Source organism: Flavobacterium helocola (genome assembly GCF_038289885.1).
Classification (GTDB): Bacteria; Bacteroidota; Bacteroidia; order Flavobacteriales; family Flavobacteriaceae; genus Flavobacterium; species Flavobacterium cheniae.
In genome coordinates this window covers 115,344-173,014 of sequence record NZ_JBBYHT010000004.1, presented here as the reverse complement: position 1 = coordinate 173,014, position 57,671 = coordinate 115,344, and the positions used below count along the sequence as shown (strand labels likewise).

The following is a 57,671-nucleotide window of genomic DNA, read 5'->3' as shown; positions in this document are numbered from 1 at the left end:
TCAAGGAATTTCATTCGGTAGCGATTCTAACCATTGTCCCGAAAAAGAAAAAATAAGCAAAGAGATTATTAAAACAAATAGCGCAATAATTAAAACAAAATTTAAAGATCCAAAAAACAGTTTTCGAGATGCTGATTACGAATATCACTTTATTAAAATCGAAAACAATTGGTTTTTAGAAGAAGTGTATCTTGTTGATGAAGATGGAAAATATGAGGGACTCTAAGATTACTCAGAATTAATTAAAACAAAAAAGCCTTGCAATTGCAAGGCTTTTTGTGATCGCGCCAGGATTCGAACCTGGGACCTACTCATTAGAAGTGAGTTGCTCTATCCAGCTGAGCTACGCAACCTATTTTATTATCGTCGGGGTGGCAGGATTCGAACCTGCGGCCTCCTGCTCCCAAAGCAGGCGCGATAACCGGGCTACGCTACACCCCGCAAAAACAAATAAAAGCGGAGAGACAGGGATTCGAACCCAGGCGACGGTTACCCGTCGACAGATTAGCAATCTGCTCCATTACCACTCTGGCACCTCTCCTATTTTGTTGTAAGAACTTATCTTTTTTGCGGTTGCAAATGTATATTTTCATTCTTAATTATACAACATTTTAGGGAGTTTTTTTCAATAAATTTTTCTTATTCCTAAAAAAACGCTTACAATCAATACAATAGCTTTTTAATAAAAATGAAATCAAATTAGTAATATCAAAATAAAATTCGATTTCAACATAGAATATCAATAAAAACCTTGCCTCAATTCGAATAAAAATAGTAATTTCGCAATTCAAATAAAAAACCTTTCTATCATGACTAAAAGAGTAGTTATCGTTTCTGCCGTAAGAACTCCAATTGGAAGTTTCATGGGAGCTTTATCTAGTGTACCTGCTACAAAATTAGGTGCTGCTGCCATCAAAGGCGCTTTAAATAAAATCAATTTAGACCCTAAATTAGTTGACGAAGTATTAATGGGTAATGTAGTTCAAGCTGGAAACGGCCAAGCTCCTGCAAGACAAGCCGCTTTATATGCTGGTTTATCTGAAAGTGTAGCTTGTACTACTGTAAATAAAGTTTGTGCTAGTGGTATGAAAGCCGTTATGCAAGGTGCTCAAGCTATCATGGCTGGAGATGCTGAAATCGTAGTAGCGGGTGGTATGGAAAACATGAGCTTGATTCCACATTACGTTCACTTAAGAAACGGTGTAAAATTTGGACCAACTTCTTTAGTTGACGGAATGCAGAAAGACGGTTTAACTGACGCATACGATAACAATGCTATGGGCGTTTGTGCTGACTTATGTGCGACAGAATACAACATTACAAGAGAAGCGCAAGATAACTTCGCAATTCAATCATATGAGCGTTCTGCGGCTGCTTGGGAAGCTGGTAAGTTTGACGCAGAAATTGTTCCGGTAGAAGTACCTCAAAGAAGAGGTGACGCTATCGTAGTTTCTAAAGACGAAGAATACACTAATGTTAAATTAGATAAAATTCCTTCATTAGCTGCAGTTTTCACAAAAGAAGGAACTGTTACAGCGGCTAATGCTTCTACTATTAATGACGGAGCTGCGGCTTTAGTTTTAATGAGTGAAGAAAAAGCACAATCATTAGGATTAACTCCTTTAGCTTACATTAAATCATACGCTGATGCGGCTCAAGAACCAAAATGGTTTACAACTGCGCCTGCAAAAGCATTACCAAAAGCATTAGACAAAGCAGGAATTTCAATTTCTGATGTTGATTTCTTTGAATTTAACGAAGCTTTCTCTGTAGTTGGATTAGCTAATGCACAAATCTTAGGATTAGACAATGATAAAATTAATGTAAACGGTGGTGCGGTTTCTTTAGGTCACCCTCTAGGATGTTCTGGAGCTAGAATTATCGTTACTTTAATCAGTGTTTTAAACCAAAACAATGCAAAAATTGGTGCGGCTGCTATCTGTAATGGTGGTGGTGGTGCTTCGGCAATTGTTATTGAAAGAGCATAATTTATAACTTTATTAATGGTGAATTTTGAATTTTAGTTACATTTGTAATTAAATTCTTAATTCATCATTTCTTATTTAGACCAACATGTTTGGAATTTGTAATTTAGCCATAGTTCCCGTAAGAGCGGAAGCCAGCGACCGAAGCGAACAAGTTTCGCAATTGCTCTTTGGCGAACACTTTAAAATTATTGAAATGACTGCCAAATGGGTGCAGATAGAATTGGCATTTGATAATTACATTGGTTGGATTGACGCCAAACAATATCAACCTATAACCGAAGAGCATTATACTGTTTTAAATAATACTCCTATCGTTCTTAATTCTGATTTAGTTGAATATATAACTACTCCAAACAATCAATTAACTTCGATTACATTAGGTGCTTCGTTATCTTTTTTAGATAATGAAGAAATAAACACTAGCAAATATAGTTTTGAAGGAATAAAAGTTTGCGGTCAAAAACCAAAATCAGATTTAGTTAAAACCGCTTTCATGTATTTGAATGCCCCTTATTTATGGGGAGGAAAAACTCCTTTTGGAATTGATTGTTCCGGTTTTACTCAAATGGTTTATAAATTAAATGGGTATTCTCTTTTAAGAGATGCTTCGCAACAAGCCACTCAAGGAGAAGCTTTAAGTTTTATTGAGGAAAGTGAACCAGGTGATTTGGCATTTTTTGATAACGAAGAAGGCAATATCATTCACGTAGGAATTATGATGGAAAACAACTACATCATTCACGCCTCTGGAAAAGTACGAATTGACCGTTTAGACCATTTAGGAATTTATAATGCAGAGGTCAATAGACACACACACAAACTGAGAGTTATTAAAAAAATAATATAAAAAAATCCCGATTTTCATCGGGATTTTTTGTTTTAGTTGATAGCTTTTGCTTTTTCAGGTTGACCTAATATTTCATAGGTTATCTTTAAAACATTTTTAGTATTTTCATCTGATGGTTTTACTTGATATGCTTTCTCAAAAAATGGTAACGCTTTTGTGAAAATCTCTTTTCTTTTAGCAACCAATTCATCATATTTCTTTTTGTTATCAATCACTTTATTAATTTCTTCAACCGTTTTCATATCATCTTTAATTAATTCATAACCTTGATTAAAATACAAATTAAATTCGGTTAATAATAAATCTTGATCATTAGGAAGTAATTTTCTTGCTTCTGAAACATACATTTCTAATTTTTTCTTATCACCTTCATTTTGAGCAATTAAAATAGATAAAGTTCTTAAAACATCTCCTTTACTTTTATTAACTTTCTCATCTCTTGGTTTTTCGAAAATACCTTTTGAAATATAATTAGTTCTCAAATCTTTAGACTCTTTTGAACTACCAAAATTTTGTTCTATTCCGTTAGCTTTGTTAACAGCAAAATACGACACGCCGTTATTGAAATAATCACTATTATAATACTCTTCATATAACTTTTCTGCTAGTTTATAATCTTGAGCATTTACGGCTAATTGAGCGGCATTTTGAAGAGAACTTCCTTCTTCTTTAGGATCAAAAGTATACAAAGAATAAAATAATACTGAAGCTTCCTTAAATTTAGATGTATTATTAAGATTCATCGCAATAACTGACAATCCTTTTTTGAAATCACCTTTCTCTTGAATTAATTCATCTGTGTAGATTTTTTTTCCAGATTTTTTTTCAAACTCTAAAGTTTCATTAATAACTTCTCCATACTCTTTAATAAACTCAGGCTTATATAAGCTCATTTGATCTTGCATAGTTGCTTTTGCGCCTTTTGAAGCCAAAACTAGTGTTGGATACATTGTTTTGTAAAATTTCGCATACACTTTATCAGATTCTTCAGTAGCTAAAGTATGCAATGCATCACTTGCTGTTTTGTATTCCTGCAAATCTTTTTCAGAAATAGTTTCTTTAGCATAAATTTTCTTTAATGTTTTTAACTCATCTTTTTGAGCAAATGTGGCAACTGACAATAAAAGTGTTGCACTTAATAGTAATTTTTTCATTGTTTTAAAATCTGGGTTAAACAAAAGCCCAAAATAAATTTGGGCCTAATCTTATTTATTATTGTATTTCTTCTTCTGACGAATCAATATCTGTGCCAGTTTCAGCATCTGAAATTTCTTCATTTTCATCTAAAGCAATTTCTTCATCTTCACGAAGTACTTTTGTTACTGCAGCAATCGAGTCGCTTCCTTTGATATTAATTAGCTTAACACCTTGTGTGGCTCTACCCATTACTCGTAAATCAGAAACCATCATTCTAATCGTCAATCCTGATTTGTTGATAATCATTAAATCATCGTCGTCTGTTACATTGTTGATTGCAATTAAAGCACCTGTTTTTTCAGTGATGTTTAATGTTTTTACACCTTTTCCTCCACGATTTGTAATACGGTAAACGTCTACTCCGTCTTCTTCAACTAATTTGGTACGTTTTCCGTAACCATTTTCCGTAACTACTAAAATTTGAGTTTCGTTTACATCTTCTTTGTTAACCGTAACAATTCCAATTACTTCATCATTTTCGTCAGCTAATGTAATTCCTCTAACTCCAGATGCAGTTCTACCCATTGGACGAGTTTTCTCTTCTTCAAAACGAACTATTTTACCTGATTTTCCTGCAATTAAAACTTGACTAGAACCATTAGTTAATTTTGCTCCTAATAATTCATCACCATCTTTAATTGTAATAGCAGCAACACCATTTACACGAGGTTTTGAGTATTTTTCTAAAGATGTTTTCTTAACCTGACCTTGTTTAGTCACCATAATTAAATTGTGGCTCTTGATATAATCTTGATCTTTTAAATCTTGTGTGCAAATGAATGCTTTTACTTTATCATCACTTTCGATATTGATTAAGTTTTGAATAGCACGACCTTTACTTGCCTTTGTTCCTTCTGGAATTTCGTAAACACGCATCCAGTAACATTTACCTTTTTGCGTGAAATACATTAAATATTGGTGATTTGTTGCTACAAATAAATGCTCTAAGAAATCTTGATCTCTAGTTCCAGCTGATTTTTGTCCAACTCCTCCTCTATTTTGTGTTTTGTATTCTGATAATGAAGTACGTTTGATATAACCCGCATGAGAAATCGTAATTACAACACTTTCATCAGCAATTAAATCTTCGATACTAACATCTCCACCAGAATATTCGATTTGCGAACGACGCTCATCTCCATATTTATCTCTGATTTCTGCTAATTCGTCTTTAATTACTTGCATTCTCATTTCTTTGCTTGCCAATAATTCTTTTAAATACGTAATCAATTTCATGATTTCTTCGTATTCAGCACGTAATTTATCTTGCTCAAGACCAGTTAATTGTCTCAAACGCATTTCTACGATTGCACGTGCTTGAATTTCTGATAATTTGAAACGTTCAATTAATTTCGTTCTAGCTTCGTCACCATCTTTAGAAGCTCTAATAATTTTGATTACTTCGTCTATATTATCAGAAGCAATGATTAAACCTTCTAAGATATGAGCTCTTTCTTCAGCTTTTCTTAAATCATATTGTGCTCTACGAACTACAACATCATGACGGTGTTCTACGAAATGGTAAATCAAATCTTTAAGATTCAACATTTGCGGACGCCCTTTTACCAATGCAATGTTATTTACACTGAACGAAGCTTGCAATTGCGTATATTTATAAAGTGTATTTAAAACTACGTTTGGAACCGCATCACGTTTTAATTCATACACCACACGCATACCATTTCTATCCGATTCATCACGAATATTCGATATGCCTTCAATTTTCTTATCATTAACTAAATCGGCAGTATGTTTAATCATATTTGCCTTATTCACTTGATAAGGAATTTCAGTTACAATGATCGCTTCTTTTCCATTTACTTCTTCAAAACCAACCTTAGCACGCATTACAATACGACCTCTACCAGTTTTGAATGCTTCTCTTACTCCTTCGTAACCATAAATAATTCCTCCAGTAGGGAAATCAGGAGCTTTGATATGATTTATTAACTCATCAATTTCAATATCGTTATTATCGATATAAGCCAAAATACCATCAACAACTTCAGTTAAGTTGTGAGGTGCCATATTTGTAGCCATACCTACCGCAATACCCGAAGCTCCGTTTACTAACAAAGTTGGTATTTTAGTTGGCATAACCGTTGGCTCTTGTAAAGTATCGTCAAAGTTTAATTGAAAATCAACTGTTTCTTTATCGATATCTGCCAACATTTCTTCCGAAATCTTTTTCATTCTGGCTTCCGTGTAACGCATTGCTGCTGGACTATCTCCATCGACAGAACCAAAGTTACCTTGACCGTCAACCAATAAATAACGCATACTCCATTCCTGAGCCATACGTACCATAGCATCGTAAACTGAGGAATCTCCATGTGGGTGATACTTTCCTAAAACCTCTCCGACAATTCTCGCCGATTTTTTGTGGGCAGATCTTGAGTTAACTCCCAAATCATACATTCCATAAAGTACTCTTCGGTGAACAGGCTTTAAACCATCTCTAACATCAGGAAGTGCTCTTGACACAATAACAGACATCGAATAATCGATGTAAGCTGATTTCATTTCTTCCTCTATGTTAATAGGAATTAACTTTTCTCCTTCTGACATAAGTATTTACATTAAAATTATATATTAGTACTAAAACGTGCCAATATACGGCTTTTTGAACTTTTAACACAAATTTTAAAACACTTATTTCGACTATTTATTAACAATTTTGTTTACAAATTGCTTATAAATCCTATCCCACTTTCTTTCATTTTTCAAATATTTTTTGTCATTTAGCCTATCTGTACTTTTTATAAGGTATGATTTTTGTATTTCCTTATAGAATTTTGTACATTTACTTATATTACTAATGCTATGGACGATAATTTTTCACCACGAGTTAAAGACGTAATTACCTACAGTAAAGAAGAAGCTTTACGATTAGGTCACGACTTTATTGGTACCGAACACTTAATGCTAGGAATACTTCGAGATGGCAATGGAAAAGCAATTAATATCTTGAATAATTTAGCTGTGGACTTATCTCACTTACGAAAAAAAGTAGAGATACTTAGCCCTGCGAATCCTAATGGTATTCAAAATATTGAAAAGAAGAATTTGCACCTTACGCGTCAAGCAGAGCGTGCTTTGAAGACTACTTTTCTAGAAGCGAAACTTTTTAACAACTCTGAAATAAGTACCGCTCACCTATTGCTATGCATTTTACGCAATGAAAACGACCCAACTACTAAATTGATGGGCAAATTAAAAATCGATTACGAAACCGTTAAAGAACAGTATACAGCCATGATGACAAACGAAGACGATTATTTAGAAAACTTGCCAAAAGCGGAGTCGTTCAATGACGATTCAGGACAAGATGACAGTTTAAAAGAAAGCTCATTTAACAATCCTCCATCAGGTGGAAAAACCAATAAAAAATCAAAAACTCCAGTTTTAGACAACTTCGGGCGTGACTTAACCGAAATGGCAGAAGAAGGAAAACTAGACCCAGTTGTGGGACGTGAGAAAGAAATCGAACGTGTTTCTCAAATTTTAAGCCGTAGAAAGAAAAACAACCCGCTTTTAATTGGGGAACCTGGAGTTGGAAAATCGGCTATTGCTGAAGGTTTAGCTTTGCGAATTATTAAGAAAAAAGTATCTCGTAATTTATTCAACAAACGTGTAGTTACACTTGATTTAGCAAGTTTAGTGGCTGGTACAAAATATCGCGGACAATTCGAAGAAAGAATGAAAGCGGTAATGAATGAATTAGAAAAAAATGACGATATTATTTTATTCATAGATGAGATTCACACCATTGTAGGTGCTGGAGGCGCAACAGGCTCACTTGATGCATCAAACATGTTTAAACCAGCTTTGGCACGTGGAGAAATTCAATGTGTAGGTGCAACAACCCTAGATGAGTATCGTCAATACATTGAGAAAGATGGTGCATTAGAAAGACGTTTTCAAAAAGTAATTGTAGAACCAACATCTGTTGAAGAAACAATTACCATTTTAAATAACATCAAACCAAAATACGAAGACCACCATAATGTAATTTACACACCTGAAGCAATTGAAGCATGTGTTAAATTGACAAATCGTTACATGACTGATCGTTTTCTTCCAGACAAAGCTATTGATGCTTTAGATGAAGCTGGTTCTCGTGTTCATATTATAAATATTGACGTTCCAAAACAAATTTTGGAATTAGAACGTCAGTTAGAAGAAGTGCGCGAACTGAAAAACACAGTCGTTAAAAAACAAAAATATGAAGAAGCAGCTAAACTTCGTGATGATGAAAAACGCATCGAAAAAGATTTAGCTATTGCGCAAGAACAATGGGAAGAAGATTCTAAAAACAATAAAGTTACTGTTACCGAAGATAATGTTGCTGATGTAGTTTCTATGATGACAGGAATTCCAGTAAATCGTATAGCACAAACTGAAAGTAATAAATTAGCTCACTTACCTGAACTTATTAGAGGTAAGGTAATTGGTCAAGACGAAGCAGTATTGAAAATTGCAAAATCTATCCAAAGAAATCGCGCTGGTTTAAAAGATCCGAACAAGCCGATTGGTTCGTTTATTTTCTTAGGTCAAACTGGTGTTGGAAAAACACAATTGGCTAAAGTTATTGCAAAAGAATTATTTGATTCTGAAGATGCTTTGGTTCGTATTGACATGAGTGAATATATGGAAAAATTTGCTATTTCTCGTTTAGTTGGAGCGCCTCCAGGATACGTTGGATACGAAGAAGGTGGACAATTAACTGAAAAAGTAAGAAGAAAACCTTATTGCGTGGTACTTTTAGATGAGATTGAAAAAGCACATCCAGATGTTTTCAATATGATGCTTCAAGTATTAGATGACGGACATTTAACAGATAGTTTAGGTCGTAAAATCGATTTTAGAAATACGATTATTATCATGACTTCTAACGTTGGTGCTCGTCAATTAAAAGACTTTGGAACCGGAGTTGGATTTGGAACTGCATCAAAAACTGCACAAACTGAAGAACATTCAAAAGGAATTATCGAAAACGCTTTGAAAAAAGCTTTTGCTCCTGAGTTTTTAAACAGAATTGATGATGTAATTGTATTCAATGCTCTAGAAAAAGAAGATATTGATAAAATTATTGATATCGAAATGGACAAATTATACGACCGCGTTAAAGATTTAGGTTACACTTTAAAACTTTCTGAAGCAGCCAAAGATTACATTGCTGAAAAAGGTTTTGATAAGCAATTTGGAGCGCGTCCGTTAAAAAGAGCCATTCAAAAATATGTTGAAGATGCTCTAGCTGAAGAGATTATTACTCAAAAAATCCATGAAGGCGATCAAATTTTCATGGACTTAGATGAAACGGCTCAAGAACTCAAAATAGAAATTAAGAAATTAGAAGAACCAAGCTCATAGCTTGGTTTTTTTATTTTGTGCAATTTTAAAATTATATTAAAAAAAATACTACATTAGATTCTTAATTTATTCGTTTAAAAATGTTAGACAAAGTTATTGTAGGTAGCGAAGAATGGTGTTCCTTCCCTACTTTAGGAATCCCAACAATTAAAGCACGTGTTGACTCAGGAGCAAAAACTTCTGCTCTTCATGCTATCAATATTGTTACGTTTGAAAAAGACAGTGAAAGTTGGGTTAAATTTGACGTAAATCCTATTCAAAATAATGCTAAAGCAGTAATTCATTGCGAAGCACCATTGGTAGATAAGAGAGTTGTTAAAAGTTCGAGTGGCTTTAGAGAACAACGCTATGTAATCAAAACCAAACTTGAGATTGGTGGAAAAACTTGGGAAATCGAGGTTACACTTACCAACCGTGATTCAATGGGTTTCCGAATGTTATTAGGTCGTGAAGCGATGTCGGGACGTGTTTTGGTAGACCCAGAGCAACGTTATTTATTGGGACAACCTACAACTGAAAAATTAAAAGAATACTACTACGCTTCTAATGAATCCAAAAAAGGTTTAAAAATTGGTTTATTAGCAAGCAATCCAGAATTATATAGCAACAAACGAATTTTAGAAGCAGGCGAATTAAGAGGTCATGAAATGCATTTCTTAAATTTGAAATACTGCTACATGAAATTAGACGCAACAAAACCTGAAATTCATTATCGTGGAGGAAAAGTTCTAAACGATTTTGATGCAGTAATTCCGAGAATTCGTCCTAGCATGACGTATTATGGTTGTGCTTTAACGCGTCAATTTGAAGCTTTAAAAGTATTTGCTTTAAATAACGCTTCTGCTATTACACAATCAAGAGACAAACTATTTTCATTACAATTATTGTTAAATAACGGAGTTGATATTCCAACTACTGGATTTGCCAATTCACCTTTAGATACAGACGATTTGATTAAAATGGTTGGTGGCTCGCCTTTAATTGTAAAATTACTAGAAGGAACACAAGGAAAAGGTGTTGTTTTGGCAGAAACTAAAAAAGCAGCCGAATCAGTTATTAATGCTTTCAAAAGTTTAAATGCCAATATTTTAGTTCAAGAATTCATTAAAGAAGCGAATGGTAAAGACTTGAGACTCTTTGTTGTAGATGGAAAAGTTGTTGCTGCTATGCAACGAGAAGCTGCTCCTGGAGAATTCAGAGCTAACATTCATATGGGTGGAACTGCTTCTGTGGTAAAAATTACTGCTGATGAAAAGAAAATTGCCATTAAAGCAGCAAAAGCAATGAATTTAAAAGTGGCTGGAGTTGATATTATTCGTTCTTCAAAAGGACCTTTATTGTTAGAAGTAAATTCATCTCCAGGTTTAGAAGGTATTGAAGGTGCTACGCAAAAAGATATTGCTGGAGAAATGATTAAAGCAATTGAGAAAAATTTTAAGTGGAAATAATTCAGTGTTCAGTGTTCAAAATTAGATAGATTATGAAAAAGCAATATACAGTTCCGTTGGTTTTGTTCCTTTTAGGGATGGCGATTACAATAATTGGCGCTTTATTCAAAATTATGCATTGGCCTGGAGCTAACTTTATGTTAACCATTGGAATGATTACTGAAGCTATTGCTTTAATTACATTAATTGTAGTTTTACTTAAAAATACGAAATGAGTATAGTTTCTAAAATATTAATTTTAGTTATAGCACTACTCCATTTGTATTTTTTATGGCTAGAAATGTTTGCTTGGACAACGAGCGCCAAAAAAGTATTCCGAACTATTCCAGAAGATTTATTCGAAAAAACAAAAGTTTTAGCAGCCAATCAAGGCTTGTATAACGGATTTTTATCTGCAGGTTTACTTTGGTCTTTGGCTATTTCCGATGAAATTTGGAGTAGAAATATAGCTATCTTCTTCCTTTGTTGTGTTACTGTTGCTGGAATTTTCGGAGCTTATTCTGCATCAAAAAAAATATTTTATGTGCAAGCACTTCCTGCAATTATAACTATTATTACAATTCTATTTTTATAAAAAAAGCTCAAGATTTTCTTGAGCTTTTTACTTTTATAATATTTTGAATTAATCTTCCATCTCTATTTGAAAACTATTCAAAAAAGCTACGGATTTTTCAATATCGTAATGTAAAATTCTGTCTTCTGACACAAACGAAACTTCCTCTCTATATGATTTTACAAAACTTTCAATAAACTCACTTGATTGTAATGGTCTTCTGAATTCTAAAGCTTGAGAACCATTTAATAATTCAATTCCTAAAATGCGCTCCACGTTTTCAACAATACGTAATGTTTTAGTTGCAGCGTTTGCTCCCATGCTCACGTGATCTTCTTGTCCGTTTGACGAAACAATACTATCAATACTTGCTGGTGTTGCTAATTGTTTGTTTTGACTAGCAATACTTGCCGCTGTATATTGTGGAATCATGAAACCTGAATTCAATCCTGGATCGTTTACTAAAAACGCTGGTAAACCTCTTAATCCAGAAATTAATTGATAGGTTCTTCTTTCTGAAATACTTCCTAATTCTGACAACGCTATTCCTAAGAAATCTAATGCTAAAGCTAATGGTTGTCCGTGGAAATTTCCTCCAGAAATAATCAAATCTTCTCCAACGAAAATATTTGGATTATCGGTAACCGAGTTGATTTCAGTACGGAATACTTTCTTCACATAATCAATTGTATCTTTCGAAGCTCCGTGTACTTGAGGAATACAACGGAATGAATATGGGTCTTGCACATGCACTTTTGGTTGCGCAATGATTTCACTATCTTCTAACAAATCGCGCATTCTTTCAGCGGTTTGTACTTGACCTTTGTGAGGACGAACTAAGTGAATCAAATCTGTAAATGGTTCGATTCTTCCATCAAACCCTTCTAAAGAAACTGCACTGATTACATCTGCTAAATACGAAATTTTCTCTGCTTTAATCAAGCAATAAACACCGTAAGCACTCATGAATTGCGTTCCGTTCAACAACGCTAATCCTTCTTTCGATTGTAAAACGATTGGTTCCCAACCAAATTTGGCTAATACTTTTGATGAAGGCTGTCTGAAACCATCTAAATATACTTCACCTTCTCCTAATAACGGTAACGATAAATGTGCTAATGGAGCTAAATCACCCGAAGCGCCTAACGAACCTTGTGTATATATTACTGGAAAAATATCATTATTATAAAAATCAATCAAACGTTGGACAGTAACTAACTGAACACCTGAATGTCCGTAGCTTAACGATTGGATTTTCAATAACAACATGATTTTTACAATTTCATGAGGTACTTCCTCCCCTGTTCCGCAAGCGTGCGATTTTACTAAGTTTTCTTGAAGTTTTGATAAATTTTCATTCGAAATCTTCACATTACACAACGAACCAAAACCAGTGTTAATTCCGTAGATTGGATCATTATTCGACTTCATTTTATCATCTAAGTATTTTCTACATTTCTCAATGTTTACGATAGCTTCCTCTGATAATGCCAACTGTTTTCCTTGAAAAACAATCTCGTTAATCATGTCGATAGACAATAAATCTGAACTTATATAATGTGTAGTTTCCATTTGGTTAATTTTAAAAGTCCAAAATTCCGCAAACAATTGTTAAAATGCAAGATTTATCAGCATTATTAACAAAAAATAAATATCTCTCAAATTTTAAGGGAAATCTGGGTGCATTTTTAAGAATTTTCAATAAATTAGCGCTCTCTAATAATACAACATCAAATCATGAAAAATACAGCGTTAACGCACATTCACGAAAGTTTAGGAGCTAAAATGGTTCCGTTTGCAGGATACAATATGCCTGTGCAATATGAAGGAGTAAATGCAGAACACGAAATCGTTAGAAATGGCGTTGGTGTTTTTGACGTTTCTCACATGGGAGAATTTTTCTTAAAAGGAGAAAATGCGTTAGCTTTAATTCAGAAAGTAACTTCAAATGACGCTTCTAAATTAGTTGATGGAAAAGCACAATATTCTTGTTTACCAAATAACGAAGGCGGAATTGTTGACGATTTAATCGTTTATAAAATTGCTGACAATCATTATATGTTGGTTGTAAATGCTTCAAATATTGAAAAAGATTGGAATTGGATTTCTTCGCACAATGATTTAGGCGTGGATATGCAAAATCTTTCTGAAGGCTATTCATTATTAGCAATTCAAGGACCAAAAGCTGCAGAAGCTATGCAATCATTGACTTCTATCGATTTAACGAATATGGGATATTACACGTTCCAAATTGGTGAATTTGCTGGAAAAAGTGATGTAATTGTTTCAGCTACAGGTTATACAGGTTCGGGAGGATTTGAAATTTATTTTAAAAACGAAGATGCAGAATACATTTGGAACAAAGTTTTTGAAGCTGGAGCAGCATTCGGAATCAAACCAATTGGATTAGCAGCTCGTGATACTTTACGTTTAGAAATGGGATTCTGTTTATACGGAAACGATATCAACGATACGACTTCTCCATTAGAAGCTGGTTTAGGATGGATTACAAAATTCGACAAAGAATTCACGAATTCAGAAAACTTAAAGAAACAAAAAGAAGCGGGCGTTTCTCGTAAATTAGTTGGTTTCGAAATGGTAGAAAGAGGAATTCCTCGTCACGATTACGAAATTGCTGATGCTGATGGAAATGTAGTTGGAATCGTAACTTCTGGAACACAATCACCTTCTATGGGAATTGCTATCGGAATGGGATATGTTCCAACGGCTTTAGCTACACCAGATTCTGAAATTTATATTAGAATTAGAAATAAAGATATTAAGGCGAAAGTGGTTAAAATGCCATTTTACAAAAAATAGTCAAGAACAAGGGCAAGTTCAAGAACAAGTACAAATTTGAAAATTGAAATTGACCTTGAATTTGAACTTGAAATTATTATTTTTGCAACCTGAAACTTGAAACTTTAAACCAAAAAAGAAATGGGAAGAGCGTTTGAATTTAGAAAAGCCCGTAAAATGAAACGTTGGTCAGCAATGGCTAAAACGTTTACACGTATAGGAAAAGATATTGTAATGGCCGTTAAAGAAGGCGGACCAAATCCTGAAACCAACTCACGTTTAAGAGCGGTGATTCAGAATGCTAAGGCTGCTAATATGCCTAAAGATAACGTAGAACGCGCTATTAAAAAAGCATCGGATAAAGACACAGCTAACTTTAAAGAAGTGTTGTTTGAAGGGTATGCACCACACGGAATTGCAATTTTAATTGAAACGGCTACGGATAACAACAACAGAACAGTTGCTAACATTAGAAGTTACTTCAACAAATGCAACGGAACGTTTGGAACACAAGGTTCGGTTGAATTTATGTTTGATCATACGTGCAATTTTAGAATTCCAGCAGAAGGACAAGATGTGGAAGAATTAGAATTAGAAATGATTGATTTTGGTGTAGAAGAAATCTTTGCTGACGAAGACGGCATTTTAATGTACGCTCCTTTTGAAAGCTTTGGAACCATCCAAAAAGAATTAGAAACTCGCGGATTAGAAATCTTATCTTCTGGATTTGAAAGAATACCTCAAATAACAAAAGAATTAACACCAGACCAAGTAGCTGATGTTGAAAAACTATTAGAAAAAATTGAAGAAGACGATGACGTAATGAACGTATATCACACGATGCAAGAAAGCGCTGAGTAATACTTTTTCTATCTTATATATGAAATCCTCGCAAGAAATTGTGAGGATTTTTTATATATTAGCATTATAATAACTTTATGAAAGTTAGTCGCAAGGCACCGAAAAAAGACTTAAAATTTAACTTATGGAACTAAAAGACATTTTTGAAATTAAAAAAATTCCAACTTTTGTATTCTTTGTCATAGCTATTGTTGGTGGTTTTTTATTCTATGGAGGAGAACATGTATTAATTAAAGCAAATCCAAAAACCACCGTAGGATTTTATACTTACATAATCTGGCTAATAAGTTGTGGGTTATTAGTAACAAATATTATCAAATTTATTTTTACTGAAATCCGAAAGTTCTTACACACTCGTGAAATAAAAAAAGAATATCGAGAAACTCTTCAATCATTAGACCCGTATGAAGTATCAGTCATTAGAGAATTTTTTCTTCAAAAGCGTCATGCATTAGATTTTCCTTATGACCATCCAGTTATTACTGGATTGGTTAGTAAATCTGTTATTTTTATAACTTCTTCTTTAGGAGCAAACAGCTTTATAGTTGATGGAGGAAATACTACATTTACAATGAATAAATATATGCGAAAAATAATTCATCCTGATGAATACTTTGGGCTTAATAAATTATCTCAACAACAGATTGAAGAAAGTCGTCCACATTTTCTCAAAAAAAGGCAATTATTGATTATCCAGATAGTGCGGAATTACATACCCGATAGCGCGGAATTGCATTCCGTGTACACAAAACAAAACCCAATTCTTTTTTTCGTAAATTAGTAATAAAAAAATATGGCAGATAATTTTGTATCGTTACACCGCGTAGTAACGGCTCCACCTGAAAAGGTGTTTCGTGCATTTACTGAGGCAAATGCAATGGCTTCGTGGATTCCACCTTATGGTTTTTTGTGTGAAGTTCACAGTATGGAGGTAAAAATTGGAGGTAGTTTTAAAATGTCGTTTATCAACTTTACAACGGGTAACGGACATTCTTTTGGTGGAACTTATCTCGATGTCAAACCAAACGAGTTTTTAAAATACACCGACACTTTTGATGACCCTAACTTACCAGGTGAAATGACAACTTCGGTTTGGTTAAAAGAAGTTTCGTGTGGTACAGAAATTAAAATTCTACAAGAAAACATTCCCGAAATGATTCCTACCGAAATGTGTTACTTGGGTTGGCAAGAATCGTTAGAAAAACTAAAGAAGTTAGTAGAACCAAATATTCCGGATAATTAAAAAATAAAAATCCCAATCTTTCGATTGGGATTTTTTATATCTAAAATCAAATTACTTGATAATTTCAATTTTTAAAGCTTCTTCTTGGTTAACAGAATCAAAGAAACCTTGTTCGTTCATCCAATCATCACTAAATACTTTACTCATGTATCTTGAACCATGATCAGGGAAAATGATAACTACTTTACTGTTGGCATCAAATTCTCCTTCTTCAGCATATTGCTTCACGGCTTGAAAAGCTGCTCCAGAAGTATATCCTACGAATAAACCTTCTTTCTTAGCTAATTCTCTTGTAGTGTGTGCACTTTCCTCATCTGAAACTTTGATAAATTTATCAATAATATCAAAATCGGTAGCTGTTGGAATTAAGTTTTTACCTAAACCTTCAATACGGTATGGATAAATTTCAGCGTTGTCAAACTCTTTTGTTTCGTGGTATTTTTTCAAAACCGAACCAAAAGCATCTACTCCTAAAACTTTAATATTTGGATTTTGCTCTTTTAAGAAACGTGCTGTTCCAGAAATAGTTCCTCCAGTTCCACTACACGCTACTAAGTGAGTAATTTGACCGCCAGTTTGTTCCCAAATTTCTGGTCCTGTAGATTTATAATGTGCATCAACATTTAACTCGTTGAAATATTGGTTAATATAAACCGAACCTTTAGTTTCCTCATGTAATCTTTTAGCAACATTGTAGTAAGAACGCTCATCATCAGCTGAAACGTGTGCTGGGCAAACATATACCTTAGCACCCATTGAACGTAACATATCAATTTTATCCTTCGACGATTTTGAACTTACTGCTAAAATACAATCATATCCTTTGATGATACTTACCATTGCCAAACTAAATCCAGTGTTTCCTGATGTAGTTTCAACAATTGTATCACCTGGTTTTAGGATACCTCTTTTTTCTGCTTCTTCAATAATATATAATGCAATACGATCCTTGGTAGAATGTCCTGGATTAAAGGCTTCAACTTTTGCATAGAAATTACCCGTTAAATCAGCTGAAATTTTACTCAGTTTGATTAATGGTGTATTCCCTATTAAATCTAATACACTATTATAGGCTTTTATTTCTTCTTTCATATGAAGATACTGTTTGTTTTAATGTTTCCAAAATACTATGCGTTACTAGCATTTATTGTATTTTATACTTGATTTTTTGTTTTTTAGGCGCTTTTTGACACCTCCAAAACCTTGCAAATTTAACAAAAAATTTTGAACTACTTCTTAATTTTTTCTAAATCTAATAAAAATGTAAATTCCTTAGCTAATTCTTTAAGTGCTTCAAATCGTCCTGAAGCTCCTCCATGTCCTGCATCCATGTTCGTATCTAAGAATAATTGTTTGTCATTAGTTTTCATAACACGCAATTTTGCCACCCATTTTGCAGGTTCAAAATATTGTACTTGCGAATCGTGAAGCCCTGTAGAAACATACATATTTGGATAATCTTGCTTTTTAACTTGGTCGTATGGCGAATACGAAAGCATGTAATCATAATATACTTTTTCGTTCGGATTTCCCCATTCGTCATACTCTCCAGTTGTCAACGGAATTGTATCATCTAACATAGTCGTAATAACGTCCACAAACGGAACTTGAGCAATTACTCCATTGTACAATTCTGGTGCCATATTAACAATTGCACCCATTAGCAAACCACCAGCTGATCCACCTTCTGCGTACAAATGTGCTGCCGAAGTGTATTTTTCTGCAATCACAAATTTTGAACAGTCAATAAAATCGGTGAAAGTGTTAATTTTCTTTAAAAGTTTTCCGTTCTCATACCACTCTCTTCCTAAGTCCTCGCCTCCTCTAATGTGCGCAATAGCATAGATAAATCCTCTATCCAATAAACTCAAACGAGTTGATGAAAAATACGGATCCATAGTAGCTCCATATGAACCATAAGCATATAATAACAATGGATTTTTACCATCTTTTTTAATACCTTTTCTGTAAACAATTGAAATTGGCACTTTAGTTCCGTCAGTTGCTGTTGCCCAAATTCTTTCTTCGATGTAATTGTTCTTATCGAATTTTCCACCCAAAACTTCTAGTTCTTTCAATACTTTTTTCTCCTGAGTACTCATATTGAAATCAATCACAGAAGATGGTGTTGCCATTGATTGGTAACCATAACGTAAAATTTCAGTATCAAAATCTATATTAGTTGTAGTGTAAGCTGTGTAGGTTTCGCTTTCAAATGGTAAATAGTACTCGCCTTTTCCATTCCATGGACGAATTTGAATTTTATTTAAACCATTTGAACGTTCTTCAACAACTAAATAATCTCTGAAAATTTCAATTCCTTCTAACAAAACATCTTTTCTGTGACCAATTAAATCTTTCCAGTATTCTGCCGAAGTAGCGGTTTCTGGAGTTTTCATTAATTTGAAGTTCGTTGCTTTGTCTTTATTGGTAACGATATAAAAACTATCGCCATAATGCGAAATCGAATATTCTAATCCACGAGTTCTTTTTTGGAAAACTCTAAATTCTCCATTAGGATTTTTAGATTCCAAAATTTGATATTCAGAAGTCAATGTACTTGATGAACCAATTACTAGATATTTCTTCGATTTTTCTTTGTAAACAAACGTGTTGAACGTATCGTCTTTTTCGTGAAAAACCAAAATATCAGAAGAAGATTCTGTTCCTAATGAATGCTTGTAAATTTTATCGGAACGTAAAGTTTGTTGATCATTTCTTGTGTAGAATAATGTTTTATTATCGCCAGCCCAAGTAGAACCTCCCGAAGTGTTTTCTATTTTTACAGGAAGAATTTCACCTGTTTCTAAGTTTTTAATTTGAATCGTATATTGTCTTCTTGAAACTAAATCTACTCCAAACGCCACCCATTTATTATCCTCACTTACATTTAATCCAGATAAGTTGAAATAAGTGTGTCCTTTAGCCATTTCATTACAATCAAACATGATTTCTTCTTTGGCATCTAAACTTCCTTTTTTACGAGAATAAATTGGGTAATCTTTTCCTTTTTCGAAACGAGTAATATAGTAATAACCATTGTATAAATAGGGAACCGAACTATCATCTTCTTTAATTCTTCCTTTCATTTCCAAAAACAATTCCTCTTGAAATTGTTTGGTATGAGCTGTTGATTTTTGATAATATTCGTTTTCTTTATTCAGATAATCAATAACTTCTGGGTTTTCTCTTTCGTTTAACCAATAATAGTTATCAATTCTTTTATCACCATGCTTTTCTAGTGTTTTTGGAACAATTTTAGCAACTGGTGGCTGTAATTTATCAGACATTTTTTTTGTTTTATTTTGACTGTGAACTGGAGCAAAAATAACACAACCTAAAAGGAAATACGTGATTTTTTTCATGAAGTTTTACAATAATTATTAACTGCTAATTTAGTATTTTTGTCGGAATAAAAAAATAAAAATTATGTTTGGAGATATTATGGGTATGATGGGTAAACTAAAAGAAACCCAACAAAAAGTAGAAGAAACAAAGAAGCGTTTAGACTTTGTTTTAATCGATGAAAAAAGCGCTGATGGCTTGCTTGAAGTAACGCTTACCGCTAACAGAAAAATCAAAAACATTACCGTAAGTGATGATTTACTTAGCGACAAAGAAATGCTTGAAGATTATTTAGTTAACGTTTTAAACAAAGCTATTGAAAAAGCAACAAACGTTCATGAAACGGAGTTAGCCGCTGTGGCAAAAGAAGGCATGCCAAACATTCCAGGAATGGATATGTTTAAATAATAACAAATATAAAACTTAAAGTCTTATATTTGTTAAAAATAATAAAAACCAATTCTGAAATATTTTGTAGTATTTCAATGTGGAACCAAGTTAAATTCTTGGACTGTCGTGCAACTGTGATTTTCTTTTAGGAATAAGTCAGATACATATTTTGGTTTTTGTTTAAGCATCACGACAAGTGCTTAAACTCGATTTCTTTTCATTCTCTAAATGAAAAGTTTTCTTGTTTATTCACTTTTCCTAATAAATGAATAAACTATATGAAAAATTACGAATTGGCAATTGCTAAGTACTATAGTAAATTAAAAATTATTCCTACTCCACTAATTTCTTGGGATATTTTTTCGAGTCAGCAAAATGAAATTTTATTTTTCAATTCCTTTCAAAAAGAATGGAAATCTAAAGAACATTTTTTTGAAATTGTCCATAAACAAAAAAAATCGGTAATCATTACCAACTCCCATTTTGAAATTGTATTTGCTACCGAAAATATAATAAAAATGAATGGATACTTTCCATCAGAGATTGTTGGTAAATCTCCAAAAATATTTCAAGGATCGCTCACTTCTGATATAACTAAAGAAATAATTAAAGAGGCTATTATATCTAAAAAACCTTTTAAAGAAGTAATTCTAAATTACAAAAAGGACGGTTCCACTTATTTTTGTGAAATTGAGGCATATCCAAAATTTAATCAACAAGGAAATTTTATTAATTATATAGCTTTTGAAAGAAAAGCATCTTAAACATGAAAACACAAGAAGAAAGAATCAAAGAATCGACAACAAGAGTATTTAAAGCTGTTTTTCCTAACACAACAAATCATTATGATACTTTATTTGGTGGAACCGCTATGCTTTATATGGACGAAATTGCCTTTATAACCGCAACACGATATAGTCGTCAAAAAATGGTTACCGTGAGTAGTGATAAAATTGATTTTAAAAAGCCAATTCCACACGGAACAATTATAGAACTTGTAGGAAAAGTTACTTATTTAGGTACAACTAGTTTAAAAGTAAGAGTCGATATTTTTATCGAAAAAATGTACGATGAATATAGGGAAAAAGCAATTACTGGTGAATTTACTTTTGTTGCAATTGATGAAAATAAAAATGCAGTAAAAATCATTTAATTAAATAATTCCCATTCCTAAAGCGATTGCCACCAAAAGCAATAAAACAGCAACAAAAACTTGGAGAAATTTTAGGGTAACTTTCTTTAAAAGTTGGTTACCCAAATACGCTCCCGTAATAGCACAAAGTGTTGCAGAAATCAACAATACTTTATTTTCATACAACGTATAAGTGGTGATTTTTGAAGCATAAACACTCAATCGGGTAAAATCGATAAACATGGAAACTACAATTCCTGTAGCAATGAAACTTTCTTTGGACAAACCTGCTTTAATCAAAAATGCACTTCGCAAAGCACCTTGATGTCCCGAAAGTCCACCGAAAAATCCGCTTAAAATTCCACCTAAAGGCAATTTATCTTTTCCAAATTCCAATTTACTTAAAAACGGAATCAAATCTAAAAGGGCAAAAATCACTAATAAAACTGCAATGATGAATTTCACTGGAAAAACGTCTAATTGTTTTCCAAAAAGCGAATAACTAAACAAAGGTTCTAAATCGGAAATTTGTAACAACAACCACGAACCTATCATAGCAGCAAAGATTGCAGGAATTCCGAATTTCAATAAAACTTCTTTTTTCGCATGTTTTCCAACCAAGAAAAACTTGAATAAATTATTGGCAAAATGAACCAATCCACATAAACCAATCGCAATATCAACTGGAAAGAACAACATGAAAACTGGAGTTAATAAAGTTCCCAATCCAAAACCTGAAAAAAAGGTTAGAATAGCGGTTAAAAAGGCTACGATTGAAATTATTACTATTTCCAAAATTAAAAAGTTAGTTTAGAAAATACTTCCATTACATATTCATGCATCACTTCTTTGTAATCTAAATGGGTTACAATTCTTAGTTTTCCATGTCCCATCGAACTAATAGCAATTCCTTTTTGTTTCAATTTATCCATGAAAAGCTTTTCATCAACTGATGGTTGCAATCCAAAAATCAAAATATTAGTTTCCACAGGTTCCACATTAGCAACCCAAGGCATTTTTTCTAATAAACTTCCTAATTCTTTCGCTCTTCTATGATCAATTTCTAAACGACTGATGTTGTTTTGCAATGCAAATAATCCAGCTGCAGCCAAATATCCAGATTGACGCATATTTCCACCAAAAATCTTTCTAATGCGCAAAGCACGATGCATATCAGCTTTACTTCCTAATAAAACCGAACCAACAGGCGCTCCTAATCCTTTCGATAAACAAACCGAAATCGTATCAAACAATTCACCAAACTGCTTTGGATGTTGTTTTTTTGCTACCAAAGCATTCCACAAACGCGCACCATCTAAATGGTATTTCAAATTATGGTCGATGCACACTTGCTTAATTTCTTGCAAAGGTTGTAAGTCATAACAAGCGCCACCACCTTTATTGGTTGTATTTTCAATACTCACTAAAGAAGTTAAAGGCGCGTGATAAAATTCGGGGTCATTAATACCGTTTTTAACCAAATCAGCAGTAATCATTCCACGATTTCCATCAACCAAACAACATGAAACGCCACTATTAAATGAAGCACCACCACCTTCATAATGATAAATGTGCGAGTATTTATCGCAAATTACTTGTTCACCAGGTTGCGTGTGTAATTTAATAGCCGTTTGATTTGCCATAGTTCCCGAAGGAAAAAACAAAGCGGCTTCCATCCCAAATAAATCAGCCAAAGTTTCCTCTAACTCATTGACAGTTGGGTCTTGTTTATATACATCATCACCTACTTTAGCATTAAACATAGCGTTTAACATCTCAACGGAAGGCTTGGTTACGGTATCACTTACTAAATTTATTTCCATAGAATAAAAAAGAATAGCTATTTTTGTTGTGTAAAACTACAATATTTATGATAAATACAGAACAAGTCAGAGATATTATTGATCGCCTTGGTGCGTTAAGGAGGTATCTTTGACATTGATGCCAAAACGATTGAAATAACTAACGAGGAAGAAAAAACCTTCGCTCCCGATTTTTGGAACAATCCAAAAGAAGCCGAAATCATTGTAAGAAACCTACGTTCTAAAAAGAAATGGGTGGAAGATTACAATAAAGGAATTGAATTCTCTGAAGAACTTCAGATTATGATGGATTTCTTCAAAGAAGGAGATGTCACAGATGAAGAAGTTGAAACACTTTACCAACACACTTTAAATCACATTGAAGATTTAGAATTTAGAAACATGCTTTCCGATGAAGGAGATAGCATGAGTGCTGTATTGCAAATTACGGCTGGCGCTGGTGGAACAGAAAGTTGTGACTGGGCTTCTATGCTAATGCGAATGTATTTAATGTGGGGCGAAAAACAAGGCTATAAAATAAGAGAACTAAACTTTCAAGAAGGTGACGTAGCGGGAATTAAAACTGTAACCTTAGAATTTGAAGGCGATTTTGCTTTTGGTTATTTAAAAGGCGAAAATGGTGTGCATCGTTTGGTGCGAATTTCTCCTTTTGATAGTAATGCAAAACGTCATACGTCTTTTGCATCGGTTTATGTGTATCCTTTGGTGGATGATTCTATCGAAATTGAAATCAATCCAGCAGATATTGAAATCATTACTTCGCGTTCGAGTGGTGCTGGTGGACAAAATGTAAATAAGGTAGAAACCAAAGTACAATTATTTCACAAACCTACAGGAATACAAATTCAGTGTTCAGAAACGCGTTCGCAACAAGACAACCGCCAACGAGCCATGCAAATGTTGAAATCACAGTTGTACGAAATTGAGCTTAAAAAACAACAAGCCCAACGAAGTGATATCGAAGCTGGAAAAATGAAAATTGAATGGGGTTCACAAATTCGAAACTATGTAATGCATCCCTACAAATTGGTAAAAGATGTTCGCTCGGGATACGAATCCAGTGATGTGGAAGGAATTATGAACGGTGATATCGATAATTTCTTAAAAGCCTATTTAATGATGATGGGACAAAAAGAAGAATAATTCAGATAAATCTAAAGCTTATAAATCCGAATTTCAGTTATTGAAATTCGGATTTTTTTATACAATATTTAAAAAAACTAAAATCTTTTTATATTTTAGACAAAATTTACCAATCAAACTTAAAAATGAAACAATTTACAATCGAAGAAATCAACGAAGTTCTAAAAGGAACAATCGTGGGTTCAATAACAACAAAAATTACTGCACCTGAACAATTAGAAGTAGCTAATGAAACTGAAATATCATTCATTGGAAACAAAAAATACGAAAAATTTTGGGCCACTTCAAAAGCCTGTGTAGCTGTTGTAAACGAGGACATTTCAATCGAACCGGGAGAAAACAGAGCGTTCATAAAAGTAAAAAATGCTGATTTAGCAATGTCGCAAATTTTAACCCTTTTTGCTCCTCCTCCACCCGTTTTCAAAACAAATATTCATCCAACTGCTAGCATTGACGAAACAGCTCAAATTGGTGATGGTGCAAAAATTGGGGCAAATTGTTATGTTGGTCCAAATGTAAAAATTGGAGAAAACTCTATTTTGTATCCAAATGTAACCGTTTTAGACGAGTGTACTATTGGTAAAAATACTACAATTTGGTCAGGAGCAGTGGTTAGAGAACGTTGTCACATTGGAAATGATTGTATCATTCATCCAAATGCAACCATTGGAGCAGACGGATTTGGTTTCCGTCCTGATCCTGAAAAAGGATTGGTAAAAATTCCTCAAATTGGAAATGTAATTATTGGAAACAATGTAGAAATTGGAGCCAATACTTGTGTTGATAGAGGAAAATTTAGTTCTACGGTTTTAGGAAATGGCTGTAAAATTGACAATCTAGTTCAAATCGGACATAATTCTAAATTAGGAATGTTCTGTATTATGGCAGGAAACAGCGGATTAGCAGGTTCGGTAACGCTTGGAAATGGTGTAATTATTGGCGGAAGTGCTTCAATTAAAGACCACACCACCATTGGAGATGGTGCTATTATTGGTGCAGGTTCTGGTGTAACTGGAGATGTTGAAGCTGGAAAAACGCTATTAGGTTATCCTGCAATTGATGCTAAAGACGCTTTAAGACAATGGGCAATTTTAAAAAGAATGGTAAACGAGTCCAAAAAATAAAGTCATAACAACAATAAATTTTAATATATGTATCAAAAACCTTCAGCGGCTTTTATTGCTGCATCTTGGATTGCATTAGGCACTGGAATGATTGGTTATTTAATCGGATTATTCAGAGCAACTATGCTGTTAAATGAAAAGGGATATTACTTCACCGTTTTAATGTTTGGACTTTTCGCTGTTGTTTCTTTGCAAAAAAGCGTGCGAGACCGTTTAGAAAATATTCCGGTGACCGATTTATATTACGGAATTTGCTGGTTCGCTACTATTTTATCAATCGTTTTATTAGTAGTTGGATTATGGAATGCTACTTTACTCCCAAGTGAAAAAGGATTTTACGCCTTTTCATTTTTACTTTCCATTTTTGGAGCCATTACTGTACAAAAAAACACGAGAGATAGTCAAGCTAGAGATACAAATTCTCAGCAATAAAAATTAACATTAGTTAAATTTATTTGAAATCCATCTAAAGAATTTATTTTTCAGATGGATTTCGTATTTTAGCCAACCAATAAAACAACAAAACCCAAATGGACATTAATTTCAATAAAAACGAAGATCATAACAAACTTTTACTTTCCGATTTAAAAAACAGATTTGCTCAAGTTAAATTAGGTGGTGGACCAAAACGTATCGAAAAATTGCACGCTGAAGGTAAAATGACAGCACGTGAACGTATCGATTACCTTTTAGACGAAAAAGCAAAAAGCATTGAAATTGGTGCTTTTGTTGGAGATGGTATGTATAAAGAACACGGCGGTTGTCCTTCTGGAGGAGTTGTTGTAAAAATCGGATTTATTTCTGGAAAGCAATGTATTGTGGTGGCTAATGACGCTACCGTAAAAGCTGGTGCTTGGTTTCCAATTACAGGAAAAAAGAATCTTCGTGCACAAGAAATTGCTATGGAAAACCGATTACCTATCATCTATTTAGTGGATTCGGCAGGTGTTTATTTACCTATGCAAGACGAAATTTTCCCAGATAAAGAACACTTCGGTCGTATTTTCAGAAACAACGCCATTATGAGCAGTATGGGAATTACCCAAATTGCCGCTGTAATGGGAAGTTGTGTTGCTGGTGGAGCTTATTTACCAATTATGAGCGATGAAGCCATGATTGTAGATAAAACCGGAAGTATTTTCTTAGCTGGTAGTTACTTAGTAAAAGCTGCTATTGGAGAAACTATTGATAATGAAACACTTGGAGGAGCAACAACACATTGCGAAATTTCAGGTGTAACTGATTATAAAGCTAAAGATGATAAAGATGCTTTAAATAGAATTAAAAGTATCGTAGGCAAAATTGGTGATTTCGATAAAGCAGGATATAATCGTGTGAAAGCAGAAAAACCAACTTTAGAACCAAAAGATATTTACGGAATTTTACCAAAATCGAGAGCTGACCAATACGATATGTATGAAATCATCAAACGTTTGGTAGATAATTCAGAATTTGATGAATACAAAGGTGATTATGGAAAAACCTTAATCACAGCTTACGCTCGCATTGATGGTTGGGCAGTTGGAATTGTAGCTAACCAACGTAAAGTTGTGAAAAATGCTAAAGGCGAAATGCAGTTTGGAGGTGCAATTTATTCGGATTCGGCTGATAAAGCAACTCGTTTTATTGCGAATTGTAACCAGAAGAAAATTCCATTAGTTTTTGTGCAAGACGTTACCGGATTTATGGTGGGTTCAAAATCAGAACACGGCGGAATCATTAAAGACGGAGCTAAAATGGTAAATGCGATGGCTAATTCTGTAGTTCCTAAATTTACTGTTATAGTGGGTAATTCATACGGAGCAGGAAATTATGCCATGTGTGGAAAAGCGTATGATCCAAGATTAATTTTCGCTTGGCCAAGTGCTGAATTAGCGGTTATGGGTGGAACGCAAGCTGCAAAAGTTTTAGCACAAATTGAAGCTTCTTCTTTAAAAGCAAAAGGTGAAGTAATTGATGAAGTAAAAGAAAAAGAATTATTTGATAAAATCAAAGCACGTTACGACGAACAAGTTTCGCCGTACTACGCAGCTTCTCGCTTGTGGACTGACGCTATTATTGATCCATTAGAAACCAGAAATTGGATTTCTATGGGAATTGAAGCAGCTAACCACGCTCCTATTGAAAAACAATTTAATTTAGGAGTGATTCAGGTTTAATTCATAACACGAATTTCACGAATTTGCACAAATAAATCAGTGTTAATTCGTGAAATTCTTTTTTATTACCAATTCATCTTAGTTGAATAAATATTAATAATCAAAATTCTATTTTCTTCTATACGATATACAATTTTAAAATTCCATTTTGGAAAATAGCGAATTGATTCATCATTAAACAAAGGTTCTCTGGGATTTCTTTCTGGAAACTTTGCTAAATCATCTCCTAAATTTAACAAAGTATCAACTACCATTTCTGCGTTTTGAGGACTATTTTTAAAAATAAAATTATGAATTGTTTCGAGGGAATCTAAGGAAGCTTTTGACCAAACAACAGATTTCATTTCTTAAAAATCTTATTTCTTATTGCTTCGGAATTATACACATCATTTTCTTCTGAAACTTTAAGAATAGCCTCAATTTCTTGCTTATAATCTGAAACAGATAACAACTTTCCTGTTACATCATATATATAACCTTCTTCATTTAAAAGTTGGTCAATTTTATCCAAAACAACTTCATTTTGGACATCCAAAATTCTATGAATAATGCTTTTTCTGTGTGTTTCGATATTCATGAGTAAACTGATTTACACAAAGATAAATATTATTTCAATTACTTTATCTTTGCATCATGTCAAAATCATTAATCCAACCCTTCAAAACCAATATTTCAGGTATTTCTTTACCCGAAAAATTCACGTTCCCTTTTTACTACGAACCGCATGAACTAAGTAGGATTGCTACAACTGAATTGCAATCGTATTTAGAAAAGCAAACCGATTTTGAACACAATTTCGGTTTACAAGAAAATCAAGAAGGTTTAGTGATTGGAAAAATGTTTGGTGTTTTAGTTTGTCAAAATCAAGATGGAGAATTAGGCTATTTATGGGCTTTTTCAGGAAAATTAGCTGGTGTAAATCATCTTCCCTATTTTGTACCGACGATTTTTGACATGTTGCAAGAAAATGGATTTTTCAGAAAAGAAGAAGAAGTTTTAAATGCAATCAATCGTCAAATCGAAATTTTAGAAAATTCAGACGAACTTCAAAGCAAAAAAAATCAATTAGACCGTACTAAAATTGAAGCTTTAACCGATATTCAAAATCAGAAAGATAAAATCAAAAAGCTCAAAATTGAACGCGATGAAAAACGAATTTCATTCACTAATTTATCTTCATCTGAAATTGAACAATTAGAAATTGAACTTTCGGAAGAAAGTAAAAAAGAAAGTATTTTACTCAAAAAAATGACGAAATATTGGAATTTTCAAATTGAAAATGCACAAAAAGAAGTCAATTTACTTTTAGACGAAATCAACCAACTTAAAGAAGAACGCCGACAAAAATCGGGTGCTTTGCAACAAAAATTGTTTGCCGAATATTCTTTTTTAAATCAATTTGGCGAACGAAAAAGCATTGGAGAAATCTTCAATAACAATCCGCCTGCTGGAGCTGGAGAATGTGCTGCTCCCAAGTTATTACATTACGCATTTGAACATAATTTGAAACCCATTGCAATGGCTGAATTTTGGTGGGGACAATCGCCAAAATCAGAAATTAGAAAACACAAACAATTTTATCCGGCTTGTAAAAGTAAGTGTGAGCCAATTTTAATGTCTCACATGCTAAATGGTTTGGATATGGAAGCAAATCCATTTCAGGAAAATCCAGCGGAAGGAAAAGACATTGAAATAATTTTTGAAGATGAGGTATTAGTAGTAATAAATAAACCAGCTGAATTTTTATCGGTTCCTGGGAAAATCATATCCGATTCTGTTTATCAAAGAGTCAAAGAATTGTATCCAAATGCAACCGGACCATTAATTGTGCATCGATTAGACATGTCGACTTCGGGATTGATGTTAATTGCAAAAGACGAAGAAACCTATGTGAAATTGCAAAGTCAATTCATTAAAAGAACCATTAAAAAACGATACGTTGCTTTATTAAATGGTATTTTAACTGAAGAACAAGGTTTTATCGATTTACCGCTTCGCGTAGATTTGGACGATAGACCAAGACAATTGGTTTGCTACGAACATGGAAAACCAGCGCAAACTAAATGGGAAAAAATTGAAGTTAGAAATAACCAAACTTTGGTATACTTCTATCCTATTACGGGTAGAACGCATCAATTACGAGTACATGCTTCGCATGAATTGGGTTTAAAAACTCCAATTGTAGGCGATGATTTATATGGAAAAAAAGCCAATCGTTTGCATTTACATGCAGAAAGTTTGACTTTTGAACACCCGTTAAGCAAAGAACTAATTACTTTAAAAGCTGAAATACAATTTTATAAAAAAGGATAGCTAAAAAGCTATCCTTTTACTAATAATTTAATCTTAAAATGAATTAAATTACTTCAGATAAAAAACTAACGCTATAAACTAATTTTATCCTTTCTTCTCTATTTCTATTTAATAACTTGAACACTCTGGTTCAAGGTCTCTGAGCAGTTGTCATTCTAGGTATAACCAATCCTTTGGTTTTAGTATCAAAAGCAATAAAACCAGAAGGAATTGAAGTTGGTGCTGATTTTAATGAATTACCTTTTTCACAATCATAACATCATTCGATAGTTTCAGACTTATCATTAAAGTTGAATTTGTTTTTGCTAAGCTTGAAATAATTTTTTCATTATTATTTATCATATTTCCTGTATATATTTTTTGTCCAAGTAAGTTATAAATATAAATTTCTTTAATATTTTTTGTAAATGACTTAATTGTTAAAATATTTTCATTAGAGATAACTAATATTTGAGAGTTATTATTAAATGTCTCACTATCTAAAGTTTCATTATTATAACGCAGTACAAACCTATTATTAATTTCACCAGCAATTGTATTAAATGTATAAGTGGTTTGTCTTAAATCGTGTATAATTCCTGTTAATTTATCTTCTAAATAAATTTCTTGGTTATCATCAAACAATCCATCGACTGCGGCAATCCCTATTGAATAATTACCCGAACTTGGAGCATAATAACCTAAATTTACTATGTCATTTGAATCAAAAGGTATTGTTCTTCCTTGAATTGTCATTTTATCTTCATCAATAATTGAGTAAAAATGTATTACATTAGAGACAGAAGTAACAGCATCAAACAATCTATCCTTTGAATAAGTAGCGTCTGTCACATACCCAATTAAAGTTCTTGCAGCCAAATTGTTACTATCAATTAAATCCAACCAAATTCTGTTTTTTTGATTAGATAAACTATTATCAATGCTAGAATTTCTATAAAATTGACTATTATCGTGATTTTTATTACGAAGTGAATTATTAAAAATCAAATTATCAGAACTAGAAGATCCATCTAACATATTAACCAAGAAACCTTGACCGCTTGCTATATAACCATTAAATCCTGTCGGACCACTAACTGTGCCTGTTCCGTTGTATGTAATATAATCATTGGGCGTGTAATTTGCCTGATAAGAACCATAAAAAGGGTTAGTTATTGATGTTGAAGGTAATGTTCCATGTGTCCAAATTCTTACTGCTCCTTCGATATTGGTATTCAAGTTCAAGAAATCTTCTACATTAATTGATGAAGGGTAAGGATTTCCTACTAAATTCCAGTTATCACTAAAACGTGTAATGGTAATACCATTTGTTCCTGGATAGTCTATTCCTTGATAAGAACCTCTTAAAATTGGAATTGAAACAACAGCATTATTAGGTACACCATTAAATATTGTAGTTGTAGCAATTGGAGTTGAGGATCCATTAGACGCCCTTGCAATATATCCCGTTCCAGCTAACATATTTCCACTAGCCGAAACCCAATTACCTTGACCTCCATTAGTATTTGCTATTGTTGTATTCCAAATATATCTGTTATTGTTTGGTAAATTATTTACATTAAAAGCCGCTACAGGCGAAGACCAATACACGTAATCTAAATTTCTTGCTTGAGCAATTCTTTTATAAATAATATTTCCACTATTTATTACATTGTTAACCTGCACTAAACTTGAATTATTTTCAAACGTACATAAGCCTCCTGTATTAATATATTGATTTTGAAGAAAAACAACTTTGTCTTCATTAATTTGAAAGTTCCCTGATTGTATAGTTAAATTAGCATTTATATTAATAACATTAGGATTTAATGTAATTGTATTTCCATTGTTAACAGTTAAGTTTTGTAATACACTATCTGCTATTGGAATTTCGACACTTGTATCATAACCACTTGAAAATGGACTATATATTACATTATAAGATGTTCCTAAAGGTGTTTCAGAAATTGTTCCACCGCTTCTGTCAATTGTGGCATTAGAAAACATTGTTAAATTGCCATTAGTTGTTAATAGTCCACTTTGAAGAAATAAATTTTCTCCTATTGATTTTGGACTTCTTAATGTTACACCAGTAGAATTATTTATTGTTAAAGATTTTAATAAATTCCCACTAGAAGGCCATCTCGAATAACCGGCAGGTGCTGATGCACCACAAGAACCATCAATAGTCTCTTGAGGAGTTGTTCCATTATAAATTTCTGATAATCCTGTTGGACCTCCAATTGTTTTGTAATAAAACCTATCTCTTACACTACCACTAGTACTATTGCTCAAAATTGTACTAAAGATTTGATTTCCTGTCCCTTCAAAAAATACTCCTGAACTACAATTTGTTGCGCTAACAAACCCTCCCCAACTTGCAGTTCCAGAAATTATGAAATTTTTTTCTACAATAATATTGGTTATACTTGTATTATCAGAAGCATTACTGTTCCATCCAAAAACACCTCCACTATGTAGTAAATTTCCTTTTACAATAATTGAATGAATGCCTCCAGTCAAGCCTCCATTTTTAAGATAAAAAGTTCCTCCTTCCAAGTTAAAATCATTTCTAATTGTCATAATTCTATTTGTATTATTATTTGAAAGTGTCGTCGCATTACCAAAAGTTTTGGTTACATTCCAAAAACTTTGATTCAAACCTGATGAAATACTATTTGAAATTTTTAACAAAGAACCATCTTGCCAAGTTATTGTAGGTAAAGAACCTCCAGCAACATTATGATTATACACTCCACCAGATTCGCATGAAACAGATGCAGAAGCATTAATTGTCATAGTCGTAGTTGATGAAATTCTCTCATATTCGCCGAATATTTGCAAATCATTACCGCTTCCATTTGCTATGGTTATTGTTCCACTAGTTAAAACTAACTTTCCACCTACTTCTATTAGTGATTGATCTATTGTTACATTAGCAGTTACACTAATAACATGTCCATTCCTTATAGTTATTATATTATTAGTTGATGTAGGTGAGCCACTTGCTGCAACCCATGATGTTCCATTATATCGTTCCCATGAAGAAGTAACGTTCCAATTACCCGAAGTAGCACTTCTATAATCATCTGTAGTTTGTGAAAACAAAATGTTAACACTCAAAAAAAGAAATAATACTATTAAATTAGTTTTCATAATTGGTGATTTTAAGTTAATTCTAATTATCGCTTCATCGTAAAATGCGCTTTAAACGTTTTAGCCACTCCATTTTCCATGTAATCTAATGAGAACCAGTAATCTGTTGACGGAAGTAATTCTTGATTGTATGTTCCGTCCCAACCCTCGCTATCGTCTGTAGCGCTTAGTTGTTTTATTAATTTACCATAGCGATCAAAAATATACAACTTAGCATCTGCTTGATTCAAGCCACTGATGTTCCATGTATCATTGATACCATCACCATTCGGTGTGAAGTAATTTGGATAGTCGATTATGTTTACTTTTTGTGTCATAAATGTACATCCTTCTGTATCAATAACAGTTACTAAATGTTCGCCTGCGCTTACTCCTGTAAACACATTAGAAGACTGCAGTGGACCTTCGTCTAACGAATACATCAATGTTCCTGAACCTCCAGTTACATTTACTGTAATAGTAGCGTTGTCACTAAAATATTCACTTTGAATAACTGTCATTGAGGTTGCTGGAAGAGTTTCTGTTACAGTTGCTGTAGCACTTGCCAATAATGGATCTGATGAACATCCTGTTAACCAATTCGTAGCTATTACACTATACGTTCCTGCTTCATCAACTACTAAAGTTGAACTAGTTGCTCCTGGTATAATATCTCCGTTAGTATCAAACCATTCAAAATCATAATCCGCATCATTTAAGCCAGTGTTTAAAGTATATGTTTGATATACTTCTCCTGTGGCTGTAATACAAATATTACCATCAATTAATACTGGCAGTGGAGCTGGATTTACATTCACTCTATAATCTGTATAACCACCTTGACATTCTCCTAAACTTGAACGTACTCGGTAAATTACATAACCTTGTGCATTGGTTGTTGCTGTTAACGCATCATTTATCGTTACTGGTGCTATTCCAGTTCCTGGAGTAGCGCCTGATACATTTACAACTGTTAACACTTCCCATGTTAATTCTGTTCCTGCAATAAGTGGGGAAACATCAACTATTAAATCAGTATCTTCTCCACTACAAATTGTTTTTATTGGAGATGGAATTGGTAAACCTGGATTTGGATTTACTGTAACTACTCCACTTTGAAGAGTATTACCCGGACATCCATTACGAACTGATGAAACTTCAAAATAAATCGTTCCTGCTACTAATGGGTTACTTGTAATTACTTGTAATCCAAAGCTCGCTGTTGTTGATGTTGCGGTAATAGTTCCTGAGGTGGTGCCTCCTACTACGGTTACACCATTTGTAATAGCGGTCCAGTTGTAAGTAATTCCACTGATATTTCCTGAAATATTAACCTGAACGTTATTCGTTGCACTTGTAGCCGAACAAACCGAAGTGTCTGCTACTGCCACAACTTCAACCACTGGATTTGGATTAACCGTGATAATCACTGTTTGTGGTATTCCATCACATCCGTTAGCTCTTGGAATAATCACCATAGTGATAGTACCTATTGCTTCTGGATTGGTAAGAGCCACTAAATTGTTTATATTGGATTCATCTCCATTTGTGGTAGTGCTGTAAAAACCTGAAATATTCGATACCGTTGCACTCCAGCTAAAGTTCGTGTTTGTTACATTACTATTAAGTACAAAATTTAGTGTATTTCCGTTACAAACTGTATTGGTTACAGTGTAATTTAAAACTGGAGTTACAGGCTGTGCATTAATTACGATGTTAGCAGATGCAACTGAAGAACAACTTCCATTTGATGCTGAAACAGTATAATTTGTGCCTGTAACCATTCCTGAAATAGCTCCTCCAGCAGCTACTGATGGTCCTGAAGGATTGAAAACATAAGTAATCCCTGCAACATAATTCGATATACTTGAACTTCCTGATGAAGAACATGTTGGTGCAACTGATAAAATTGTAGGAGTTGCTGGAACCGTTAACTGTACTACATTACTAAATGAAGCTGAAACTGACGATGTACAACTTCCATTTGATGCTGAAACAGTATAATTTGTGCCTGTAACCATTCCTGAAATGGCTCCTCCAACAGCTACTGATGGTCCTGCAGGATTGAAAACATAAGTAATCCCTGCAACATAATTCGATATACTTGAACTTCCTGATGCTAAACATGTTGGTGCAACTGATAAAATTGTAGGAGTTGCTGGAACCGTTAACTGTGCTGCGTTACTAAATGAAGCTGAAGCAGACGATGTACAACTTCCATTTGATGCAGAAACAGTATAATTAGTACCTGTAACCATTCCTGAAATAGCTCCTCCAACAGCTACTGATGGTCCTGCAGGATTGAAAACATAAGTAATCCCTGCAACATAATTCGATATACTTGAACTTCCTGATGCTAAACACGTTGGTGCAACTGATAAAATTGTAGGAGTTGCTGGAACCGTTAATTGTGCTACATTACTAAATGAAGCTGAAGCAGACGATATACAACTTCCATTTGATGCTGAAACCGTATAATTAGTACCTGAAACCATTCCTGAAATGGCTCCTCCAACAGCTACTGTTGGTCCTGCGGGATTGAAAACATAAGTAATCCCTGTAACATAATTCGATATACTTGAACTTCCTGATGAAGAACATGTTGGTGCAACTGATAAAATTGTAGGAGTTGCTGGAACCGTTAACTGTGCTACATTACTAAATGAAGCTGAAGCAGAAGATGTACAACTTCCATTTGATGCTGAAACAGTATAATTTGTGCCTGTAACCATTCCTGAAATAGCTCCTCCAACAACTACTGATGGTCCTGCAGGATTGAAAACATAAGTAATCCCTGTAACATAATTCGAAATACTTGAACTTCCTGATGAAGAACACGTTGGTGCAACTGATAAAATTGTAGGAGTTGCTGGAACCGTTAACTGTGCTACATTACTAAATGAAGCTGAAGCAGACGATATACAACTTCCATTTGATGCTGAAACAGTATAATTTGTGCCTGTAACCATTCCTGAAATAGCTCCTCCAACAACTACTGATGGTCCTGCAGGATTGAAAACATAAGTAATCCCTGTAACATAATTCGAAATATTTGAACTTCCTGATGAAGAACATGTTGGTGCAACTGATAAAATTGTAGGAGTTGCTGGAACCGTTAACTGTGCTACATTACTAAATGAAGCTGAAGCAGAAGATGTACAACTTCCATTTGATGCTGTCACCGAATAACTAGTACCATTAATCATTCCTGAGATAGCACCCGTTCCACTTACTATTGGTCCAGCTGGATTGAAAACATAAGTTATTCCTGCAACATAATTCGAAATACTTGAACTTCCTGCTGCTGAACATGTTGCCGCAACAGATGAAATTGTAGGAACATTAGGAGTTGCTGGTTGAGAATTAATTGTCACAATTGTAGCAATAGAAATACAACCCGTAGTTAAATTTTTAACAATTACATTATAAGTATTTGGAGTCAATCCTGAAAAAGTAGGACTTGTTTGAAATGTTGTTCCGTTTATACTATATTCAAAATTAGCTCCAATTGGAGAAGAAACAACTATAGTACCTGTGCCTACTGTACAAGTTGGTTGAGCTGTTGCGCTTGCAGTTGGTGCAATTATTGTAGGAACAGCATTAATAGTAATATTCGTTGCTGATGAAGTACAACCAGATGGTGTTTTTTTGACGATTACTGTATATGTATTAGGAGCTAAACCTGAAAAAGTTGGACTTGCTTGAAAATTAATTCCATCTATACTATATAAATTACCTACGCCAGTTGGAGAAGAAACAACTATAGTACCAGTTGGAATTGTACATGTAGGTTGAATAGTAGCACTTGCTGTTGGAGCACTTGGAATTGTACAACCATAGTAATTAGAACATAGCGAATCTAAAGTACATCCAACACCTAGTGTAATTGTAACTTCAATAATATATTGTGCATTTGGTGTCAATCCATACCATTCTGGATTAAATCCAGAAGCTACTCCATTAGCATTTACTACTGATGGACTTACGTTTGAAGCAACATTACATGAAGTTGCAAATGGTCTTAAAGCAGCTGAACGCGAAATACATAAAGCCGGACTTCCATTGGCTTGTTGAATTAATCCAACAAATCCATTTGCATCTGCTTGTACTAAATAGTAATTCTTAACAACAGTATTTGTCAATGCTGGAGACCAACTAGAGCATGAACCTGCTGAAAAATTTCTTACCCCATAGTTTGCAACTCCTATTATAGGACAAGTTGGAGCAGAACATGAGCCACAATCTGCTGAAGCAGTTGAACAAGTTACTGTTTGAGGTTGAACACAAGAAACCCCATTTGCGGTTAAAGTAAAAGTTACAGAATCACCAGCAGTCAAACCAGCTACAGTATAATTTGAAGGACTTGTATGCGTAACATTTATAGGTGCTCCACCGTTAATGGAGTATGAAATTGAAAAATTAGTTTGTCCAACATTACTAAAATCAAAAGCTAATGAAGTTGGTGTTGAATTGGCAGTGTCGCAAAATAAACCTAAGTTTCCGCCTGAAGTAATTATTACTACAATTGGAGCTCTTGGCCCTTCACAACCTGCTACGGTTTGACTAACATAATAAGTTGTTGAACCAACCGTTGCTGTACTTGGTATAGGAGCTGTTGGTGATGCTGTTCCACCAGTAGCATTAGTTCCATACCAATTTAAAGTCCCGCCCGCTATTGGGGTTGCAATTAATGGAATTGCAGTAGCCCCTTGACAGTAATTAACTGGTGTAGTAACTGATGGGGCTGATGGGGCTGATGACGGAGTTACACAAGTACCTCCATTACAATTATTTACAGCAATGGAACTAGCTAAATTTTGCACCCATGTATTTGAACCATCCTGTTGTCTACTCAATGGACTTCCTGCACTTGGATTAGTTCCTCCATATCTTAGAATTGATGGATTTGAAGAATTTATCTGAAATGGTGTTTGTAATGTTACTGCAGGACTTCCCGTTGGTAAACATAATGCTCCTGGATTGAAATCAGAAGTATTTGAAGTTAGATTCGAAGCGCTACTTGACCAATACACACAGTCAATTGCTACACCTGAAGCATTATACAGAGCGCACCAACCATCAGTATTTGCCAAAACATAATTACCATTATAAATACAATAATCAGCTGCAGCCATAGGTATATCTATATTACCTACTACTGTACCTCCAGGATTTGCTGAACCAATAACAACATGTTCTCCGGGATCTAAAATAGCAGCTGGTACATTGGGAATTTTATAAGTACCACCAGTATTAGTTCCCGTTAAAGATTGTTTCATTGCTATAAAGTATCCTGAAATATTAACTTGTGAACATCCACTATTATAAATTTCAATATATTCTTGACTTGAATTATAGATTAATCCGTTTGGAGGGGTTGCTACAGTCCCTGGAGGTCTAACCATTAATTCATTCAAAACAATCTGAGAATAAGAATTAACTGTAAATAGAATTGTAATAACAATTATATTAATCTTTAGAAGAGGAGCTTTCATTTTTATTATCTTATTTTCTTTATTTCTTCACAATCAAGAATTCACTTCTTCTGTTTTGTGCGTATTGTTCTTCGTTACATGGTTGGCAAGCTACTTTTGGTTCGCTTTCTCCAAATCCTTGTCCTGAGATTCTATCTTTTGCTATTCCTTTGCTAATTAAGTATTGAACAGTAGATTTTGCTCTTCTGTCTGATAAATCCATGTTGTACTTATCACTTCCTCTGCTATCAGTGTGCGATTTTGCAAAGATGACCATGTTTGGATACTCGTTCATTACCATTACTAACTTGTCTAACTCTGCCGCGCCTTCTGCTGTGATATTACTTTTGTTGAACTCAAAGAATATTGGTTGTAATATCACCTCTTTCTCTGTAATGATAGGCATGATTGGTTTTAAAGTAATACCTACAGCCATATCAATACCAAATTCATCTTCAGTAATTTCAACTTTATAAAAATCACTATTTTCATAACCTGATTTAGTTGCATAACTAATATAAGCAGTGAGACATTTTAATGTTGTTTCTGTTCTTCCTGAACTATCAGTTGTAAAACTTGAAAGAATATTTTGTTTTTCATCAGTTAAAACAACCAAAGCGCCTTCAATCTCTTTTCCTGTTATTTCATCTCTTACAATAGTAACTGCTCTAAAATTACAAATCGGATCTGCTTTATAAATGTCGTCGTTACCGTCTCTGTTACTTGAGAAGAAGCCTACTTTCTTAGTAGCGTTGTAAGTGAAAGCAAAATCATCTTTTGGTGTATTTACTGGTTCACCAACGTTCATCGCTGCAGTTCCTTTGTTTAAATCCATTTTGAATATATCCAATCCTCCAAAACCTTGTTTTCCGTTTGATGAGAAAAACAAAATGTTGTCATCTGTAATAAATGGAAAACTCTCGTTTGCCTCTGTGTTTACTTTAGCTCCTAAGTTCTCTGGCGTACCATATTCGTCGCCGTTTACTGCTACTTTCCAAATATCTTCTCCTCCAAAACCGCCTGGCATGTTTGACGAGAAGTACAATGTTTTTCCGTCTTTGCTTATGCTTGGATTTCTTACATCGTATTCTTTATTATTAAATGGAAGTGGCTTGCTGTTTGACCATTTATCGCCTTCTTTGGTAGCTTTGTAAAGATAAATTTTACCAAACTTTGATTTCTTAGCTTTATCTTTTACATATTCCTTTTCATTGAAACTCTCGCTACCGTAGTACATCATGTTTCCATCGCTTGTGATACTTGCGGGTCCATCGTGCCATTTGGTATTTAGATTATCTACTGCTACTGCATCGCTAATGGTTCCATTTGCGTTATAGGTTGCTTTGTAAATGTCTAAATATGGCTCTTCGTTGAAGTTACTGTTTCTTTTTGAAGTGTTTCTAGCACTTGCAAAATACACATTGTTATCATTAGTAAGTACCGCTCCAAAATCAGTTTTATCGCTACTTACGTCTGATTTTGCAATGTTGTATAATTTACTTTGTCCTTTTAATTCTGGAAGGTAATTCGGTTTGCTCACAAATGCTTTAGCTCTTTGGTCGTTTGGTGCCAATTGCGCAAATTGTTGCATTTGTTTGTCGGCTTCTTTGAAGTTTCCTTCTGCTTTTAGCATTTGAGCATATTTGTAATACGTTTCTGCATCTTGCTTTTGCTCCACTACTTTAGCATACCATTTTACTGCTTCTTTTGTATTGAATACATTGTAGTAGCTATCTGCTAATTGTTTGTAAACGTAGTTATCGGCTTTACTGCCTTCGGCTAATTTTAAATATTCTTTAGCTGCATCAACATATTCGTATCTATCGAATAATTTGTCTGCTGTTTTAGTGTATTGATTTTGTGCACTAAGTATTCCACTTACCATCACAAAACTTAATGTTACATATAAATTTCTCATTGTACTTTAGTCGGTTTAGGTTAGAAGAATCTTGGTGAACTTGATACTTTTCTAGGGAAGTTCAAATCAAATAACAATATAATCTCGTGTGAAGATGGCGTTGTTACATTCAAATCCGATACGATGTGATCGTAAGCGTAACCTAATTTTATATTTGGGGTAATGGCATAATTAACCATTGCTCCAAAACTGTCTTCTAATCGATAGGTTCCACCAATTTCAAATTTCTCATTAAACAAGAAGTTAGCCGATAAATCCCAAGATGTTGGCGCTTCAAAGGCCGATTTCATCATGAAAAATGGTTTGAATTTTACATTATCATTGATATCAAACACATATCCTCCCGTTACAAAATAATGTGATACTTCTGAACCAAATTCTCTTCCGTTAAAATCTAAATGTTTCGACTTCATTAAATTAGGAATCGAAAATCCTAAATAATACTTATTCGTATAATAGAAAAGTCCAGATCCAATATTGAAATACGAATTACTCGTATTCTCTGAAAAAGCAGGATCGTCAACATCTGGTAATGTTGAATAAACATCATCAAACAAACTTACTTTGTGCAACGTTAATCCCGTTTTTAATCCAAAAGCTAATTTGTGTTCGCCTCCTAAATTCAATGTATAAGAGAAATCAGCATATATGTTATTCTCCTCTACTGGGCCAATCTTATCTGAAATAACCGATAATCCCATTCCAACATTCTTACCCACTGGAGCATGTCCAAAAAAAGTAGTCGTGGTAGGTGCATCCTCAATCTCAACCCATTGCTTTCTATGTAATAACCCTAATGATAAATTCTCTTTGCTTCCCGCATAAGCCGGATTCATTACACTCATATTGTACATGTATTGCGTGTAGTGTGGGTCTTGCTGGGCAAAAGCAAATACACCTATAAATAAAATAACAACTTGAATAATTCTATTTTTCATCTTACTTGCTTTTAATTTTCTTTATTGATATAAACCCAACCCGTTTTAACTTCTCCACTTGGCAAAGAAACCACATAATAATAGGTACCATCTGGCAATTCATCTCCTGAATTTGTTTTTCCTTCCCATTCATTAGTGTAATCCGATTTGCTATAAACCTCTACTCCGTAACGATTGAATATTTGAACTTTCTTAGCGTTTAATCCTGATAAATTCCAAGTATCATTCAAGCCATCATTGTTTGGTGAAACTCCTTTTGGTATAACACATGGCGATTTATCTACCGTTACAAACTCAATAGTTGTACACGAATTAACAGTAGCTCTTACTTCATAAGTTCCCGATGCTGGAATTACAATCGTTGCTGTTGTTCCTATTAAATTCGATGAACTATCATACCACTCATATGTAGCCGTACCAGAATCAACAGATGCCGTGATTTCAAAAACAGCCCCGTTACATCCTGAAACCGTTGATACAATCGGAGATGGTGGTACAGAATCAACAACCAATGGCGATGATGCTGATGATGTACAGCCAGTTGAAGAATCTCTAACTATAATAGTATACGTAGTGTTTGGTGTAAGTCCTGAGAAAGTAGTACTACTTTGGTAAGTTACACCATTATTAATACTATACTCTAAAGTACCTCCTAAAGGAGCTGTTACCACAATTGTACCTGTTGGAACCGGACATGTTGGTTGAACTGTAACGCTTGCTGTGGCAATTGCTGGGGTATTTATTGCCCCATTACTAAACGATGTAGAAACTGAAGAAATACAGCCGCCAATAGTAGCTGTTACAGTGTAAGATGTTCCAACTGTCATTCCTGTGATCAAACCAGAAGCATTAACTGTTATTCCAGCTGTAGCTGGTGAGAATGTATAAGTAGCTGAAGCGCTGTAATTTGAAATTGTACTCGTACCTGCAGCTGAACATGTAGCTGCAACTGAGACAATAGTAGGAACTGTTGGTGCAGACAACTGAGCTGCATTACTAAACGATGTAGAAGCTGCGGAAGTACAGCCGCCAATAGTAGCTGTTACACTATAAGATGTTCCAACTGTCATTCCAGAGATTAAGCCAGAAGCATTAACCGTTATTCCGGCTGTAGCTGGTGAGAATGTATAAGTAGCTGTAGCGTTGTAATTTGAAATTGTACTCGTACCTGCAGCTGAACATGTAGCTGCAACTGAGACAATAGTAGGAACTGCTGGTGCAGACAACTGAGCTGCATTACTAAACGATGTAGAAGCTGCAGAAGTACATCCGCCAATAGTAGCTGTTACAGTATAAGATGTTCCAACTGTCATTCCAGAGATTAAACCAGAAGCATTAACCGTTATTCCAGCTGTAGCTGGTGAGAATGTATAAGTAGCTGTAGCGTTGTAATTTGAAATTGTACTCGTACCTGCAGCAGAACATGTAGCAGCATCTGAGTCAATAGTAGGAACTGCTAGTGCAGACAACTGAGCTGCATTACTAAACGATGCAGAAGCTGCAGAAGTACATCCACCAATAGTAGCTATTACAGTATAAGATGTTCCAACTGTCATTCCAGAGATTAAACCAGAAGCATTAACCGTTATTCCGGCTGTAGCTGGTGAGAATGTATAAGTAGCTGTAGCGTTGTAATTTGAAATTGTACTCGTACCTGCAGCTGAACATGTAGCTGCAACTGAGACAATAGTAGGTATTGGAACAGAATAATTTACAGCACATGTTCCATTACACGCTTTAGGAGTTCCACCAGTTAAACTTAATCCCCAAGTAGTACTGCCGTCTGTGGCTCTTCTTATCGTTTTTCCAATTACACTTGGCCCTTGAGCTGTTTGACCAAAGTTTCCAGCGTATTCTATACCAGCTATATCTCTTGCTTGAGGTAAAGTTGTTAAAGAAGCATTACAAATTGATGGAACATTCAAAATGTTATCAAAACTTCCTCCACATGAAGTACCAGCAGTTAAATCATTTAAATCATTTTGAGACCAATAAACAGCATCTAATACTACACCTGTTGGACTAGCTAATAATATATATCCACAACCATTTTCTAAATGCCATCTTGATGTTCCAATATGTCTTGATGTTCCAACCAAAGTAGATAAATTAATATCAACATTTGGAGCATTTGCACCACCTATTACTAAAAATCCAAGAGGAGGAATTACTGTGCCAGCTGGTAATGCAAAAGCTGCTTGATTTGAGGCTGTAGTATTCGAACCAAGAATGTAACAACTTAAATCAACAGCATTACATGGATCAGAATTATACAATTCAATCCATTCATGCCCTGTTGCAACAGTATTGTACATAGACTGCAGTGTTGAATTTGTATTATCTCCACCTAAAGTAGAATAATTGCTTCCTGGCATGAACATAATTTCATTAATCAAAACCTGACTAAAAGAACTGCAACTTGAAAATACAATGATTATAAACAATATTTTTTTAATAAAATTCATGATTGAATTAAGTTTTAGTTAATAAATTTGAGAATAATGTAGACGACCTTTTTCAAATAATTTGCTTAAACCATCATATTTTGTGGAAGACTTAAGTATTATTTGTGAAATTGTCAAATTATAGAAGTTTGACGCCTTAATAAAAACCTTTAAAAAGGAATGAAGTAAATTCAGAGAAGAATATGCATAATTTTTTACCATATAAAACACATTTATTGAATACTCTCAAATGTATCTTTATGGTTAAGAAAAATTAAAAAAAATGATCAGATATAATTAAATGTAATTTTCTGTAATTTTTAAAACTCTAATTATCAATTACTTAATAAAATAAAATCAAGTACTGATAATTTAAAATTTTAATAAATTTTCAATCAAAAGCATAGTGTTTTCTTTAAAAAATTTAATTTTATCAGACTTTAATTTGGAATTATGATTACTTATAGCATCATATTTAGAAATATAACATTCTGCATATTTTATAAGAATCTCAGAAAACGATTTTTTTGAACCAATAATATCTTTATCATTAATAATAATATTATCTGAATTAATTAACAATGAATATTCTCCATTATCATTAGAAAACAATAATTCTTGCGTAATCTTATATTTTGAATATCTGTTAAAATATTCTATCATTCTGAATTTAGCAACAGAAATATCATTATTAAAGAGTGAAATATTATTTCTTTTTGAGATTGAAAAAAGTATCCAATATAAAAAAGGATGTAAAATTTTGTTATTATTTATAGTAACCGTTTCAATTTCTAAATTAGATAACTCCAATTGAACTTTTAAATATGAATTTAATTTATTTTGAAATCCAATTTCAATCGACCTAACGGATATGACATGAATTTCCGATTTTTCATTTTGAAAATTTACATTGTCTTCTTGAACTTGAATGGCTGAAATTAAATACTCTAACGATAAAAAATATAAAAAGAATGAAATAACAAATCCAAAATAAAAAACTAGAAATAAAGCTAAAAATATTGGATAGAGATGGTATAATAATTCCGGTAAAATTTTAGATAATGGTAATATGATTTGTGTAGTAGAAAATAATACAAAACTTATTTTAATGAAATTTAACACTACTGAACTTAACTTAAAACCTGATAATGATAAAGACATAATATATCCTAATAAAAGAATACATGAAATAGACACTAATGCATCTAAAACAACAATACTTACACGAGATATAAGTCCAAAACTTTCATAAAATTTATCTAAAAAAGTAAAAATAGAAACTATGAATATAAATACAATAAATACAACTGTATACCACTTTTCTCTTTGTTTAATTAATCTAGTTAATTTATTTTCCTCATTCAACAAAGGAAAATATGATATACTAATTAGAAAAATCAAATTACTCACTGATGATATCATTCTATCAACAACTACATAATTTAAAGAAAAATCTTGAATGTCAAATAATTTATTTGCAGAAATAAATGTTCTATGAAAAAATGTTAAAGCAATTAATAATAAAGCTACATTAGATTCTTTCAAAAAAACATTACTAGTATTTTTACGTTTTATCCAGATATGTATTAAATATATTCCACTCAATAATGAAGTGCCAAATAATACAATAAGATAAAATGTTTTGAAATGCATAAGTCATTTATAAGTTACAAGACAAATATATAAATTAATTCAGTATAAAATTAAACCACTTATTGTAACATTTTTTTCAATTCAAACTCTTATATTTAGATTTTGAAAACAACACCTATGAAAAACAGTTTTTTAGTTATCCTCACATTATTAGGAATACAACAAATTAATGCACAATTTACCCGTCGTGATTCGTTACAAGGTGGATTACGCATTGAAAGAACGTCATATGATGTAAAACGTTATGATTTAAACATTACCATAAATCCTGAACAAAAAAGCATTAAAGGATTTAATGAAATAACTTTTGACGTTGTAATTCCTACTCAAAAAATTCAATTAGATTTATTTGAAAATATGAAAGTGGATTCAATTGTTTGGAATGCTAAAAAATTAAATTACAAACGCGATAATGATGCCGTTTTTATTGATTTTCCAGAAAAGTTAGCTTCAAGATCGAATCATAAATTAAAATTTTACTATTCGGGAAATCCAAGAATTGCCAAAAATGCTCCTTGGGATGGTGGTTTTGTATTTTCAAAAGACAAAGCTGGTAAAGACTTTATAGCCGTTGCAGTCCAAGGAACTGGAGCTAGTCTGTGGTATCCAGTAAAAGATTCACAAACAGACGAACCAGACAATGGAGCTTCAATCAAAGTAGCTGTTCCAAATGGTTTAATGAATGTTTCAAACGGTCGTTTTTTAGGTTCTCAAGACTTGAAAAATGGTTACACGCGTTGGGATTGGGAAGTTAAAAACCCAATTAACAATTACACGATAACGGTAAATATTGCCGATTATGTTCACATTCAGGATAAAATGCCAGACTTAGACTTAGATTATTATGTGTTAAGAGAAAATGAAGCGAAAGCTCGCGAACATTTTATGGAAGTGAAGCCGATGATGGAATGTTTTCAGACGAAATTTGGTCGCTATCCTTTTTGGGAAGATGGTTATAAATTAGTAGAAACTCCTTATTTAGGTATGGAACATCAAAGTGCTGTTGCTTATGGTAATAAGTACAAAAAAGGTTATATGGGATTTGACTTGTCGGGAACTGGCGTTGGTATGTTTTTCGATTATATTACGATTCACGAAACAGGACATGAATGGTTTGGAAACAGCATTACTAGTATGGATATTGCAGATATGTGGATTCATGAAGGCTTTACAACATACTCTGAAACAGTATTTATTGAATGTATAAAAGGTTATGATGATGCTATGAAATACATTAATGGCCAAGCTAAAAATGTACGTAACGACAAACCAATTATTGGACAATACGGAGTGAACAATGAAGGTTCGGGTGATATGTATTACAAAGGTTCATTATTATTAAACACATTAAGACACATTATTGGCGATGATGAAAAATGGTGGAAAATGGTATATGATTATTCAGAAACTTTCAAAAAGAAAATTATTACTTCTGATACTGTTATTGACTACTTTAACAAGGCTTCTGGTACAGATTTAACACCTGTATTTAGACAATATTTGTATACCAATCAACTTCCTATTTTTATCTATAAAATCAAAGGAGACTATTTATATTATTCGTGGGACAATGTAAATGAAGACTTTAACATGCCTATTGATATTGGTTTTGAAGACAAAAAAATCAGGCTAAAACCAACATTAAAAGAACAAAAAATTAAACTGAAAAAACTTAGCAAAAAGAGTTTTCAAATTTATGATAATCAGTTTTATGTTAAAATTAAAGAAGACAATTAGTCTTCTTTTTTTATGCTTTAATATTTTTTAACGTCTGAATACGATTAATTTTTTTGGTTTCCGTTTCTACAAATTCTGTTAGAAATAAAATATCTTTAGGTTTCTCAAATTTATCTAGTATATCAAAAATCGAAGGTGCTATTTTTTGCTCCTTTCCTTCTATTACTAAAACTACTTTAGTGCCCAGAACAGCATCAGGTAAACCTGTAATAAAAAAACGATTAGGAATTTTGGAAACTAATTTAGTTTCAATTTGCTCTGGAAATAATTTGACTCCTCCACTATTAATTACATTATCATAACGTCCTAACCATTTAAATTGCTTTACGTTATGAATTTCTACAATGTCATTGGTAACTATTTTTTCATCTGAAATACTAGGCGCATCAATTACTAAACAATTTCTATCATCTGAAGTAATTATGACATGTTCTAAAGTATTAAAATACGTTTCTCCTATCCTTTTAGCGGCAATATGCGTTATGGTTTCTGTCATTCCATACGTTTCGTAGATTTTTGCATTTAAATCTCTTAGTTTCAAAGCCAAATCATCTGATACTTTAGCACCGCCAATAATTATCTTCTTAAACTGATTTAATTTATCTAAACTATTTTCAGCTTGAAGTGGTACAATGGCAACAAAATCATAAATTTTATGAGACAATAAGTAATCTAAATGCGAACTCGGAGCTATAAGATCTAACTCTAAACCAAGCATCATTGCGCGAACAATCATCATTTTCCCTGCAATATAACGTGCTGATAAACACAACAAAGCTTTATCTTGAGGATGTAAATCAAAGAAATTTCCGGTAGCAATTGCAGAATGTACCATTGCCTCCTTTTTTATTGTGATGATTTTAGGTGTTCCAGTAGTTCCCGAAGTTGTTAATTGTATGGTCTCTTTATCGTCTAACCAATCCAATAAAAATTCACCCAACTCTTTTTCATAAACCTCTCCTTCTTTTATAGAACTATAAGCCAATTGAAAAAGCGCCTCTTTATCTAAATGAACACCATTGATTTTAAAACGATTGTGTATGTTTTTATAATTTGGAATCATTTTCGACAGTATCTATTTCATTAGTTACAATTAATTTACCAGTTAATTTTTCTTTCCAATTTTTCCAATTGTACATTTTAGAAAAAATAAAAAGTAAAATAGGAAATATAACGAAAACAGGCGTTAAAACATCAAATCCAGCTGATGGTTCTGATAAATCTTTAAAAATAGAATTAGTTTGAAATGCCGTCCAATCTGCCGTTAATAACAATGCTCCAACTAAGTTATTTGCAGCGTGAAATCCTAAAGCTAATTCCAATCCCTCATCCATTAAGGTCATAATTCCCAAGAAAAAACCAGTTCCAATATAATATACCATAATGATGTAACCAATTTTTCCAACTTCTGGATTAGCAATATGCATTAATCCAAATAAAACCGAAGTTACAATCAAAGGAATTAATCTGCTATTAGTGGCTAATCCAATTCCTTGCATCATATGCGCTCTAAAAAGATACTCTTCAAAACTAGTTTGCATTGGTACTAAAATTATTGCCAGAATTAAAAAAATGAAAAACTTTTCGGGTTTAAAATTCCAAACAAAATTTTCGGGTTGGGTGTAATAAAGGGCTAAAATCATGGCTGTCGTGATAGTTCCCCATAAGAAAAATGAGAAAAAAATACGTTTCCAATCTACTTTAGCTCTCGATGTAGTTAAACTTCTTAAAGTTTGTCCTTGAACAAATTTTACCCAAAAAAGTACTAACAACAACCCGAAAGCTAACGGACCAACTAACACCACAAAAGTTAAATTAACTCCTATCATACTAATAGTCTGCTGAATAACTTCATTGGTGTCAACTCCATCAGACATAAGGAAGTTGAAAAACATCAATAAAATAAATCCAAGTGGAATTGGAATGTAACTACCTAAACTATATTTTTTGTTTTTTAATTGTTCTATGTACATAATTTTTACGGTTCTTAAGTTTGCTACTAAAGTACTATTTTTTATTTCTTTGTAAAAAAGAAAATATGATAACTATTTACCATAATCCAAGATGTACCAAATCTAGAGAAGGTTTGTGCGAGATTGAAAACTTAAATCAACCTTTTGAAATACGAAAATATCTTGACGAACCTTTTACAAAAATTGAGTTAGAAGAAGTAATCAAAAAACTAAACATAAGTCCTATTGAATTGGTTAGAACCAAAGAAAGTATTTGGATAGAAAACTATAAAGGAAAAGAATTAAGCGATACTCAAATCGTTCAAGCCATGCTTGAAAATCCAAAATTAATTGAACGTCCCATCATCGTAAATGGGAATAAAGCAGTAATTGCAAGGCCAAAGGAAAAGATTAACGAAATCCTTTAGTACTTTTAACAAAGATTTAGGAAAGTAAGGCTAAACCAAAAGCTACTTTTGCAGTCTTATTTGCAAAAAAATATTTATGAAAAAGAAAATTATTATTGCTGTATTAACTTTATTGGTAAGTGTAACGACGTTTGCTCAACGACCAGATAGTAAAAAAGTTACTATTTCAGGTAAAGTAATTGAAAAAGGAACTAATCTTCCTTTAGAGTACGCTACCATTGTTTTTGAAAACACCATTACCAAACAACTTTCGGGAGGAATAACCGATGAAAACGGAAATTTCAAGTTTGAAGTAGTTGCAGGGAATTACAACGTAAGAGCTGAATTTATTTCGTTCAAAAGCGTAACTGTTCCACAAAAAGAATTCAAAGCAGATACAAACTTAGGTACAATTCAAATGGCTGCCGATGTAGCTCAATTAAATGAAATTGAAGTAATTGCTGAAAAATCTACGGTAGAAATTAAACTTGATAAAAGAGTTTACAACGTAGGAAAGGACATGATGGTTAAAGGAGGAACAGTTAGTGATGTTCTTGACAATGTACCATCTGTAACTGTTGATGCTGAAGGAACAGTAGCACTAAGAGGAAATGAAAATGTAAAAATTTTAATTGATGGTAGACCTTCTGGATTAGCTGGAATTAATATTGCAGATGCTTTAAAATTGTTACCAGCCGATGCTGTTGAAAAAGTTGAAATAATTACAAATCCATCTGCACGCTATGACGCTGAAGGTGGTGGAGGTATCATCAATATTGTTCTTAGAAAAGGTAAAGCAAATGGAGTTAATGGCTCTATTATGGTAAACGCTGGTGATCCTGAAACTTATGGAACTGGCATTAACCTTAACAAAAAAAGTGACGATTATAATTTATTTTCAAACTTTGGTTACAACTATAGAAACAACCCTGGAAATTCAATGGTAGATGCAGAATATTTTAATCCTGATGGAACTACTAAAAACTTTATAAATGAAAGAAGAACTAACGATAGATTAAGTGAAGGTTTTAATGCTAATTTTGGTATTGATCTTAATATTTCAAAATCTTTAACTTGGACAAACGCCTTAACTTTCAGAGAAAATAGAGGAAAAAATCCTGATAATGTATTTTTCTATAATTTTGATTCTGGATTTAACCCAACATCAACTAGAAATCGTTTTAACGATCAAAGAAGTGATGAATTTAGTATTGAATATGCATCTAATTTTGTGAAAAAATTCAAAAAAGACGATCACAAATTAACAGTTGATATTGCAATTTCTCAAAATAGAGAAAATGAATTAGCTACAATTACCGATCAAATATTAGGTAATCCCAGTTCTTTAGAAATTGAAAACACATCAAATTCACAAAAACAACAAAGAAATTTAATTCAAGCTGATTATGTGTTACCAATTGGTAAAAATGGTCGCTTTGAAGCAGGATATAGAGGAAGTTTTCTAAATAACTTAACGGATTTTGATGCAACAACTCAAACTATTTTTTCAAATACTTTAGAATATATTGAAAATGTTAATGCATTTTATTCACAATATGGATCAAAAGTTAATAAATTCTCATACTTTTTCGGACTTCGATTTGAAGATAGTTATATAGAGGTTAATTCAATTCTTAATAATGATTTCAACACAAAAAAATACAATAACTTATTTCCTTCTGCTACATTCAACTATGAATTTTCAGAATCAAGTTCTGTAAGTTTAAGTTATAGTAAAAGAATTAACCGTCCAAGAGGACGATTCTTAAACCCAGTATCATCATTATCAAGTAATATTAATATCTTTCAAGGAAATCCTGATTTAGACCCTTCGTTAACAGATGCAATAGATTTAGGTTATTTGAAAAAGTGGAATAAATTAACATTCAATACTTCGGCATATATCAATGTTACAAATGATTCTTTCCAATTTATTAGAAAAGAGTCAGGATTATTTGTAGATGGAGTTCCTGTAATTTTAAGCACTCCTATTAACTTAGCGAAAGAATATAGAGCAGGTTTTGAATTCAATTTAAACTATACGCCATACAAATGGTGGAGATTAAACGGAAACTTTAATGCATTTAGAAATGAAACTCAAGGAGATTATTCTTATGTTGATTTTTTAGGAAATACAATAAATCAAAACTTTGACAACGTTGCTTTAACTTGGTTTGCAAGAATCAATTCAAAAGTAACATTACCATACAAAATCGATTGGCAAACAAACGGAACTTATAATGCTCCTCAAACAAACGCTCAGGGACGTTCTCTTGGTGTAGCGTCAATGAACTTGGCATTCAGTAAAGATGTTTTAAAGGACAAAGCCACTATAGCCTTAAACGTGAGTGATGTTTTCAATTCAAGAAAAAGAATTATGGAAACCGAAATTCCAAATGTAGTTAGTTCATATAGCGAAATGCAATGGAGAGAAAGACAAGTAATGTTGACTTTCACTTACCGTTTCAACAAACAGAAAAACGAAAGAGACAGACAACCTCGTAGAGAAGATGGTGGAGAAGGTGATTTTATGGGAAGACCATAATTTTCAAATCCATTACCCATAAAAAAAGTCCCGATTATATCGGGACTTTTTATTTTTAAAATTAAAAGAAAATTATCCTTCTAATTCAGCTTGTCTTTTAGCTCTTTTCTCTTTAATCAATTCCATGATAGCTCCGCCCAACCAATAGTGAACAAATCCTACTAAGAATATCATCAACCAAAAACCAATAGTTAATATGGTTAAGAAAAGTAAAAAACCTAGGTACTGTTGAAATTCAAACATAATATTTTCCGGAATTTATGAATTCACGTCAAAGATAATAGTAATATTTATTTTTGACAATAGAATCTTAATTATTTTTAGCTAAAACCACTTTTTAACTTTGAAATAAACAAACATCATGGCTACAACACTCAACATAATTCCCCAAATGATAAAATAGCCATACTCCCACTCCAACTCGGGTAAATTCCTAAAGTTCTGACCATAAACACCTACGATGAAAGTTAAAGGTAAAAAGAACATAGAAACCACCGTTAAAGTTTTCATTACTTGATTCATTTTATGATTCTGTGCCGAAAAAAAGTAATTAGATGTACTGTCTAATGTAATTAAATCGGAATCAATTTGTTCTAGTAATTCCAAACACTTTTGATGCAATCTTGAGAAAAACGTAAAATTTTCTGGTTGGATATCATTAAAAACGTTATCATCTTTGATACTTTTAATCGAATATAACGAATCGCGTAACGGAATAATAGAACGTTTCAAAAAGTTAAAATTATCGCGATGTTTTTCTATTAGTGCTAAAACCTCTGGATTTGTATTTTCCTTAGATAAATCTATTAAATCGTCTACTTTATTTTCTTCACTTTCAATTGTAATGTAAAAATTTTCGATAATCGCATCTAGCAATAAATACAACAAATAATCGGCTTTTTTAGTTCTAACAACACCCGAATTCGTTCTAATTCGTTCTCTAATATGGGTAAAAAAATCACTTCTCTTTTCCTGAAAAGATATCAAAACATTATCCATCAATAAAAAACTAATTTGCTCAACACTAATATTATCAGAAGATTTTAAAGGCAGTAACGACTTCACATTAAAAAATAGGATATTGTGATACTCTTCTACTCTTGTTCGCTTAGTAGTATTTAAAATATCTCCAATTATAAAATGATCGGCATTAAACTTCGCACCCACTTTTTCTATAAACGCATGATTGTTTAAACCATGAATATTAATCCAATTCACTTTTAAATCATCAATATTCGTATCTAAATCATGTGGTTCACACTGCTGAAATTCAATAACTTCCTCAGTATTATACACAAACATTTGCATTTCGGTTGGTGTATCTTTATGAATCCCGGTATACTCTAATGTACTTGGCTGTACTTTTCTTCCTTTTTTATATTTTATTTTTCTCAAAACAAACAAATTTTATATAAAGATAGGAGTTTTTAAAAATGAGAAGTATTTTTACGAAAATTTATTTTTCAATGCAAACCTTATTCATCAATATAAAAGAACTATTACAAATCAGAGAAACTGGAATTGATAAAATTTCGGGTTCAGATATGGCTATATTACCTAAAATTGAAAATGCCTATTTAGTAATCGAAAACAATATCATTTCCGATTTTGGTCCAATGGAAAATTGCCCAAAACATTCAGATGTTGCAATCATTGATGCAACTGGACAAGTGATTTTACCAACTTGGGTAGACAGTCACACACACATCGTTTACGCAGGAAATAGAATTCAAGAATTTGTTGACAGAATTAATGGCTTATCGTATGAAGAAATTGCAAATCGTGGTGGCGGAATTTTAAATTCGGCTAAAAAATTAAACGAAACTTCAGAAGACGAAATTTACGAGCAATCAAAACTACGCTTGGAAGAAGTCATGCAACAAGGAACTGGTGCTGTAGAAATTAAATCTGGTTATGGATTAACGGTAGAAGGCGAATTGAAAATGTTGCGTGTAATCAAACGTTTAAAAGAAAATTATCCAATTGCGATAAAAGCTACATTTCTTGGCGCTCATGCTTTTCCTATGGAATACAAAGAAAATCATGCTGCTTATATCGATTTGATTATAAACGAAATGTTGCCAAAAATAGCTTCCGAAAATTTAGCCGATTATATTGATGCATTCCTTGAAACTGGATATTTTTCAGTTGAAGAAACCATTAAAATCATGGAAGCAGGAAGAAAATGTGGTTTAGAACCAAAAATTCACGTAAACCAATTCACCGCTATCGACGGAATTAAAGCTTGTGTTGAAAATGGCGCATTATCAGTTGACCACTTAGAAATTGTAACGGATGAAGATATTGAGGTTTTAAAGAATAGCAAAACAATGCCTGTAGCGTTGCCAAGTTGCTCTTATTTTATAAGCATTCCATACACACCTGCTCGAAAAATGATGAATGCAGGCTTACCGTTAGCTTTAGCAACCGATTACAATCCTGGCACTACTCCATCTGGAAATATGAATTTTGTCGTAGCAACAGCTTGTATTAAAATGAAAATGACGCCAGAAGAAGCAATAAATGCAGCTACCATCAACGGAGCTTATGCTATGGGAATTTCAAAAACTCACGGAAGTATCACAAAAGGAAAAAAAGCAAATCTTATCATCACAAAACCAATTATGAGCTATTACCAATTGCCATATGCTTTTGGAACAAATCTAATTGATAAAGTAATGATTGAAGGGCAATTTATTTAATATGTTAAAAACAATATTATTAGTAGGAATTGGAGGAGCAATTGGAAGTATTTTTCGATATGTAACTCATTGGGCTACCACAAAATATTTTCAAGGTTCGTTTCCTCTTAGTACTTTTTTGGTTAATATTTTGGGAAGCTTATTAATCGGATTATTCATCGGTTATTTAGGAAAATATTTTCCTGAAAATCATCCGTTAAAGTTTTTACTGATTGTAGGTTTTTGTGGAGGGTTTACCACTTTTTCAAGTTTTGCTTTAGAAAACTATAATTTACTTCAAAATAACCACCAAATTACAGCTTATATCTATATGGCAAGCTCAATAATCTTAACTATTACAGCTGTTGGATTAGGAAGTTACTTATCAAAATATCTATAAAAAAAGTCCAATGAAATTACTCTCATTGGACTTTTAAAATTTTATAAAACGATTATTTCAATTCGAAACTTGTTTTAGAAACTAATTCAGCATTTTTATCAAATACGTTTACAAAGTAAGTTCCTTTAGCAAAATCTTTACCTGGTACTTCTTCATTTACCTGAACTGTTTTGTTTTCATATTTTACAGTAGAAATAAAGCTATAAGTTAACGTTTTATCTCCTGTTGGAACAGTTTTCTTTTCTCCTAAAATATTACTTTTACTATCAATAATTTGAACATAATATTCTCTTGACCCCGTTTTGGCAATTTGATTTTCAGCTATTAAAAAACTTACTTTTAAAACATCAGCTCTACTTGCTTTATCTGTTTCAATTTGTTTTCCAGAACCTTTTTGTTTAACTGCTAAAACTTTTAAGTTTAAAACCGCTAATTTAGAACCTTTTTCAACTGTTTTTGTTAATCCTTCGTTTTGTGTTAATAAAGTATCATTGAATTTTTTAGCATCAGATAAAACCACATTTGTACTATCTAAACTTGATGTTAAAGCTACATTTTGTTCTTTTAATACTTTGTTTTCAGCTACTAAATTATCCATTTCTCTTTTTAAACGGAAATACTCATTCTTGTACTTTGCCATAGCTGCAGTATCACCTTTCGATTTTTCTACTTGCTCTAATAAAGCCACCATTTTAGCTTGTTCTGCTTGTAATTCGTCTTTTAATGCTGTATTATCAGCAATCATAGTGTCATATTCAGCAATTTTTGCTTTTAATTCTTCAGCTAACGTATTTTTTTCAGTTGTTAGCGTTGTAACAGTTTCCTTATTTTCAGAATTAAGTTTAAAAATATAGCCTACACTTCCTAAGAAAAGTAGTGCCAATACTACTACAGCAGCTTTTAATCCTGAATTATTTGATTTGTTTTCCATTTTTTGGTTTTGTTGGGTTATTGTTAAGTTTTTCCAAAAATACAATTTTTAAAGTATTTTCTAAATTTTAAACGAATTTTATTTAAAAATAGTACTTTTGATTGCATTTATCAATTTTATGGAGAATATTATACTTTTAAGCCAAAACGAATTAGCCAAAATAACCAACCACAGAAGTGGCGAAGTAAAATTTGGAGAAAAAATCATCACAGTTCCAAAAGATGCTGATATTGTGGATTTTATAACCAACAGTGAAGCTAAATTTGTGCTTTTTGGAATACCAGAGGATATTGGTGTAAAAGCAAATTTAGGAAGAATTGGTGCTGCTTCGGCCTACGATAGCGCATTACAAAGTTTGGCTAATATTCAACACAATAAATTTTGCAAAGGAAGTAATTTACTGGTTTTAGGTAAATTAAATGTAGAGGAGCTTCTAGAAAAAGCACAAACTTTAGATGCGAACAACAAAGAACATCGAAAAGAGCTTTTCAAATTAGTAGAGCAATTAGATATTGAAGTTTCACACATTGTTCACCAAATTTGCAATGCAGGCAAAATTCCAATTATCGTAGGTGGTGGACACAACAACGCTTACGGGAACATCAAAGGCTTAGCTTTAGCCAAAGGAAAACCAGTTAATGCAATAAATTTTGATGCGCACACCGATTTCAGAATTTTAGAAGGAAGACATTCAGGTAACGGATTTAGTTATGCTTTTGAAGACGGATTTTTAAAGAAATATTTTGTTTTTGGATTACATGAAAACTTCGTTTCAAAAAGTGTTTTTAATACTTTAAAAGAATTAACTTCGAGAGTAAAATATGTTACTTATGAAGAAGTTGATGTTAAACGTGAAAAAAACTTCGAAACCGAATTAGAAAACGCACTTAACTTTATTAAAAACGAACCTTTTGGTGTGGAATTAGATTTAGATGCGATTCCAAATATTCCATCAAGCGCCATGACTTTGAGTGGTTTTAGTGTAGATAAAGCACGTCATTTTGTGTATTACTTTGGAAAAAATCAAAATGCTTCTTATTTCCATATTTGTGAAGGTGCTCCAGAACTTGACGATTCTAAAAACAACCATTTAACAGGTAAATTAATTGCATCATTAATTACCGATTTCATGAAGGCTAAAATCGGGTAAAAACCAACTTCCCTAAAATAACACTATCTTTGTACCCTTATCGAAATTATTCGAAAGGAAAATTATTTATTCATTTATGACATTTAACGATTTAAAATTATACAATAACATACAACAAGCTTTAGAAGAAGAAGGATACACTAATCCTACTCCAATTCAAGAACAAGCCATTCCTGAAATTTTATTAGGACAAGATTTAGTTGCTTGTGCACAAACTGGAACAGGAAAAACAGGCGCTTTTGCTATTCCAATTCTGAATTTAATTCACAGAATTGTAGGTTCGGCTAAAAAAGCAAAACACATTAGAACATTAGTAGTAACGCCTACAAGAGAATTAGCAATACAAATTGACGAAAGTTTTAAAACCTACGGAAAATATACGAATGTAAAATCATTAGTAATTTTTGGTGGTGTTAATCAAATGTCCCAAGTGAATGAGTTAAAAAACGGAATTGACGTATTAATTGCAACTCCAGGTAGACTTTTAGATTTACACAAACAAGGATTTATAGATTTAGATCATTTACATCATTTGGTTCTAGACGAAGCAGATCAAATGTTAGATATGGGATTTATTAATGATGTAAAG

At 32.9% G+C, this 57,671-nt stretch carries 46 protein-coding genes and 3 tRNA genes (2 of these 49 cut by a window edge); 26 read left to right on the top strand and 23 right to left on the bottom strand.

Features of this window, described 5'->3' with window-relative positions:
- On the top strand, nt 1-226 hold the final stretch of the coding sequence (locus tag AAEO58_RS09600; protein WP_341683205.1) for a hypothetical protein. It extends 227 nt beyond the left edge of the window; 226 of the gene's 453 nt are visible here — the last part of the coding sequence; its start codon lies off the left edge, out of view; the stop codon is at nt 224-226.
- Between the two features lie 53 nt (nt 227-279).
- On the opposite strand, the gene AAEO58_RS09595 is transcribed toward AAEO58_RS09600, so the two are convergent.
- The 3 genes from AAEO58_RS09595 to AAEO58_RS09585 all read right to left on the bottom strand — a co-directional run bounded on the left by AAEO58_RS09595 (nt 280) and on the right by AAEO58_RS09585 (nt 541).
- Nucleotides 280-353 (bottom strand) — tRNA-Arg (locus AAEO58_RS09595).
- 13 nt (nt 354-366) lie between these two features.
- Nucleotides 367-441: transfer RNA gene (locus tag AAEO58_RS09590), tRNA-Pro, on the bottom strand.
- 16 nt (nt 442-457) lie between these two features.
- Nucleotides 458-541 (bottom strand) — tRNA-Ser (locus AAEO58_RS09585).
- 268 nt (nt 542-809) lie between these two features.
- Here AAEO58_RS09585 and AAEO58_RS09580 point away from each other — a divergent pair.
- Together AAEO58_RS09580 and AAEO58_RS09575 are read left to right on the top strand one after the other, a co-directional pair.
- Nucleotides 810-1,988, top strand: a complete 1,179-nt coding sequence (locus AAEO58_RS09580; RefSeq protein ID WP_133606678.1) for an acetyl-CoA C-acyltransferase — start codon at nt 810-812, stop codon at nt 1,986-1,988.
- Nucleotides 1,989-2,073: 85 nt separating this feature from the next.
- The gene (locus AAEO58_RS09575; RefSeq protein ID WP_133606676.1) at nt 2,074-2,835 is read left to right on the top strand and encodes a C40 family peptidase; all 762 of its coding nucleotides are present in this window, start codon (nt 2,074-2,076) and stop codon (nt 2,833-2,835) included.
- A gap of 32 nt (nt 2,836-2,867) precedes the next feature.
- Here the strand turns inward: AAEO58_RS09575 and AAEO58_RS09570 are convergent, their stop codons facing one another.
- Together AAEO58_RS09570 and gyrA are read right to left on the bottom strand one after the other, a co-directional pair.
- The gene (locus AAEO58_RS09570; RefSeq protein ID WP_341683204.1) at nt 2,868-3,989 is read right to left on the bottom strand and encodes a hypothetical protein; all 1,122 of its coding nucleotides are present in this window, start codon (nt 3,987-3,989) and stop codon (nt 2,868-2,870) included.
- A gap of 58 nt (nt 3,990-4,047) precedes the next feature.
- Nucleotides 4,048-6,600 (bottom strand): DNA gyrase subunit A, encoded by a 2,553-nt coding sequence (gene gyrA / locus AAEO58_RS09565; RefSeq protein WP_341683203.1) that lies wholly within the window; start codon nt 6,598-6,600, stop codon nt 4,048-4,050.
- A 255-nt stretch (nt 6,601-6,855) separates the two neighbouring features.
- Between gyrA and AAEO58_RS09560 the strand changes: the two genes are divergently transcribed.
- The 4 genes from AAEO58_RS09560 to AAEO58_RS09545 all read left to right on the top strand — a co-directional run bounded on the left by AAEO58_RS09560 (nt 6,856) and on the right by AAEO58_RS09545 (nt 11,427).
- Nucleotides 6,856-9,405 (top strand): ATP-dependent Clp protease ATP-binding subunit, encoded by a 2,550-nt coding sequence (locus tag AAEO58_RS09560; protein ID WP_341683202.1) that lies wholly within the window; start codon nt 6,856-6,858, stop codon nt 9,403-9,405.
- Between the two features lie 80 nt (nt 9,406-9,485).
- On the top strand, nt 9,486-10,853 hold the full coding sequence (rimK, locus tag AAEO58_RS09555; RefSeq protein ID WP_264369504.1) for a 30S ribosomal protein S6--L-glutamate ligase: 1,368 nt from the start codon (nt 9,486-9,488) through the stop codon (nt 10,851-10,853).
- Nucleotides 10,854-10,885: 32 nt separating this feature from the next.
- A complete protein-coding gene (locus AAEO58_RS09550; protein WP_341683201.1) occupies nt 10,886-11,068 on the top strand; it encodes a GldL-related protein in 183 nt (60 codons plus the stop codon).
- The gene (locus tag AAEO58_RS09545; protein ID WP_341683200.1) at nt 11,065-11,427 is read left to right on the top strand and encodes a DUF1304 domain-containing protein; all 363 of its coding nucleotides are present in this window, start codon (nt 11,065-11,067) and stop codon (nt 11,425-11,427) included. Before AAEO58_RS09550 ends, AAEO58_RS09545 begins: the two co-directional genes overlap by 4 nt.
- 48 nt (nt 11,428-11,475) lie before the next feature.
- On the opposite strand, the gene hutH is transcribed toward AAEO58_RS09545, so the two are convergent.
- A complete protein-coding gene (hutH, locus tag AAEO58_RS09540; protein WP_341683199.1) occupies nt 11,476-12,978 on the bottom strand; it encodes a histidine ammonia-lyase in 1,503 nt (500 codons plus the stop codon).
- 165 nt (nt 12,979-13,143) lie between these two features.
- On the opposite strand from hutH, the gene gcvT reads away from it, so the two are divergent.
- From gcvT to AAEO58_RS09520, 4 genes are all read left to right on the top strand, one after another.
- Nucleotides 13,144-14,226, top strand: coding sequence for a glycine cleavage system aminomethyltransferase GcvT (gene gcvT / locus AAEO58_RS09535; protein ID WP_341683198.1), 1,083 nt, complete (start codon nt 13,144-13,146; stop codon nt 14,224-14,226).
- Nucleotides 14,227-14,346: 120 nt separating this feature from the next.
- The gene (locus AAEO58_RS09530) at nt 14,347-15,066 is read left to right on the top strand and encodes a YebC/PmpR family DNA-binding transcriptional regulator (RefSeq protein ID WP_133606656.1); all 720 of its coding nucleotides are present in this window, start codon (nt 14,347-14,349) and stop codon (nt 15,064-15,066) included.
- A 124-nt stretch (nt 15,067-15,190) separates the two neighbouring features.
- Nucleotides 15,191-15,847: a super-infection exclusion protein B gene (locus tag AAEO58_RS09525; RefSeq protein ID WP_341683197.1), complete on the top strand. Its 657-nt coding sequence runs from the start codon at nt 15,191-15,193 to the stop codon at nt 15,845-15,847.
- 12 nt (nt 15,848-15,859) lie between these two features.
- A complete protein-coding gene (locus AAEO58_RS09520; RefSeq protein ID WP_341683196.1) occupies nt 15,860-16,309 on the top strand; it encodes an SRPBCC family protein in 450 nt (149 codons plus the stop codon).
- Between the two features lie 51 nt (nt 16,310-16,360).
- On the opposite strand, the gene capA is transcribed toward AAEO58_RS09520, so the two are convergent.
- Together capA and AAEO58_RS09510 are read right to left on the bottom strand one after the other, a co-directional pair.
- Nucleotides 16,361-17,401: a cysteate synthase gene (gene capA / locus AAEO58_RS09515; RefSeq protein WP_341683195.1), complete on the bottom strand. Its 1,041-nt coding sequence runs from the start codon at nt 17,399-17,401 to the stop codon at nt 16,361-16,363.
- 137 nt (nt 17,402-17,538) lie between these two features.
- Complete coding sequence (locus tag AAEO58_RS09510) at nt 17,539-19,674, bottom strand: S9 family peptidase (RefSeq protein WP_423972059.1); 2,136 nt, start codon at nt 19,672-19,674, stop codon at nt 17,539-17,541.
- Between the two features lie 64 nt (nt 19,675-19,738).
- Between AAEO58_RS09510 and AAEO58_RS09505 the strand changes: the two genes are divergently transcribed.
- The 3 genes from AAEO58_RS09505 (at nt 19,739) to AAEO58_RS09495 (ending at nt 21,197) form a co-directional block, all read left to right on the top strand.
- Nucleotides 19,739-20,062, top strand: coding sequence for a YbaB/EbfC family nucleoid-associated protein (locus AAEO58_RS09505; protein ID WP_264369516.1), 324 nt, complete (start codon nt 19,739-19,741; stop codon nt 20,060-20,062).
- 260 nt (nt 20,063-20,322) lie between these two features.
- A complete protein-coding gene (locus AAEO58_RS09500; RefSeq protein WP_341683194.1) occupies nt 20,323-20,808 on the top strand; it encodes a PAS domain-containing protein in 486 nt (161 codons plus the stop codon).
- Between the two features lie 2 nt (nt 20,809-20,810).
- Nucleotides 20,811-21,197, top strand: coding sequence for an acyl-CoA thioesterase (locus tag AAEO58_RS09495; RefSeq protein ID WP_341683193.1), 387 nt, complete (start codon nt 20,811-20,813; stop codon nt 21,195-21,197).
- On the opposite strand, the gene AAEO58_RS09490 is transcribed toward AAEO58_RS09495, so the two are convergent.
- Together AAEO58_RS09490 and AAEO58_RS09485 are read right to left on the bottom strand one after the other, a co-directional pair.
- Nucleotides 21,198-21,971 (bottom strand): sulfite exporter TauE/SafE family protein, encoded by a 774-nt coding sequence (locus AAEO58_RS09490; protein ID WP_341683192.1) that lies wholly within the window; start codon nt 21,969-21,971, stop codon nt 21,198-21,200.
- 2 nt (nt 21,972-21,973) lie between these two features.
- Nucleotides 21,974-22,999, bottom strand: coding sequence for a threonine aldolase family protein (locus AAEO58_RS09485; RefSeq protein WP_341683191.1), 1,026 nt, complete (start codon nt 22,997-22,999; stop codon nt 21,974-21,976).
- Between the two features lie 47 nt (nt 23,000-23,046).
- On the opposite strand from AAEO58_RS09485, the gene prfB reads away from it, so the two are divergent.
- From prfB to AAEO58_RS09465, 4 genes are all read left to right on the top strand, one after another.
- A protein-coding gene (prfB, locus tag AAEO58_RS09480) for a peptide chain release factor 2 (protein ID WP_341683190.1) occupies nt 23,047-24,142 on the top strand; the annotation gives its coding sequence in 2 pieces (ribosomal slippage) (nt 23,047-23,109 and nt 23,111-24,142; 1,095 coding nt in all).
- A 125-nt stretch (nt 24,143-24,267) separates the two neighbouring features.
- Nucleotides 24,268-25,266: a UDP-3-O-(3-hydroxymyristoyl)glucosamine N-acyltransferase gene (gene lpxD / locus AAEO58_RS09475; RefSeq protein ID WP_341683189.1), complete on the top strand. Its 999-nt coding sequence runs from the start codon at nt 24,268-24,270 to the stop codon at nt 25,264-25,266.
- A gap of 27 nt (nt 25,267-25,293) precedes the next feature.
- Nucleotides 25,294-25,698 carry an inner membrane protein YiaA gene (gene yiaA, locus AAEO58_RS09470; RefSeq protein ID WP_341683188.1) on the top strand — a complete coding sequence of 135 codons (405 nt, stop codon included), beginning with the start codon at nt 25,294-25,296 and terminating at the stop codon, nt 25,696-25,698.
- Between the two features lie 98 nt (nt 25,699-25,796).
- Entirely contained in the window at nt 25,797-27,425 is a 1,629-nt protein-coding gene (locus tag AAEO58_RS09465; RefSeq protein ID WP_341683187.1) for an acyl-CoA carboxylase subunit beta, read from the top strand.
- A gap of 65 nt (nt 27,426-27,490) precedes the next feature.
- Here the strand turns inward: AAEO58_RS09465 and AAEO58_RS09460 are convergent, their stop codons facing one another.
- Nucleotides 27,491-27,769, bottom strand: a complete 279-nt coding sequence (locus AAEO58_RS09460) for a type II toxin-antitoxin system RelE/ParE family toxin (RefSeq protein WP_341683186.1) — start codon at nt 27,767-27,769, stop codon at nt 27,491-27,493.
- Complete coding sequence (locus AAEO58_RS09455; protein WP_291138255.1) at nt 27,766-28,002, bottom strand: hypothetical protein; 237 nt, start codon at nt 28,000-28,002, stop codon at nt 27,766-27,768. Before AAEO58_RS09455 ends, AAEO58_RS09460 begins: the two co-directional genes overlap by 4 nt.
- A gap of 56 nt (nt 28,003-28,058) precedes the next feature.
- Between AAEO58_RS09455 and AAEO58_RS09450 the strand changes: the two genes are divergently transcribed.
- Nucleotides 28,059-29,738 (top strand): RluA family pseudouridine synthase, encoded by a 1,680-nt coding sequence (locus tag AAEO58_RS09450; RefSeq protein ID WP_341683185.1) that lies wholly within the window; start codon nt 28,059-28,061, stop codon nt 29,736-29,738.
- A 228-nt stretch (nt 29,739-29,966) separates the two neighbouring features.
- Here AAEO58_RS09450 and AAEO58_RS09445 read toward each other — a convergent pair whose 3' ends face one another.
- The 6 genes from AAEO58_RS09445 to AAEO58_RS09420 form a co-directional block, all read right to left on the bottom strand.
- On the bottom strand, nt 29,967-32,873 hold the full coding sequence (locus AAEO58_RS09445; protein WP_341683184.1) for a hypothetical protein: 2,907 nt from the start codon (nt 32,871-32,873) through the stop codon (nt 29,967-29,969).
- A gap of 26 nt (nt 32,874-32,899) precedes the next feature.
- Nucleotides 32,900-38,347, bottom strand: a complete 5,448-nt coding sequence (locus AAEO58_RS09440; protein ID WP_341683183.1) for a T9SS type B sorting domain-containing protein — start codon at nt 38,345-38,347, stop codon at nt 32,900-32,902.
- A gap of 19 nt (nt 38,348-38,366) precedes the next feature.
- Nucleotides 38,367-40,244, bottom strand: a complete 1,878-nt coding sequence (locus AAEO58_RS09435) for an OmpA family protein (RefSeq protein ID WP_341683182.1) — start codon at nt 40,242-40,244, stop codon at nt 38,367-38,369.
- A 20-nt stretch (nt 40,245-40,264) separates the two neighbouring features.
- Nucleotides 40,265-41,182 carry a PorP/SprF family type IX secretion system membrane protein gene (locus AAEO58_RS09430; protein WP_341683181.1) on the bottom strand — a complete coding sequence of 306 codons (918 nt, stop codon included), beginning with the start codon at nt 41,180-41,182 and terminating at the stop codon, nt 40,265-40,267.
- 11 nt (nt 41,183-41,193) lie between these two features.
- A complete protein-coding gene (locus AAEO58_RS09425) occupies nt 41,194-43,647 on the bottom strand; it encodes a T9SS type B sorting domain-containing protein (protein WP_341683180.1) in 2,454 nt (817 codons plus the stop codon).
- 351 nt (nt 43,648-43,998) lie between these two features.
- Entirely contained in the window at nt 43,999-45,279 is a 1,281-nt protein-coding gene (locus tag AAEO58_RS09420; protein ID WP_341683179.1) for a hypothetical protein, read from the bottom strand.
- 117 nt (nt 45,280-45,396) lie between these two features.
- Between AAEO58_RS09420 and AAEO58_RS09415 the strand changes: the two genes are divergently transcribed.
- Nucleotides 45,397-47,016 carry a M1 family metallopeptidase gene (locus tag AAEO58_RS09415; RefSeq protein WP_341683178.1) on the top strand — a complete coding sequence of 540 codons (1,620 nt, stop codon included), beginning with the start codon at nt 45,397-45,399 and terminating at the stop codon, nt 47,014-47,016.
- Nucleotides 47,017-47,026: 10 nt separating this feature from the next.
- Here AAEO58_RS09415 and AAEO58_RS09410 read toward each other — a convergent pair whose 3' ends face one another.
- Together AAEO58_RS09410 and AAEO58_RS09405 are read right to left on the bottom strand one after the other, a co-directional pair.
- Nucleotides 47,027-48,079: an AMP-binding protein gene (locus tag AAEO58_RS09410; RefSeq protein WP_341683177.1), complete on the bottom strand. Its 1,053-nt coding sequence runs from the start codon at nt 48,077-48,079 to the stop codon at nt 47,027-47,029.
- Complete coding sequence (locus AAEO58_RS09405) at nt 48,063-48,989, bottom strand: CPBP family intramembrane glutamic endopeptidase (RefSeq protein ID WP_341683176.1); 927 nt, start codon at nt 48,987-48,989, stop codon at nt 48,063-48,065. Before AAEO58_RS09405 ends, AAEO58_RS09410 begins: the two co-directional genes overlap by 17 nt.
- A gap of 65 nt (nt 48,990-49,054) precedes the next feature.
- Here AAEO58_RS09405 and arsC point away from each other — a divergent pair, with 65 nt between their 5' ends.
- Both arsC and AAEO58_RS09395 read left to right on the top strand, forming a co-directional pair.
- A complete protein-coding gene (gene arsC / locus AAEO58_RS09400; protein WP_133606617.1) occupies nt 49,055-49,396 on the top strand; it encodes an arsenate reductase (glutaredoxin) in 342 nt (113 codons plus the stop codon).
- A 76-nt stretch (nt 49,397-49,472) separates the two neighbouring features.
- On the top strand, nt 49,473-51,920 hold the full coding sequence (locus AAEO58_RS09395) for a TonB-dependent receptor (protein ID WP_341683175.1): 2,448 nt from the start codon (nt 49,473-49,475) through the stop codon (nt 51,918-51,920).
- 72 nt (nt 51,921-51,992) lie between these two features.
- On the opposite strand, the gene AAEO58_RS09390 is transcribed toward AAEO58_RS09395, so the two are convergent.
- Together AAEO58_RS09390 and corA are read right to left on the bottom strand one after the other, a co-directional pair.
- A complete protein-coding gene (locus AAEO58_RS09390) occupies nt 51,993-52,163 on the bottom strand; it encodes a hypothetical protein (protein ID WP_008258162.1) in 171 nt (56 codons plus the stop codon).
- Between the two features lie 81 nt (nt 52,164-52,244).
- A complete protein-coding gene (gene corA, locus AAEO58_RS09385; protein ID WP_133606613.1) occupies nt 52,245-53,315 on the bottom strand; it encodes a magnesium/cobalt transporter CorA in 1,071 nt (356 codons plus the stop codon).
- A gap of 71 nt (nt 53,316-53,386) precedes the next feature.
- On the opposite strand from corA, the gene hutI reads away from it, so the two are divergent.
- Together hutI and crcB are read left to right on the top strand one after the other, a co-directional pair.
- Nucleotides 53,387-54,622, top strand: a complete 1,236-nt coding sequence (gene hutI / locus AAEO58_RS09380; RefSeq protein ID WP_341683342.1) for an imidazolonepropionase — start codon at nt 53,387-53,389, stop codon at nt 54,620-54,622.
- Between the two features lies 1 nt (nt 54,623).
- Nucleotides 54,624-55,001, top strand: a complete 378-nt coding sequence (crcB, locus tag AAEO58_RS09375; RefSeq protein WP_133606611.1) for a fluoride efflux transporter CrcB — start codon at nt 54,624-54,626, stop codon at nt 54,999-55,001.
- Between the two features lie 52 nt (nt 55,002-55,053).
- On the opposite strand, the gene AAEO58_RS09370 is transcribed toward crcB, so the two are convergent.
- On the bottom strand, nt 55,054-55,932 hold the full coding sequence (locus AAEO58_RS09370) for a hypothetical protein (RefSeq protein ID WP_341683174.1): 879 nt from the start codon (nt 55,930-55,932) through the stop codon (nt 55,054-55,056).
- Nucleotides 55,933-56,050: 118 nt separating this feature from the next.
- Between AAEO58_RS09370 and AAEO58_RS09365 the strand changes: the two genes are divergently transcribed.
- Together AAEO58_RS09365 and AAEO58_RS09360 are read left to right on the top strand one after the other, a co-directional pair.
- Complete coding sequence (locus tag AAEO58_RS09365; RefSeq protein WP_341683173.1) at nt 56,051-57,082, top strand: formimidoylglutamase; 1,032 nt, start codon at nt 56,051-56,053, stop codon at nt 57,080-57,082.
- A gap of 76 nt (nt 57,083-57,158) precedes the next feature.
- Nucleotides 57,159-57,671, top strand: partial view of a DEAD/DEAH box helicase gene (locus AAEO58_RS09360; RefSeq protein WP_341683172.1) — the start only. Its footprint extends 747 nt past the window's final position; only the first 513 of its 1,260 coding nucleotides appear in the window; its start codon is at nt 57,159-57,161; its stop codon lies off the right edge, out of view.

Coding starts and splice junctions, on each gene's coding strand:
- AAEO58_RS09580 (WP_133606678.1), top strand. CDS start 810: ATGACTAAAAGAGTAGTTATCGTTTCTGCCGTAAGAACTCCAATTGGA.
- AAEO58_RS09575 (WP_133606676.1), top strand. CDS start 2,074: ATGTTTGGAATTTGTAATTTAGCCATAGTTCCCGTAAGAGCGGAAGCC.
- AAEO58_RS09570 (WP_341683204.1), bottom strand. CDS start 3,989: ATGAAAAAATTACTATTAAGTGCAACACTTTTATTGTCAGTTGCCACA.
- gyrA (WP_341683203.1), bottom strand. CDS start 6,600: ATGTCAGAAGGAGAAAAGTTAATTCCTATTAACATAGAGGAAGAAATG.
- AAEO58_RS09560 (WP_341683202.1), top strand. CDS start 6,856: ATGGACGATAATTTTTCACCACGAGTTAAAGACGTAATTACCTACAGT.
- rimK (WP_264369504.1), top strand. CDS start 9,486: ATGTTAGACAAAGTTATTGTAGGTAGCGAAGAATGGTGTTCCTTCCCT.
- AAEO58_RS09550 (WP_341683201.1), top strand. CDS start 10,886: ATGAAAAAGCAATATACAGTTCCGTTGGTTTTGTTCCTTTTAGGGATG.
- AAEO58_RS09545 (WP_341683200.1), top strand. CDS start 11,065: ATGAGTATAGTTTCTAAAATATTAATTTTAGTTATAGCACTACTCCAT.
- hutH (WP_341683199.1), bottom strand. CDS start 12,978: ATGGAAACTACACATTATATAAGTTCAGATTTATTGTCTATCGACATG.
- gcvT (WP_341683198.1), top strand. CDS start 13,144: ATGAAAAATACAGCGTTAACGCACATTCACGAAAGTTTAGGAGCTAAA.
- AAEO58_RS09530 (WP_133606656.1), top strand. CDS start 14,347: ATGGGAAGAGCGTTTGAATTTAGAAAAGCCCGTAAAATGAAACGTTGG.
- AAEO58_RS09525 (WP_341683197.1), top strand. CDS start 15,191: ATGGAACTAAAAGACATTTTTGAAATTAAAAAAATTCCAACTTTTGTA.
- AAEO58_RS09520 (WP_341683196.1), top strand. CDS start 15,860: ATGGCAGATAATTTTGTATCGTTACACCGCGTAGTAACGGCTCCACCT.
- capA (WP_341683195.1), bottom strand. CDS start 17,401: ATGAAAGAAGAAATAAAAGCCTATAATAGTGTATTAGATTTAATAGGG.
- AAEO58_RS09510 (WP_423972059.1), bottom strand. CDS start 19,674: ATGAAAAAAATCACGTATTTCCTTTTAGGTTGTGTTATTTTTGCTCCA.
- AAEO58_RS09505 (WP_264369516.1), top strand. CDS start 19,739: ATGTTTGGAGATATTATGGGTATGATGGGTAAACTAAAAGAAACCCAA.
- AAEO58_RS09500 (WP_341683194.1), top strand. CDS start 20,323: ATGAAAAATTACGAATTGGCAATTGCTAAGTACTATAGTAAATTAAAA.
- AAEO58_RS09495 (WP_341683193.1), top strand. CDS start 20,811: ATGAAAACACAAGAAGAAAGAATCAAAGAATCGACAACAAGAGTATTT.
- AAEO58_RS09485 (WP_341683191.1), bottom strand. CDS start 22,999: ATGGAAATAAATTTAGTAAGTGATACCGTAACCAAGCCTTCCGTTGAG.
- lpxD (WP_341683189.1), top strand. CDS start 24,268: ATGAAACAATTTACAATCGAAGAAATCAACGAAGTTCTAAAAGGAACA.
- yiaA (WP_341683188.1), top strand. CDS start 25,294: ATGTATCAAAAACCTTCAGCGGCTTTTATTGCTGCATCTTGGATTGCA.
- AAEO58_RS09465 (WP_341683187.1), top strand. CDS start 25,797: ATGGACATTAATTTCAATAAAAACGAAGATCATAACAAACTTTTACTT.
- AAEO58_RS09460 (WP_341683186.1), bottom strand. CDS start 27,769: ATGAAATCTGTTGTTTGGTCAAAAGCTTCCTTAGATTCCCTCGAAACA.
- AAEO58_RS09455 (WP_291138255.1), bottom strand. CDS start 28,002: ATGAATATCGAAACACACAGAAAAAGCATTATTCATAGAATTTTGGAT.
- AAEO58_RS09450 (WP_341683185.1), top strand. CDS start 28,059: ATGTCAAAATCATTAATCCAACCCTTCAAAACCAATATTTCAGGTATT.
- AAEO58_RS09445 (WP_341683184.1), bottom strand. CDS start 32,873: ATGAAAACTAATTTAATAGTATTATTTCTTTTTTTGAGTGTTAACATT.
- AAEO58_RS09440 (WP_341683183.1), bottom strand. CDS start 38,347: ATGAAAGCTCCTCTTCTAAAGATTAATATAATTGTTATTACAATTCTA.
- AAEO58_RS09435 (WP_341683182.1), bottom strand. CDS start 40,244: ATGAGAAATTTATATGTAACATTAAGTTTTGTGATGGTAAGTGGAATA.
- AAEO58_RS09430 (WP_341683181.1), bottom strand. CDS start 41,182: ATGAAAAATAGAATTATTCAAGTTGTTATTTTATTTATAGGTGTATTT.
- AAEO58_RS09425 (WP_341683180.1), bottom strand. CDS start 43,647: ATGAATTTTATTAAAAAAATATTGTTTATAATCATTGTATTTTCAAGT.
- AAEO58_RS09420 (WP_341683179.1), bottom strand. CDS start 45,279: ATGCATTTCAAAACATTTTATCTTATTGTATTATTTGGCACTTCATTA.
- AAEO58_RS09415 (WP_341683178.1), top strand. CDS start 45,397: ATGAAAAACAGTTTTTTAGTTATCCTCACATTATTAGGAATACAACAA.
- AAEO58_RS09410 (WP_341683177.1), bottom strand. CDS start 48,079: ATGATTCCAAATTATAAAAACATACACAATCGTTTTAAAATCAATGGT.
- AAEO58_RS09405 (WP_341683176.1), bottom strand. CDS start 48,989: ATGTACATAGAACAATTAAAAAACAAAAAATATAGTTTAGGTAGTTAC.
- arsC (WP_133606617.1), top strand. CDS start 49,055: ATGATAACTATTTACCATAATCCAAGATGTACCAAATCTAGAGAAGGT.
- AAEO58_RS09395 (WP_341683175.1), top strand. CDS start 49,473: ATGAAAAAGAAAATTATTATTGCTGTATTAACTTTATTGGTAAGTGTA.
- AAEO58_RS09390 (WP_008258162.1), bottom strand. CDS start 52,163: ATGTTTGAATTTCAACAGTACCTAGGTTTTTTACTTTTCTTAACCATA.
- hutI (WP_341683342.1), top strand. CDS start 53,387: ATGCAAACCTTATTCATCAATATAAAAGAACTATTACAAATCAGAGAA.
- crcB (WP_133606611.1), top strand. CDS start 54,624: ATGTTAAAAACAATATTATTAGTAGGAATTGGAGGAGCAATTGGAAGT.
- AAEO58_RS09370 (WP_341683174.1), bottom strand. CDS start 55,932: ATGGAAAACAAATCAAATAATTCAGGATTAAAAGCTGCTGTAGTAGTA.
- AAEO58_RS09365 (WP_341683173.1), top strand. CDS start 56,051: ATGGAGAATATTATACTTTTAAGCCAAAACGAATTAGCCAAAATAACC.